This window comes from Stenotrophomonas sp. C-A (assembly GCF_054030835.1).
In genome coordinates this window covers 3,886,878-3,943,005 of record NZ_CM132916.1, presented here as the reverse complement: position 1 = coordinate 3,943,005, position 56,128 = coordinate 3,886,878, and the positions used below count along the sequence as shown (strand labels likewise).

Below are 56,128 nucleotides of genomic sequence, written 5' to 3'. Positions count from 1 at the left end.
GGAGGCGCCAGCGGCGCGATGCCCACAGGATGGAGTTGACATGCAGGCGCATAAAGCGCTTCGATCTCCCTTGGTGCGGGACTATTTGTCCCCAATGGAGTGCGAACGATGCTGCCGCTGGAATCCTTGAATGGCCTGGTGACCTTTGTCACCACCGCACGCTCGGGCAGCTTCACCGAAGCTGCCGATGCACTGGGCATCTCGCGCTCAGCAGTGGGCAAGGCCATCGCGCGGCTGGAAACACGGCTGGGTGTGCGCCTGTTCCATCGCACCACGCGGCGCATCGCGCTGACCACCGATGGCGAGGCGTACTACGCCTCCTGTGCGGCGGCGCTGGAAGAGATCTCCGCGGCCGAGGCCTGCCTGGGTTCGGCCGGCCTGCCCAGCGGGCGGCTGCGCATCGACATGCCGTCCTCGTTCGGGCGGCTGGTGGTGTTGCCGGTGCTGCTGCGGTTGTGCCGGCAGTACCCGGACCTGCAGTTGACGATGACCTTCACCGATCACTTCGTCGATCCGGTCGAGGAAGGCATCGACCTGCTGATCCGTTTCGGTGGGCTGCACCAGGCAGAGCATCTGGTGGCGCGGCGGCTGGGGCGCCAGCGGCTGGTCACCTGCGCATCGCCGGAATACCTGCAGGCACACGGCGTGCCGCGCGCAGTCGAGGAACTGGCGCAGCACCGCAGCATCGTCGGCTTCCGTCATGGCCAGCCGGTCTGGTGGCGGATCGGCAGCGAGCAGGACGAGGGAACATTCATTCCCGGTGCGCCCTATCAACTCAATGATGGCGATGCGGTGATCGAAGCGGCCATCGCTGGCCTTGGCATCTGCCAGATGCCCATTTCACTGGTGCGCCGCCATCTGGATTCCGGCGCGTTGCAACTGGTGCTGGACGCGCACATGCAACGGCACATCGACATCCATGCGCTGTGGCCACCGACGCGCCACCTGCGGCCCAAGGTGCGCTATGTGGTGGAAGAGCTGACGCGGTTGGGGGAACAAGGTCTGTTTGATTGAGCGGGGCCCGTACAGCGGGCCCCGCCTGTGAAACCGCTGTGGCTGGCCTACTTGAAGTTGTAGCGCAGGCTGGCCATGTAGCGACGGCCCAGTGCATCCAATACATAGGGGAACGGACCGATGTCGTCGCCCACGTTGATTACCGACAGCGTCACGCGTGCGGCATCGGTGATGCGATAGGTGACGTTGGCGTCCCAGGTGGTCCAGCTGTCGCGGTAGAAGTACTGACGGCTTTCCGGGGTATCGGTCATCGTGTACTGGGCGCGGCTGGTGTAGTTGGAGGCCACGCCGTAGTTCCAGTTGCCGATGCGATGCTGGGCGGTCCAGCGGAACTGGCGCTTGGGCTCGTTGAAGCTGCCCGCCTGTTCGACGAACGGCACGTCCCGGTTCGCGGCCTGGCCACGGTTCTTCGGCATGTAGCCGTAGAAGTCCAGGTCCAGCACGCCGAAGCGCGACAGGTCCCAACGGTAGCCGACTTCGGCGGTCCAGCCGCGGAACATCAGCACCGGGCCGTTGCCATACTCGGTCTTGATGCTGGTAGCCACGCCGGTGTTCGGATCACGCGTCACCAGGCCGCAGAAGCGGTTGGCGTTGGGCACGTTGGCGGCGTTGAAGTCGGCAGTGTCGAAGCAACCGGTGATGATGTCGTTGGCGCTCAGCGACGTGATCACGTTGTTGATCTTGATGTCATACCAGTCGGCGGCGACGCGCAGGCCCGGGATCCACTCCGGCGCGAACACGATGCCGGCCGTCCACGACTTCGCCGTTTCGTTCTGCAGGCGGGTGCTGCCGTTGGTCGAGCCCAGCGTATTGGTCGGCTGCTGGCGGAAGGTGTTCGGATCGGCGCCCGGGTAGGCGGCGAAGAACGCCTGGCAGTTGCGGCGACGCACCGCCGGATTGGAGCCGCCGCTGATGTTGTCCAGCGAGCACACTTCCGGGATGTTGTAGTAGGCCGGCTGCTGGGTGGTGTAGAGCTCGGCGATGGAGGGCGCACGCAGTGACTGGGTCTTGTTGCCGCGCAGCTGCAGGCCGGCGATCGGTTCGTACTGGATGCCGTAGGTGAACGCATTGAACGCGCCGGCGACGGAATTGTCGACGCGGCGGAACTTGGCGGTCAGGTCCAGGCGATGCAGGCCCGGGATGTCCCAGTCGGGATTGAACAGCGGTGCCAGCACTTCGGCGAACACTTCATTGGTGTGGTATTTGCCTTCCGCCGCCTGGGTCGGCACCGAACGACCCTGGCCCAGGCGCTGGTACTCGCTGGGGGTGAAGGAGCCTTCTTCGCGGCGGTGTTCGAAGCCGGCCGCGGCGGACAGCTCGCCGCCGGGAAGATCGAACAGGCCGCCGGATACCGACGCGTTGATGACGGTCTGGCGGGTCTGCGCCTTGGCCACGGTCCGGGTGGAGACGTAGTCCAGGGCTTCGCGCGACGCCTGGTTCTCGCCGAACAGATTCAGCGGGCGGCAGTTCGCATCGGCCGTGGTGCCCGGGCGGGTGGCATCACAGATGATGCGCCCGCTGGCGTCGGTTGTGACGTTGATCGCATTGATGAAGTTCTGCTGGATCAGGCCGGTGCCGAGGTAGTCGAAGTCACCGCGGCCATGGGTGACGCTGGCTTCCCAGTTGAAGCTGCGCTTTCCAACCTCGAAGAAGCCGTTCAGCCCGAGCACCGCGCGGGTCAGGCGGGTCTCGGTGCTGGCGTTGTTCATCGACAGGTCGCGCGAAGAGCGCGACAGGCGGAACGAGGTGATGCCGTTGTCGGCGAGGATCTTGCGCGTTTCCGCACTCAGGAACGGATTGCTGGCGCTGAAGGTCAGCGCACCGCTGGCGGTACCGCCGCCATCCAGGCGTGCATTGCCGAAGGACACGGCGTTGTAGACGTTCTGGTCCAGGGTTTCGCGGGCGGTCGCTTCGTATCGCGATAGCTCGAAGAAGCCGCGCACGTTGTCGGTGAAGTCGAAGCTGCCGGTGGAGAACACCGAGCGCCGTTCGAGGTCGGCGATCAGCGGCACCGTCTCGAACAGGTTCAGGCCGTCACCGCCGGAGGCGTTGCCGCCCGCATAGCTGGTACCGGGATTGAACTCGACCAGCTTGCCCTCGTTGTTGAACTGCCACAGTTTGTCTTTGTTCGGGCCGAAGCCAAGGATGTCGCCCAAGCCGTTGCGCGTGTAGCTGCCGGTCGCCGGCATCACCAGGCCACCGAAGGTCATGCTGGCGATGCGCCGGTTGCGGATCCAGACCTGGTCGGGGATGCCGTCGGCCGGTCCGGTATTGAAGGGAATGCTGCCGTCGATGCGGCCATCATTGGTTGGCCGGCGCAGGGGCTGGAAGTTGCCAGCATTGGCTGCAGTGGGGTTGGCCTGCAGGCTGTAGCCCTGGCGGTAGAAATCACGTTGCAGCGCGTTCACGCCGTCGGCATTGTCCAGTTCCGCGGCCACCACGATGTGGCCACGCCCATCGGCGAATCCGGTACCAAAGATGGCCGACCAGGAGTAGCGCTCGTTGTCGTTCTTGCTGGTTCTGCCATAGCCCAGTTCGACTTCGGCGCCATCGAACTTGTCGCGCAGGATGATGTTGTTGACGCCGGAGATCGCATCCGAGCCATAGGTGGGGGCACCGCCAACGCTCAGGCTTTCAATGCGTTGCACCATGACGCTGGGAATGGCGTTCATGTCGACCTGGATGCCCGAGCCGCCGCCGGCACCGAAGATGGTGGGCGGTGTAGAGGTCACGAAGCGGCGTCCATTGACCAGGGTCAGCAGGCGATTGCTGCCCAGGCCGAACTTGCTGGCGAAGTTGACGCCCGCGCCGAAACCGGCCTGGTCGCCGCGCGAACTGACGCCGGCACTGACCCCGGGAATCCGGGTCACCGCGTCGATGAGGTTGGTGTCGCCATAGTTCTCGATCGATTCACGGCTGACCACCGCAGCGGGCTCCAGCGTGTCGAAGCCGGCGCGGTAGATGCGCGAGCCGGTGACGGTCATCCGGTCCAGCTGCACGGGGGTCTTGCTGCTGGCGGGCTCGGCCTCCTGTTCCTGCGTGGCGGCCTGCTGCGCCATGGCCGGTGCGGCGGCCACCAGCACCAATGCCGAACCCAACGCGACAGACAAGCGACTGCGGGCGAACAACGGTCGGTACATGATCTCTCCCTGGTCACGCCAATGTGACTCAGGGGTAAACGCAGGGGCGAATACGACACCCTAGGTCATGAAAAAGTAACAAATGAATCTATTCACTGTTCATTCATGTTTTGGGGCTGATCTGTCGATAGCGCACGCGCCGGCAGCACGATCTGGCTTCCTTCGTTCGCCTGTGTATACTATCCCCCAGTATAGTTCCGAGGTGGCCCCGCCATGCCGCACTCCCCCGAAGAGAAGAAGAAAGTCCTGGCCCGCGTGCGCCGCATCCGCGGCCAGTGCGATGCGCTGGACCGCGCGCTGGAAGCCGGTGCCGACTGCGGGCCGGTGCTGCAGCAGATCGCGGCCATCCGTGGCGCGGTCAACGGCCTGATGTCCGAAGTGATGGAGGCCCATCTGCGCGAGGAGTTCGGGCAACCTGCAGCCTCCGACGAACAACGCGCCGAACGCGTGCGCGACATGAGCGCGTTGATCCGCTCGTACCTGAAATAAGCATCGGCGCCACATCGCGCCGATCGTCCTGCCATCCCATTCCCGCCTGATCCTGGAGAAGCCACCATGAAGTCCCGTGCCGCCGTCGCCTTTGGTCCCGGCCAGCCGCTGCAGATCGTCGAGATCGACGTCGCCCCGCCGAAGGCCGGCGAAGTGCTGGTCAAGATCACCCACACCGGTGTCTGCCACACCGATGCGTTCACCCTGTCCGGCGATGACCCGGAAGGCCTGTTCCCGGTGGTGCTGGGCCATGAAGGCGCCGGCATCGTGGTGGACGTGGGCGAGGGCGTGACCAGCGTCAAGCCCGGCGACCACGTGATTCCGCTGTACACCGCCGAGTGCGGCGAATGCCTGTTCTGCAAGAGCGGCAAGACCAACCTGTGCGTGTCGGTGCGCGCCACCCAGGGCAAGGGCGTGATGCCCGACGGCACCAGCCGCTTCAGCTACAACGGCGAGCCGCTGTACCACTACATGGGCTGCTCGACCTTCAGCGAGTACACCGTGGTGGCCGAGGTGTCGCTGGCGAAGATCAACCCGGACGCCAACCCGGAACACGTCTGCCTGCTCGGCTGCGGTGTCACCACCGGCATCGGCGCGGTGCACAACACCGCCAAGGTGCAGGAAGGCGACAGCGTGGCGGTGTTCGGCCTCGGCGGCATCGGCCTGGCGGTGATCCAGGGTGCGCGCCAGGCCAAGGCCGGCCGCATCATCGCGGTGGACACCAACCCGTCCAAGTTCGAGCTGGCGCGCGAATTCGGCGCCACCGACTGCATCAACCCAAAGGACTACGACAAGCCGATCCAGCAGGTCATCGTCGAGATGACCACCTGGGGCGTGGACCACAGTTTCGAGTGCATCGGCAACGTCAACGTGATGCGCGCGGCGCTGGAATGCGCGCACCGTGGCTGGGGCCAGAGCGTGGTGATCGGCGTGGCTGGTTCGGGCCAGGAGATCTCCACCCGTCCGTTCCAGCTGGTGACCGGCCGCAAGTGGATGGGTACCGCGTTTGGTGGCGTGAAGGGCCGCAGCCAGCTGCCGGGCATGGTGGAAGACGCGATGAAGGGCGATATCGAACTGGCCCCGTTCGTCACCCACACCATGGACCTGGACAAGATCAACGAAGCCTTCGACCTGATGCACGAAGGCAAGTCGATCCGTTCGGTGGTCCACTACTGAGCCGCGTCATGGGCTGGCTGGATGCCCTGCGTCGGCCGCGTGCGGAAGACCCGCGCGCGGCCCTGGTGGCCCCGATCGAGCAGGCGTTGCGTGCGCTGGGCTGGGTAGTGGGCGAGGTGGGGCCAGCGCGTGCGGTGACCTCGGCCTTCGGCAGCGACGATGGCATGCCGTTCGAGCAGTGGCTTGCGCAGGTATTCCTGCCGCGCCTCTACGAGGCGCGCGCGGCCGGGCAGTGGCCGCCGCGCAGCGATGTGGCGGTGGCGGCCTCTCGCAATCTTGATGGGCAGCCTGGCGTCGAACCATTGCTGCGCCTGTTGGCGCAGCTGGATGAACTGATCAACAAAGGCATCCACGCCGCGCGTGGATAAGCCGACCAAGGTCGGCATCTACCAGAAGCACGCGTGCGCTGGCGCGCCGCGCAGGAGAGCACCATGGAACGCATTGAACACCGCGCCTGTTTCGGCGGCTGGCAGGACGTCTACCGCCACCACTCGGCCACGTTGGGCTGCGACATGCAGTTCGCCGTGTACCTGCCGCCACAGGCGGAAGCGCAGGCGCTGCCGGTGCTGTACTGGTTGAGCGGCCTGACCTGCACCGAGCAGAACGTCATCACCAAGGCCGGCGCGCAGCGCTATGCGGCCGAGCACGGTGTGATCATCGTTGCGCCTGATACCAGCCCGCGCGGCGATGACGTGGCCGATGCCGAGGGCTATGACCTGGGCAAGGGGGCGGGGTTCTACCTCAATGCCACCCGTGCGCCGTGGGCGAAGCACTACCGCATGCACGACTATGTGGCACAGGAGCTGCCGGCACTGATCGAGGCGAATTTCCCGGTCACCGATGCGCGTGGCATCAGCGGCCACTCGATGGGCGGTCACGGTGCGCTGGTGATCGCGCTGCGCAACCCGGGGCGCTACCGCAGCGTGTCGGCGTTCTCGCCGATCGTTGCACCCAGCCACGTGCCGTGGGGGCAGAAGGCCTTCCACGCCTACCTGGGCGACAACCCGGCGGACTGGGCGCAATGGGATGCCAGCGAGCTGGTCGCCGTGGCCCGTGAGCGCCTGCCGTTGCTGGTCGACCAGGGCGAGGCGGACGAATTCCTGCAGACCCAGCTGCAGCCGCAGCGCCTGCAGCAGGCCTGCGATGCCGCCGGCCATCCGCTGACCCTGCGCCTGCAGCCGGGCTACGACCACAGCTACTACTTCATCGCCAGTTTCATCGGCGAGCACATCGCCCACCACGCCCGCGCCCTGCACGGCTGACGGCCCCCGGAAAAGGGGACGGAGGGGATTAAGTCGCATTTGCCGCTGTGCCGCAAACGACTTAATCCCCTCCGTCCCTTTTTTACGTGGCCGTGGCGCGGGCGGGGCTATGGTGCACCCATACGGCTTTGCCGATCGGGGGATGCATGCCGGTAGTGCTGGCGCTGCTGTATGTGCTGTGCCATGGCCTGGTCCTGGCCATGTGGCCGGGTCCAGCCGGTGCGGGTTCCTTCGTGTTCCTGACCGGCGCCCCCCTGCTGGCCGCCGCCGCCTGCCTGTGGCGGGCCCGCCGCGATGGCGCCGCGCTGGGTTGGCGTGCCACCGCACTGGCCCTGCTGCTGTGGGGCGGAGGCATGGCCTTCAACATGGTCGATGCGCTGGGTGCTGGCCGTGCCGATGTCACGCCGCAGGTCAGTCTGTTCCTGTATGTGCTTTACGGTGTGCCGCTGGTGTTCATCCTGGCCCGTGCACGCCGCGAACGGCTCAGCATCAGCCTGATCGACGCGGCCATGGCCGCACTGCTGGGTGTGCTGTTCTTCGTGCACGCGCAATCGTTTGCCGCCCGCATCGATGTTGATGACCACGCGATGGCCAACATGCAGCGCATGTTCGATATCCAGAACCTGTGCATTGCGGCGTTCGCCGTGGTGCGCTGGCTGGTCGGCGACGTTCCTGAGCGGCGCAACTTCTTCCGTGCGCTGGCGATGTACGCCGTCGTCTACCTGCTGGTGGCGTACTACATCAACCACTACACCGAGGAGCAGTCGTTCGGTGCCTACAACGACCTGCTGATCGACCTGCCGTTCCTGCTGCTGGCACTGCTGGCGCTGAGCCGGGCGCCGGCGCCGACGTTCGTGTTGCACCCGAGGCTGGCCAGAACGGTGCAGGCGGCGGGGCCGATGATCCTGCCATTGCTGCTGCTGGTGGTCGGTACCCTGGTGGTCGACCACGCGCGACCGTTGGCGGTCACCGGCTTCGTGGTGGCTACGCTGGGCTTCGGCGTGCGCAGCATCCTGCTGCAGGTGGACCTGATGGAGCGGCAGGCATCGCTGGACCAGCTGGCACGGCAGGATGGCCTCACTGGCGTGGCCAACCGGCGCGAGTTCGATGCACTGCTGTTGGCCGAATGGAACCGCGCGCGGCGGAGTGGCAGCGAACTGGGCCTTCTGTTGCTGGACATCGACCATTTCAAGGTCTTCAACGACCGGCACGGTCATCCTGCCGGGGATCGCTGCCTGCAGGCCGTGGCGGCGATCCTGAAGGCCAGCGCCGGCCGCGCCGGCGACAGTGTTGCGCGCTATGGCGGCGAGGAATTCGCAGTGATCGTGCCGGGAAGCCCGCTGTCGGGCGTACTGGCGCTGGCCGAACGCCTGCGCGAGGCGGTGGAAGCACTGCCACTGCCGGAAGGGTCGGTCAGCATCAGTATCGGTGTGGGCTACCTGCATCCGCCGGCCCTGGCCAGCGCCGACCAGCTGCTGGCAGACGCCGATGCGGGGCTGTATGCGGCCAAGCGTGCCGGCCGCAACCAGGTGATCCTGCATGCGCACGTGCTCGACGACGAAGGCAGTGCGCACGGCAGGATGGATTGCTGAGGGCGACGCGTGATCAGCCCTGATGCAGCATCGCGCACCTGTGGTGCCGAACGGTCATCGTCGCCGCAGCCAGCCGGTGGGGTCGAGCAGCCTCAGTCCGACAGGTGACAATGATCGCTGCCGCAACGGCAGCTTCGCTGCCTGCACGGCGACAGCACAGCGTGCCAGCTGCCGCCGCAGCGGTGCCAGCGAGTCGTCTTCGCGGGGCCGTGCATGCCGCCACTGGGCGATGCGCAGCAGGCAGACCAGCAGGTCCAGTTCGCTGGCGGCAATGAACGGAGAGCCGGCGGGCAACAGGTCGATCGGTGCCGCCGGCGCGGCCAGCAGCGGCAGCAGGTTGATGAACGCGTCGCAGCCTTCAGGATCAAGGCCGAGGCCGCTCAGCTGTGCGAGTCCATCGGCTACAAGATCGGGGTCACGCAGCTGGCGTATCGCCGCCAGCAGCGCCTGCTCGCCACGACCGAACTGGCGGCCGAAGGCACGGTAGCTGACCCGGGTGGGAAACAACGGGGAACGGGAGGCCATGGCAGCTAGGGTTGTGGGTCGCGGGTTTCCACCAGCACGGGGCAGGGGGCGTGATCGATGGTCCATTGCCCGATCGAGGGTTCGAACAGGCGCTCCAGCCGGGACAGGTGGCGGTGGCCGATCACGATCAGGTCGCACTTCAGGCGCCTGGCCTGGTCGCTGATGACTTCGCCGGGGTCGCCGGAGGGGATCTGCGCGATGGCATCGACGCCGCGCTCGCGCAGTTCGGCCAGGGCTTCGGCCAGCACCGCCTCGGCGCGGGAGCGCTGGCGGGCGGCTTCCGGATACTCGATGCGGTCGGCTTCGCTGGCATCGGCCGCCAGCGCGAATTCGGGGTCGAGCACGCACAGCAGGTGCAGGCGGCTGCGGGGGCCGGCAATGGCCGCGGCCAGGTCCAGCACGCGCGCGTGCTGGGGGCCACCGTCCAGGGCGACCAGCAGGGTATTGAACATGGATGTCTCCTTTGCAGGCCGGGGATGGTCGCCGATGTCATCGCGCGCACCCATGCCGTGCGCGGCAGTCAATGAATGCACCAGACGCAATCCATGGAGGCCAGGAGTGCCGTAGAGTCATCCGGCTTACTGGAGAATGCTTCACTGGAGACTGTCATGCCCCTGCCGGACCTGAACCTGTTGCTGGCACTGGACGTGCTGATCGACGAATGCAGCGTGGCCGCCGCCGCGCGGCGGATGAACCTGAGCGCGCCGGCGATGAGCCGTACCCTGGGCCGGATCCGCACCGCCCTGGGCGACCCGGTGCTGGTGCGTGCCGGCCGCGGGCTGGCGCCCACGCCGCGCGCCCTGCAGCTGCGTGAGCAGGTCCGCGACGTGATCGAGCAGGCCCACCGCGTCTTCAATGCCGGTCGCGAGATCGACCTGCGCACCCTGGAGCGCACCTTCAATGTCCGCGCCAATGATGTCTTCATCGGTGGATTCGGCGGACGCCTGCGTGAACTGTTCCGCCAGCAGGCGCCGCGCGCGGTGCTGCGCTTCGTGCCCGAGGGCGATACCGACGACGATGCGATGGCGCAGGGCCGGATCGACCTGTACATCAGCACCGCCGGCAAGCACGCGCCCGACACCAAGGTGCAGAACCTGTTCAGTACCTCGTTCATGGGCGCCGCGCGCGAAGACCATCCACTGTTCGACGAGGAGATCAGTGCCGAGCGCTTTGCCGCGTGCGACCACATCGCGGTGTCGCGCCGTGGCCTGCCACGTGGGCCGATCGATGATGACCTGGCCACGCTCGGCCTGCAGCGCCGCGTGGCGCTGATCAGCCCGACTTTCCACGGTGCGATCTTCGCGGCGGCCGAATCAGACCTGATCCTGCCGCAGATGCCAAGCGTGATGCTGGAGCGGATCGTCAACATGCGCCTGCCGTTGCGCCTGTTCCCGCTGCCGATTCCGGTGCGGACCGCGGCCATCGTGCAAGCCTGGCATCCGCGCCTGGACAACGACGCCGCGCACCAGTGGTTGCGGCGCTCGATCAAGACCATGTGCGAAAGCGCAGGGGAGGCCTCGCGCTGACATCTGCATGCGTGCGCCTGGTGCACGCCTGGGATGCGGGTCGCGCCATTTTTCGCAGGGTACCGGCTCCCTAGACTGCGCTCCCCGGAGTTTCACTGAGCGCATTCCAATGACCCCCAACATGCCGTGCACTGCACGGATCGGTGCCCGGCGATGAGTAAGCCGGCCGCCGCTGTCCCGGCCGCCGCAGCGCCCCGTCCTGCCGCCGCCCCCGGGCTCGACCGCCGCGTCCTGGTCGGCCTGTGTGGCGTGCTGCTGGCGGTACTGGTGTCGGGCTTCAACGAGAACATCACCAAGGTCGCATTGGCCGACATCCGTGGCGCGATGGGTTTCAGCGTCGATGACGGCAGCTGGATCGTCGCCCTCTACAGCGCGATGTCGGTCAGTGCGATGGCCTTCGCGCCGTGGTGTGCCGCCACCTTCTCGCTGCGTCGTTTCGCGCTGGCGATGATCGGTGGCTTCATGGTGCTGGGCGTGCTGTGCCCGCTCGCCCCGAACCTGCAAGTGTTCCTGCTGCTGCGTGCATTGCAGGGCCTGTGCGGTGGTGCACTGCCGCCGTTGCTGATGAGCGTGGCGCTGCGCTTCCTGCCGCCGGGCATCAAGCTGTACGGCCTGGCCGGCTACGCGCTGACGGCGACGTTCGGCCCGAGCATGGGCACGCCGCTGGCCGCGTTCTGGGTCGAGCAGGTGGGCTGGCACTGGGCGTTCTGGCAGATCGTGCCGTACTGCCTGGCCGCCATGGCGATGGTCAGCTGGGGCCTGCCACAGGACCCGCTGCGGCTGGAACGCTTCGCCCAGTTCGATACGGTCGGCCTGCTGCTCGGCCTGCCAGCGCTGGTGCTGCTGGTACTGGGCCTGGTGCAGGGCCCGCGCCTGAACTGGTTCGACTCGCCGATGATCACGTTGATGATCGGAGGCGGTGCCGGCCTGATGGTGCTGTTCATGATCAATGAATGGTTCCACCCCTTGCCGTTCTTCAAGCTGCAACTGCTGGCCAACCGCAATCTCAGCTACTCGCTGGTGACGCTGGGCGGCGTGCTGTTCGTGCTGCTGGCGGTGATCTCCATCCCGTCCGGCTTCCTGGCCAGCGCGCAGGGCTACCGGCCGCTGCAGACGGCACCGATGCTGCTGTGGGTGGCACTGCCGCAGGTGATCGCGCTGCCGCTGGTGGCGGCCCTGTTGAACATCCGCGCGGTGGATTGCCGCTGGGTGCAGGCCGCCGGCCTGGCGATGCTGGCCCTGGCCTGCTGGCTGGGCTCGCACCTGGACGTGGCCTGGATCCGTGACAACTTCCTGTGGGTGCAGCTGCTGCAGGTGTTCGCACAACCCATGGCAGTGCTGCCGCTGCTGATGCTGGCCACCGGCGGCCTTGCGCCGCAGGACGGCCCCTTCGCCTCGGCGTGGTTCAACACGGTCAAGGGTTTTGCCGCGGTGCTTGCCAGCGGCGTACTGGATGCCGTCGCCCAGGGCCGCCGTCATTTCCATTCCACCGTGCTGGTCGACCGCCTGGGCGAGCAACCGTGGCTGGCCGATGGCCCGCAGCTCGGCGCGCGCCTGCATGCACAGGTGCAGGCGCTGACCTCGGCCGACCTGTACTGGGTGGTCGCGCTGGTGGCGCTGGCCTTCATTCCCCTCATTGCCTGGATGCCCACCCGCATCCACCCGCCACGTGCCGTGGCCTGAACCTTTCGCAGGAACCCCTCATGACGATCAATCGAACCACTCTCCACACCGGCCTGGGCCTGGGCGTACTGGCCCTCGCCATCGGCGCCTGGCTGCTGCTGCGCGATGGCGGCCACCAGAGCACCAACAATGCGTACGTGGTGGCTGACTACACTCTGGTGGCGCCGAAGATTCCCGGCTTCGTCAGTGCCGTGGAAGTAGAAGACAACCAGTCGGTGAAGGCCGGCGACGTGCTGGCCCGCATCGACGACCGTGACTACCAGGTCGCCCTGCAGGCGGCCCGTGCCGACCTTGCCAATGCCCGGGCACAGCTCGCCAACGCGCAGGCCGCACTGGCCCAGCAGGATTCGCTGATCGAGCAGGCCAAGGCCAGTGTCGATGTCAGCCGTTCCGAACTGACCCTGGCCAGTGCCGACCAGCAGCGCTACCGCGAACTGGCCCGTGACGGCGCCGGAACCGTGCAGAACGCGCAGCAGGCGCAGTCGAAGCAGGCCGTGGCCAGTGCCCACCTGCAGCAGGGCCAGGCGGCGCTGTCGACCGCGCGCCAGCGCACCGACATCCTGACCGCCGGTGTGCAGGCCGCGCAGGCCGCGGTGCAACGTGCTGAAGCGGCGCAGGCCCGCGCCGAGCTGGATCTGTCGCACACCGTGCTGCGTGCACCGATCGACGGCATGGTCGGTCGTCGTGCAGTGCGCGTAGGTGCCTACCTGACCCCGGGCACCCCGGTGGCCGCAGTGGTGCCGCTGAAGCGTGCCTTCGTGGTCGCCAACTTCCAGGAAACACAGATGACCCGCATGCAGGCCGGCCAGCAGGTCGAACTGAAGGTGGACGTGTTCCCGGGCAAGCCGCTGCGCGGGCACATCGACAGCATCGCGCCGGCCACCGGCGTCACCTTCGCCGCTGTCGCACCGGAAAATGCCACCGGCAACTTCACCAAGGTGGTGCAGCGCATTCCGGTGAAGATCGTGCTGGAGCCGGGTCAGCCGCTGCTGGACCAGCTGCGTGCCGGCATGTCGGTGGAAGCCAGTGTCGACCTGGGCAGCCGGGCACGCGCGCAGAGCGTGCAGCACAGTCCGGGCCATGCGGCCGGGGAGGGTGCATGAGCGCAGTCACCTTGTTCCGCACCTTCGTTGCGGCCAGCCTGTGCACGGCCCTGGCTGCCTGCACGATGGGCCCGGACTTCGTACGCCCACAGGCGGAACTGCCCAGTCACTGGCAGGGCGAGGCCGTCGCCGGCAATGCCATCGATCAGGACGCCGCCTGGTGGGCTGGTTTCGACGACCCGTTGCTGGGCCAGCTGGCCAGCCAGGTGCTGGAGGCCAACCTGGATCTGCAGCTGGCGGCCAACCGCGTGCAGCAGAGCCGCGCCGCGCGAGGCATCAGCGCCGCCGACCGTCTGCCCAGCGTCAGCGCAACCGCCAGCGGCGCACGCGCACGCAACAGCGAGGTGGGCTTGAACGATCCGTCCGGCAACGGCGGTCGTGATGACTATGGGCTGTTCCAGGCCGGCATCGGCCTGAGCTGGGAACTGGATCTGTGGGGGCGCGTGCGCCGCCAGGTGGAAGCCGCCGATGCACGCGTGCGGATGGCCGAGGAGGATGCACATGCAGTGCGCATCGCGCTGCTGGCGGAAACCGCGCGTGATTACCTGCAGCTGCGCGCGACGCGGCAGCTGCTGGCGATCACCGAGGACAACCTCAGCATCGCCCACGACATCAAGCGCCTGACCGAAGCACGCCAACGCCAGGGCGTGGCCAGCACGCTGCAGGTGTCCAGCGCGTCAGCGCAGGTAGCATCGCTGCAGGCACGCATCGCGCCGCTGCGGCATCGTGAATCGCAGCTGCGCAATGCACTGGCGTTCCTGCTGGCGCAGCCTCCGCAGGCACTGGATACGCAGCTGCAGAATGCATGCCGTGACTGGCCTGCACTGCCGGCCGTGGCGGTGGGGCTGCCCAGCGAACTGGCCGAGCGTCGCCCGGACATCCGCCGTGCCGAAGCGGCGTTGCATGCCGCAACGGCCGGCATCGGCGTGGCCAAAGCCAGTTTCCTGCCGCGTATCACCTTGAATGGCGACGCTGGCTTCCAGGCCAAGCAGCTGGATGATCTGGATGGCTGGAACGCACACCGTTTCAGCATCGGGCCGTCGATCAGCCTGCCGATCTTCCAGGGCGGCCGGCTGAAGGCCAACCTCGCGTTGAGCAAGCTGCAGCAGCAACAGTCGTCGCTGCAGTTCCAGCGCACGGTGCTGCAGGCCTGGCATGAAGTGGACGACGCCATCGATGGCTACGCCGCCGAACAGCAGCGCACCGTGCAGCTGCACGTGGCGGTGGACGAAAGCGAGACCGCGCTGGGTGCGGCGCGCCGGCAGTACCAGGCCGGCGTGGTCGACATGCTGGACGTGCTGACCACCCAGCGCATCGCACTGGCCAACCAGGCCGCACTGGCCAACAGCCAGGCTACGGCGGCAATCGCGCGGGTGGAGCTGTACCGCGCGCTGGGCGGTGGCTGGTAGGGAAATGGAAACGCCGGGCCGTGCCCGGCGCCTCGGTAGTTGCCAACCTTGGTTGGCAGCTTTTTTCAGAAGCGCCAACCAAGGTTGGCAACTACCAGAGCATGGCCTCAACGCACGTCGCGCAATTCCCAATGGTGGCCGGCCAGCAGGCGCAGGCGCTGCTTGAACACGTCACTGTCGATGCGGGTGGTGGCGACGAGGTTGATGCGCAGGTCCTTCTGCTCGCCGGTCACGGTGGCATCCGGGTCGGTCACGCCCCACTGCGGTTCCACCGCATCCGGGTCGGGCTGCTTGGCCTTCCAGCGCTCGAACAGCGTGCCGCTGCGCAGGGCGTCCTGCAGCTCTTCGGCGAAACCGGCGGCGCCCTGCGAATGGAAGGACAGGTCAGGATCGTTGCCGCGGGCCTTGGAGGGATCGGGCAGGCTGATGTGGTACTGCGCAGGCATGGAGTTCTCCTTGAAGTGCGGCAAGACTGGCACAACCGCGGTGGAATCGATGTGCAGAATCCGGCCGTGGCCGGCGCTCACTCGAACCGATGCGGCCCATCGGCGAAGCCCACGGTGACCGCGCCCTTGCCGACGTTGACCATGCCGGTCAGGCTCATCACCGATTCGTACACGGCCACGCCATGGGTGGCGCAGACCTCCTTCAACTGGGCGTAGCCGGGCAGGGTGCGCAGCTCGTCCAGCTCACCGCCGTAGCTGACGCACACCGTCGGTGTCATCAGCCCGGCACGCACGCGCTGGCCGACCACCGCGAACAGCTTCTGCACGGCGTTGTCGAAGCCTTTGATCTTGGCGACCGGCCCGGTCTCGCCGCGGTAGCCATGCAGCACCGGCTTGATGTCCAGTGCGCTGCCCAGCGCGGCGCTGAGCAGGCCAACGCTGCGGTCACCTTTGTGCCGCGCACGCGCGCGCATGTAGTACAGGTCACGGGTGACCATGTAGCCGTGCACGTTGCTGGCCAGTTCCTCCAGCCGCTCACGGATCTGCTGCACGCTGGCATTGCTGTCGCGCAGGCGCACGGCTTCCACCGCGGTCACCGCCTGGGCAGCGAACAGGTTCTGGGTATCGAGCACGCGCAGCGCGAACGGCGAGTTGTAGCCTGCTGCCTGACGCACCGGCTTGTAGTCGTTGAGGATGGCGAAGCTGGCCTGCAGCGCGTTGTCATGGATCGGGCTGCGGGTCTTGGTGATGGTCATGCAGAACACGTGGTCGTAGTCGATCACCAGCTGCTGCAGGAACAGGTCGCGGATCTGGTTGACGCTGAAGGGGATGGTTTCCGCCTCCGCGCCGTGCTCGGCCACGTGCGCGTGCAGGAAGCTCAGCGTGGCCTGCTCATCGCGGTGATCGGCCAGCACGGCTTCGCCGATCCGTACGGTGATCGGCAGCAGCACGATGTTGTGTGTGGCGATGAAGTCCGGCGGCAGGTCGCAGGCCGAGTCGACGACGATTCCGATGCGCATCCGCGGCTCCCCCTCCAGGGCGGTTGTAGGTTCGGAAACGTGAAATCTATCTCAAATCCCAGCGCGGCGCGCGAGGGAAACGCGCCACGCCCTGTTCAGCGACTGCGCTGCACCGCCACCGGCAGGTTGGCCAAGCGCTGCCATTCGGGCTGCCGCAGCAGGCCCGGATCGGCCAGCACCGCTGCCATCAGCGGGTGCGCGTCGTTGCCCCAGAACAGGTCGTCGCCGATGGCCAGGGTGGGGACCCCGAACACGCCGGCCGCGATCGCGGCCTCTGTGTTGCGCCGCAGCTGCTCCTTCACCGCCGGGTCGGCGATGGCGGATGCGACATCCTCGATGCCCAGCCGTGCGCCGGGTTCGCGCAGGGCTTCGGCGCTGTCGGCCGCGTTGCCGTCGCGCCAGATCCAGTCGAACAGCACGTCCACGGCCTGCACGCTGGCGCCGGCGGCCAGGCACAGGCGCAGGGCGGACAGCGGGTTGAACGGATGGCCGGGCGGGAACCGCAGTGGTGTGCCCTCGGTCTGTGCGGTCCACAGCAGCTGGCGGTAGATGAAGCGGCGCTTGGCCGGAATCTCGGCCGGCCCGAGGTTGCCCAGGTGATGCAGCACCGCACCGAAGGCGATCGGCACGGTCTGGATCTGCGCGAACTGCGGCAGCTGCTTCAGCTTCTGCCAGTGCAGGTAGGAGTAGGGCGAAACGAAGTCGAAGTACCAGCGCAGTGTCGCCATCGGTGTGTCCTCGTGTGCGGTCAGGGCTGTGCGTTGCGCTGCAGGTAGCGGTCGCGCAGGTCGGTCTGGCGCGAGCGCATCGGCATCGCACGGCCGCCCAGCCAGACCTGCTCGGCATAGTGCGCCACGTCCAGCGGGTCGCCCTCCCACAGCACCAGGTCGGCGCGCTTTCCAGGCTCGATGCTGCCGATCTGGTCGGCCACCCCGAACGCCTGCGCAGGCACCCGGGTCAGCCCGGCCAGGCCATCGGCCCACGGCAAACCGTTGGCCACCGCGTTGCCGGCCAGCTGGCGCATCTTGCGCGCGTTGTGGGTGGCGTCGCCGCGCTGCACGAACGACACCGGCACGCCGGCGCGTTGCAGGCGCGCGGCATTTTCCAGGGTGGCGCCGATCTGGTCGAAGCTGGCCGGCAGGTTGGACAGCACGTCGACGAACACCGGCACCTGTGCGGCGGCCAGCTCCGGCGCGACCTGCCACGCTTCGCTGGCACCGGCGATCGCGATCTTCACCTTCTCGCGCGCGGCCCAGCGCAGCAGCTGGCGGATGTCCGAGGCACGATCGACCTCCACCACGATGCGGCCCTGGCCGGCCAGATAGCGGCTGAGCGTGCGGCGCCCGGCCGCGGTCAGCAGCGCATGCGGCGAGTCCGCTGCCACCTGTCCGCGTGCTTCATCGACCATCTGCTGCAGCAGCATCCATTGCGCGGCGCGCGAATGCCCGGTCAGCTCCGATGCCGCCGAGCCCAGGCGCAGGAACAGCGCGCGCGGACCGATGGGGTCGACGCTGCCGTCCAGCCGCATCACGCCCCCCTGGCCGGCCACGAAGCCGCCACCGGTGGCGGCGCCGAGTGCGGTGAAGCCAAAGCCCTCCAGCCGCGTCACCGGGATCAGCACCGAGGCCGGGTTGTAGGCCAGGGTGACGTCGAATTCCGGGCGCAACGGCTGCTCGCCGAGCTTCAGCGAACTGTCCACCGTGCTTGATTCACCCGAGACCTCTTCGATGCCGGTCTCGGTGATACCGCCGAACAGCGCCGGCGTCAGGGGGCGGCCATTGGCCTCGATCACGGTGGCGCCGGCAGGCGCTGACAGGCCGTTACCCACCGCGCGGATGATGCCGCCCTGCACCAGCACGTCCGCGTTCTGCAGGCTGCCGCGCGCACTGGCGGTATGCACCGTGGCGTTGCGCACCAGCAGGTCCTGCGCCTGCGCGGATGCGCAGATGCAAGACAACGCCATGACTGTAGAACCGAGCCATGCCCGGCTGCCCTTCGCGGCAGACTGCACCAACTGCTTGAGCGCGACCATCAGCGCACCTCCTGGCCAAGCTGGAAATCGGAACGCGGCGTCGCTGCCGGTGCACTGCGGTCGTACAGCCTGCGGCCATCAATGAAGACCTGCTCAGCCAGTGCGTACGAACTGAAGGGGTTGCCGTTCCACACCACCACATCGGCCATCTTGCCGGCTTCCAGGGTGCCGGTCTGGCCCTCGATGCCCAGCGCCTTGGCGGCGTTGGCGGTCATCCAGGTGATGGCGTGCTCGGGCGTGATCTCCGGCATGCGCGCGCGGCGCGCGGACGCCATTACCTTGGCCGCTTCCTGGTTGAGGCGCTGGATGCCTTCGGGTGAATCGGAATGGACGATGGCACAGCTGTTCTTCGGCCGGTCGACCAGCGCGATGTTCTCGGGAATGCCGTCGAAGGCTTCCATCTTGAAGCCCCACCAGTCGGCCCAGAGTGCGCCGCAGACGCCGTCGGCGGCCAGCCGGTCGGCCAGCTTGTAGGCCTCCACGCCGTGGTGGAAAGCGGCCACCTTGAAGCCGAATTCCTTGGCCAGATCGAGCATGGTGGCCATCTCGTCGGCGCGGTAGCAGTGGATGTGCACGCGGATGTCGCCTTCGATGGCGCCGGCCAGCGTGTCCAGCTTGAGATCGCGCTTGCCGCCTGCATCCCCGGCGCTGTCGCCCTTGTCGCTGCCGAACCAGCCCTTGCGCTTGGCCGGCTTGGGCGTGTTCTTGGCGATGTAGTCGGCGGCATCGATGAAGGCGGCACGGTAGCCGGCCACGTTGCCCATTCGCGTGGCCGGTGTGACGCCCTTGCCTTCGCCATAGACCCGCTTGGGGTTCTCGCCGCAGGCCATCTTCAGGCCCCACGGTGCGCCGGGGAACTTCATCGCCTGGTAGGTGATGGCCGGGACGTTCTTCAGGGTCACGCCGCGGCCACCCACCAGGTTGGCCGAGCCCGGCAGCACCTGCATGCTGGTCACGCCGCCGGCCAGTGCCGTGGCGAAGCCTGGGTCCTGCGGCCACACCGAGTGTTCGGCCCAGACGTTGGCGGTGACCGGTGCGGTCATCTCGTTGCCGTCGCTGTGCGCGCCGACGCCGGGGCTGGGGTATACACCCAGATGCGAATGCACGTCGATCAGGCCGGGGGTGACCCACTTGCCCTGCGCATCGATGCGGGTGACACCGGCATCGGCCTGCAGCTGGCGGCCGACGGCGACGACGCGGCCGTCGCGCAGCAGCACGTCGGCGTTGTCCAGGCGCTGGCCCGTACCGGTCAGCACCGTGGCGTTCTGGATCAGCACCGGCGCATCAGGATGGGCCTGGTACGTGCTGGGGTAGGGATCGGCGACGAAGCGCGAGGCGCCCACCGCCGGAGCCGTACTCAATGAAAGCAGTGCCAGGGCCACCCCGGCGCGCAACAACGTCGATGCCATGCAGTTCCCCTTGCAGCCTGGTCCAACCGCCGACGCTAGCCCGGAGGCGGCGGGCTTGCCAAGTGACCTTCTTCACAGGCCTGCCGACGGTAGCTCGACGGCACCGGCCGGGTGGCTGAAAATACCCGGTCCCCCGCCGTACCGGACCGCCCATGAAGAGCAAGCAGGAAATCGTCGACAACTGGCTGCCCCGGTATACCGGCGTGCCCTTGGACCAGTTCGGCCAGCACATCCTGCTGACCAACTTCGGGGGCTACCTGCATACGTTCTCCGAGCTGACCGGCGCGCCGGTCATCGGCCTGGACCGGCCGATGGCCAGTGCCACCATTGATGGCATCACCATGATCAACTTCGGCATGGGCAGCCCCAATGCCGCGATCATCATGGACCTGCTGTCGGCGGTGATGCCCAAGGCGGTGCTGTTCCTGGGCAAGTGCGGTGGCCTCAAGCGCAAGAACCAGCTGGGTGACCTGGTGCTGCCGATCGCTGCGATCCGTGGCGAGGGTACCTCGGGCGATTACCTGCCGCCGGAAGTCCCGGCCCTGCCGGCCTTCGCGCTGCAGCGTGCGGTTTCGACCATGATCCGCGACCTCGGCCACGACTACTGGACCGGCACGGTCTACACCACCAACCGCCGGGTCTGGGAACACGACGAGGCCTTCAAGGAACGGCTGCGGGCGATGCGCTGCATGGCCATCGACATGGAAACGGCCACGGTGTTCGCCGCCGGCTTCGCCAACCACATCCCCAGTGGCGCGCTGCTGCTGGTCTCGGACCAGCCGATGATCCCCGATGGGGTCAAGACCGAAGCCTCCGATGCCAAGGTCAGCTCCCAGTTCGTGGAAAACCATATCCAGATCGGTATCGAGGCGCTTAAGCTTATCCGGCGCAACGGCAAGTCGGTCCGCCACCTGCGCTTCGACGAATGATGATGAAGGCCGGGCGCGGGGCGTCCGGGCCTGGGAGTAGGTAATGGACGTTGCCGCGCAAGTGGTGGAATTCTGGAAGGAGGCGGGCCCTGCGAAGTGGTTCGCCCGCGACGACGCGTTCGACGCGCAGTTCCGCCAGTTGTTTCTGGATGAGCATTTCGCCGCCGCGTCGCGCGGGCGTGAGCATTGGCTGGGCAGTGCCGAAGGGGCGCTGGCCCTGATGCTGCTGCTGGACCAGTTCCCGCGCAACTGCTTCCGGGGCACTGCCCATTCCTACGCCACCGATGGCCTGGCCCGGCATTACGCCATGCGCGCCATCGAGGAAGGCCTGGACCTGCAGCTGGTGCCGAAGCTGCGCGCCTTCATCTACCTGCCGTTCGAGCACTCCGAGGATCCGCTGGACCAGGATCGTTCGGTAGCGATGTTCGACGTGCTGGGTGACAAGGAATACCTGCAGTACGCCGAACTGCACCGCGACATCATCCGCCGCTTCGGGCGCTTCCCGCATCGCAATGCCGTGCTGGGCCGCATCCCCACGCCGGAAGAACTGGATTACCTGGCCGAAGGTGGGTTTGCCGGCTAAGAAAAAGGGGACGGAGGGGATTAAGTCGTTTATGGCACAAACGACTTAATCCCCTCCGTCCCCTTTTTCAGTGCCGATCAGTACTTCGGCACGCCGTTGTCCACCTCTTCGGACCAGGCGTTGATGCCGCCGGTGACGTTGAACACCTTGGTGAAGCCGAGGGCGCGGAACTGCTCGGCGGCCTGCGCACTGCGGCCACCGTGGTGGCACATGAAGGCCAGTGCGGTGTCCTTCGGCAGGGCTTCCAGCTCGGCACGGCCGTTGCCGTCGAAGCTCTTGAACGGCACGCCCACGGCGGCGATCTCACGCTCGTCGGCCGGGCGCACGTCCACCAGGGTGATGTTGCCGGCACGCACCAGGTCATCGGCATCACGCACGCTGATTTCCTGCACCGGCTTCGGCGCGTTCGGGTTGTCGATGGCCAGGCCCTTGCCGCGGATGTCGTCCACCCAGTCGATGGTGATGCCGTTGGCGCGACGGGCGCTGGACAGGTCGAACTGCACGCGCAGGCCGTTGGATTCGGCAGCGATCGCGCCTTGGTCATGCGGGGCAAGCTGGAAGTTCGGCTGGAAGCCGGCGTCGATGGTCAGCTGCAGGGCAGCGCCCGGAGCGTCGGCCAGCGCGCCCTTGAGCATTTCCACGGCGGCCGGGGTGACGGTGATGCTCGGCGGGGTGCGGTCCGGTGCGGCCAGGCCCAGCACGCTGCTCAGCTCACCGCTGGCGGCCATCTGCAGCACGATGTCGCTGCCGCCGACCAGTTCGCCGTCGATGTACAGCTGCGGGATGGTCGGCCAGTCGCCGTAGGCCTTGATGCCTTCACGGATTTCCTGGTCGGCCAGCACGTTGACGTGGGCGAACTCGACGCCGAGGTCCTGCAGGGCGCCCACGGCCTTGGCCGAGAAACCACACTGCGGCATCGACGGCTGGCCCTTCATGAACAGCACGACGCGGTTGGCGTTGAGGATGGATTCGATGCGCGAACGCAGGGCGGGATCGAGGGACATGGACGTCGGGGTTCCGGGAATTCGAATCATCAATTCTAACCCCCATGGCATCATGGGGGATGAGCAACGCAGGAACATTGCATCGCATCCCGGCCCGCCCCTGGCGCTGGCTGCCCTGGCTGGTGGCGTCGCAGCTGGCCGTGATCCTGGTCTGGGTACAGGCTGGGTGGCACTGGGGGCTGCCGCTGATGGTGGCCAGCCATGCGCTGTTCATGGTGCCGGTGTTCCTGCCCAACAGCCGTTTCTACGCATCGGTACTGAGCCGGGTGCCGGAGGCTGGCAACAGTGTCTGGTTGACGATCGATGACGGCCCCGGCCCGGAAACCCGTGCCGTGCTCGATCTGCTGGACCGCCACCAGGCACGTGCGACCTTCTTCCTGGTGGGGGAACGTGCGCTGGCACAGCCGGAACTGGTGGCCGAGATCCTGCGCCGTGGCCACGATCTCGGCAATCACAGCCACAGCCACCCGCAGGCCCGCTTCTGGCGGCTGGGCCCGGCTGCGATGCGCGCCGAGATCGAAGGCTGCCAGCATGCATTGCAGGCCCTGAGCGGGCATCCGGTGCGCTGGTATCGCTCGGTGGTGGGCATGACCAACCCGTTCGTGGCGCCGGTGTTGAAGGCGCTCGGCCTGGTGCGCGTGGGCTGGAGTGCCCGCGGTTACGACGGCGTCGGCTGCACGCCGGAGGGCGTGCTGGCGCGTTTGCTGCCCGACCTGCAGCCAGGAGCCATCGTGCTGCTGCACGAAGGCGCCGCCCACGGCCACAATCTGGTGATCATCGAGCGCGTGCTGCAGGCGCTGGACGAGCGCGGGCTGAAGGCGCAGCTGCCGGCCCCGTAGTGCCGGGCTCTCGGCGCATGGAGCAGCCGAGCGTGGGCTCGGCTCTACACCTCAGGGCGTTCGGCCACCAGCAGCCAGCTGTTGAACGGCGTACGCCCATGCAGCGGCCGGGGGGCGGTCACCTGCAATCCCGCTTCGGCAAGCGTCGTCTGCAGCACCTCTGGATCGGGGTAGTGGCGCGGCCGCGTGCCCATCCAGCCGACCAGCCAGGCCAGCCGGTCCGCCACCCGCGTGGTGCGGTCGCGGCCATCGCCGGTGGCCAGCGGCGTGCGCAGCAGCAGGCAGCCGCCGGGGGCCACCCGCGCACTGGCCGCGCGCAGCAGTGCCTGCTGTGGGCCCGCATCCAGGTACTGCAGCACGTCCAGCAGCAGGACGTGGCCGGCCTGCGCCGGCAGCGGCGCCTGCACATCCACGCAGTCGAAGCGCACGTCATGCAGCTCGACGGCAGCACGTTGCGCGCGGGCGATCTTGCCCGCATCCACGTCCACGCCCAGGTAGCGTTGGGTGCCGCCGCGCTGGCGCAGTACATGGGCGAACAGGCCCAGCCCGCAGCCGAGGTCCAGCACCGGCTGCCCGTCGTCAGGCAGATGCTGCAGCACGCCGTCGTACAGCGGATCGCTGCCGAGCTTGCTGCGGGTGTAGTAGTAGTCGCGGCGGCTGCCCCAGGCCTGCGCCGGGCGGAACGCTTCGGCGATCAAGCGGGCCTGCGGGGATGTCAGGGGAGTACAGGGCAGGGGCGGGCCGTTCCGTGGCGTGCCGTCCATCGCTTCAGTCCGTGCCGCCAAGCAGATGCGCGGCAACCGGCAGCGCGCGCGCGCTCCACTGCGCGTACATCCGCGCTGAAGGATGCAGGCCGTCCTCGGCAATCATCGTCGGGTCTTCGCCCTGTGCGCGGCTGATGTCGGTGATGTCGACGAAGGCCACGCCGTGCCGGGTACTGATCACCTCGGCGGCGGCATTGAACTCGTCGGTCTGGATCTCGATCGCGGCCAGGTCGCGGCCACTGCCGGCACCGAACGGGGTGGCACCCCAATCGGGGAAGGACAGCACCAGCACGCGGCCGGCATCACCGCCGGCGAAGCCGATCGCCCGCTGCAGCAGGGCCTGGAACTGGCAGCGGTATTCGTCCAGAGGACGCCCGCGGTACTGGTTGTTGACGCCGATCAGCAGGCTGACGAAATCGAACGGACCCTGCGGTGCGGCCGCGTCGATACCCGCGTCGAGCTCGTCGGTCGTCCAGCCGGTGGTCGCAATGGTCTGCGGGTCGGACAGGTCGATGCCCTGCGCACGCAGGGCGGCGGCCAGCTGGTGCGGCCAGCGGCCTTCGACTGCAACCGCTTCACCGATGGTGTACGAATCGCCCAGCGCCAGGTAGGACAATGCCACGGCTCAGGCCACCGAACGGCGGGGCTTCAGCGGCACGACCTTGGTCGCATCCTCGGCACGGCGCGCCAGCACACGGTCGATGCGGGCGAACACATCGCGCATCACCGAAGCTTCCGGCATCAGGGTCACACGGAAATGATGGCGGTAGGGCACGTTGAAGCTTGAGCCCGGCACCACCAGCACGCCTTCGTTGTTCATCAGGTCCAGCGCGAAATCGTGGTCGTCGAAGCCCTTCGCAGCGGCACCGACCACGGCCGGGAACGCATACAGCGCGCCGGCCGGCGCGACCAGTGACAGGTGCTCGCTGGCTTCGCAGGCCTCGATCACCGCGCGGCGGGTTTCATACAGGCGGCCGCCCGGCGTGCACAGCTCGGAGATGGTGTCCGGACCGTTCACCGCCGCCTCGATGGCGTACTGGCCCGGCACGTTGGCGCACAGGCGCAGCGCGCCCAACAGGTCCAGTGCCGCGCGGAAGTCACCCAGGCGGGCATCGTCGCCACTCAGGTGTGCCCAGCCCACGCGCCAACCGCAGGCGCGGTGCACCTTGCTCAGGCCACTGAAGGTCAGGCACGGATGATCACCGGCCAGCGGCGCGACCGGCTGGAACACCGCATCGTCGTACAGGATCTGGTCGTAGATCTCATCGACCAGCAGCAGCAGGTTGTGGCGGCGCGCGATCTCGACCACGCGCTCCAGCAGTTCGCGCGGGTAGCTGGCGCCGCTGGGATTGTTCGGATTGATCAGCACGATGGCGCGCGTGCGCGAAGAGACCAGCGTCTCGATCTCGCTCGGGTCCGGCTGGAAGCCGTTCTCCGGCGCGCAGCGGTAGTACACCGGGCGGCCATCGTTGAGGATGGTCGAAGCCGACCACAGCGGGTAGTCGGGCGAGGGCACCAGCACTTCGTCGCCCGGGTTGAGCAGCGCACGCAGCGACAGGTCGATCAGCTCGCTGACGCCGTTGCCGAGGAAGACGCGGTCCGGGTGTGCATCGGGCGCGCCACGACGGGCGTAGTAGCTGGCGATGGCCTCGCGCGCCACCGGCAGGCCCTGCTGGTGGGTGTACGGGTCGGTGCGGCCCATGTCGTCGGCGATCGCGCGCTGCAGATGCTCGGGCGCGCGGAAGCCGAAAGCACCTGGATTGCCGATGTTGAGCTTGATCAGCTTGCGGCCCTGCGCCTCCAGCTCCCGGGCTCGCCGCGCCAGTTCTCCGCGGATTTCGTAGCGCACTTCGGAAAGGCGCTCGCGGATGGCCAGGGGCTTGGGCGAGGTGGTGGACATGGGAGACGGGCCGTCAAAAGGCATGGGGCTTCCATCCTACCGGAATTGCTGCACTGCATGGCAAGGGCTCCGGGCCCGTCATTGCTGGGCTGGCAGGGCGCCGGCACAGGTAGAATGGCGGCGATGACCCAGACCCCCGATTTCATCGCCCTGCAGACCATCGGCTGGCCCTGGCCGGGCCCGGCGCAGCAGGCCGACTGGCAGGCCGCGATGGCCGCGCACCCGCAGGCCCGCCCGGCACGGGTGATCGAACAGCACCGCACCCACTATGTGGTGGCCGATGGCCCGGATGCATCGATCAAGGCCGAGTCGCTGCCGGAATGGCAGCGCCCGCGCTTCCCCAGCCATGAACGGCCGGCGGTGGGCGACTGGGTGCTGCTGGACGGCATCCGCATCGTCGCCCTGCTGCCGCGGCGTACCGCGATCAAGCGTGGTGCCGCGGGTGAGCACTACCACCAGCAGGTGATCGCGGCCAACATCGATACGGTGTTCATCGTCTGCGGCCTGGATGCCGATTTCAATCCGCGCCGCATCGAGCGCTACCTGCTGCTGGTCGGCGGTGGCGGTGCCGAACCGGTGGTGGTGCTGACCAAGGCCGACCAGACCGAATACAGCGAGGATGCGCTGGCGGTGCTGGAAGAGCTGGAGATGCAGGGCATCGCGCTGCATGCGATCAACGGCCTGGATGCCGACAGCGTTGCCGTGCTGCAACCGTGGCTGGGCCCGGGCCGCACCGTGGTGCTGGTGGGCTCGTCCGGTGCCGGCAAGTCCACGTTGACCAACACCCTGCTCGGCGAGCAGCGGATGAAGACCAGCGCGGTGCGTGCCAACGATTCGCGCGGACGACACACCACCACCCATCGCGCGCTGATGCCGCTGCCGACGGGCGCCTGCCTGATCGACACCCCCGGCATGCGCGAGCTGAAGCCGACCGGTGAAGAGACGCTGTCCGAAGGCGGCTTCGCCGATATCGAAGCGCTGGCCGCACAGTGCCGCTTCAACGACTGCAAGCACCAGCAGGAACCGGGCTGTGCCGTGCGCGCAGCGATCGACGCAGGTGAGATCGAAGAGAGCCGGCTGCTGAACTACTTCAAGCTGAAGGAAGAAGTGGCCGCCGCCGCCGCCAAGCTGGCCGTTCGCCAGGCCGAGACCGCGCAGGAGCGTGGAGGCAGGAAGGGCAAGGGCCAGCAGTTCCGCCCGGCGAGCAAGAACCGCCGGCGGTAGCACAGCAGCCGAGCGTGGGCTCGGCTCTACAGTGGGTCCGCGGCGGAGTCATTTCCTGTAGCGCCCGAGCCGATGCTCGGGCGGCGGCGCGCAGCGCCGGACACAGCAGGGCGCTATAGTCCGCCCATGGAACCGACCGCGACGCTGGACCGTGACGTGGCCCACCATGCAGCGCTCGATGCGCGCCTGGTCGAGGCCGTGGGGGGCATCCGCCTGCTGGGCCTGACCAGCTGGCCGGCCACGCTGCAGGCACCGTTCCTGGACAGCGTGGCACGTGGGCAACCGATGCTGCCGAAGGTGGACTACCCTCGGCTCGACTTCAGCGAAGAGCGCCGCGCGCTGGCCGCGATCGCTGCCGACTGCGATGACACTCATCCGCTGGGCCACTACGTACGGCAGTCGGCACAGAGTTGGGACCTGGCCGCGCAGCTGCTGGAAGGGCTGGGCACCGCGGCGGTCGATACCTGTTCGGTGCAGCTGTTCGGCGCCCCCGAGCAACCGCTGCCGGGCAATGGCCCGAGCACGCGCGAAGCGGCGCGTCACTTCATCCAGATTGCTGCCGAACTCGATCACGAACTGCTGGCGCCGGAAGAGCAGGTGCCGGTCTCGGCCATCGCCCTGCAACTGCAGCTGCAGAATGACCTGGATGCGTTCTTCGAATCGCGCATCATCCAGGTGCAGCTGGATCCGGAACTGGTGTCCAAGGCCGCTGCCGGCCCGACCCGCATCCGCCTGCGCACCAGTGCGCGCTTCAGCGCCTACGACCGCGCGCAGCTGTTCCACCACGAAGCGCTGGTGCATTCGCTGACCGCATTGAACGGCCGCGAACAACCGGTGTTGCCCAGCCTGGCGTTGTCCTCGCCGCGGGTGACGGCCACCCAGGAAGGGCTGGCCACCTTCGCCGAACAGATCACCGGCAGCATCGACATCGAGCGCCTGAAGCGCATCAGTCTGCGCACCGAAGCGATCGCGATGGCCCGCGAAGGCGCCGACTTCATCGAGGTGTTCCGCTACTTCTGCGATGCCGGGCAGAACGCCGAAGAGAGCTTTGCGTCGGCACAGCGCGTGTTCCGTGGGGTGCCGCCGAGTGGCGGCCTGGCCTTCACCAAGGACACGGTGTACCTGCGCGGCCTGGTGTCGGTGCACACCTTCTTCCGCCACATGCTGGCCGAGGACCGACTGCAGGTCTGCCGCTGGTTGTTTGCCGGCAAGATGAGCCTGGCCGATGCGATCGCGTTCGCGCCGCTGTTCGAAGCGGGTGTGCTGAAGCCGCCGCGCTGGCTGCCGCACTGGGTGAGCCGAGCGAACGGCCTGGCCGGCATGCTGGCGTTTTCGCTGTTCGCCAACCGGATACGGATGGACCAGCTGGCGCCGGAATGAAATGCGCTGGCGGGATGAAGCGCTGGCGCCTTGATTGATATCGCTGGGCGGCGGTGGGACACCCTGTCCAGGACACGCCGTAAACCCATCCATGGGGGCTCGATCGGCGCATCCATGCGCCTCACGGTCCTGGCCAGGGTGTCCCACCGCCGCCAGACAGATTCCCGCGCGGGCGGCAGCACATCACCGCGCCGAAGGGATTGCGCTTGAAAAGCTTGAAAAGCAAAGAGCCGGGCAATGCCCGGCTCTTCGCTTTTTGCTCTTGCTTTCCATTGCCTCCGCGCCGGCGCGGGGAACTGTCCAGCGGGGGTAGGCAGGCCCATGCAGGACCGTGAGGCGCATGGATGCGCCGATCGAGCCCCCAAGGACGGGTTTACGGCGTGTCCTGCATGGGCCTGCCTACCCACGCCATGCAGGAACAATCAACGCGCCGCAGCGCCTGCTTTCGATTTAGAACTCCGCCGCCACCGTCATGAACAACTGCCGCGGCGCGCTCGCATGGATCGCATACCGCGTGCCCTTCGGATCGGTCGGTGCGAACGAACTCAGCTGGCCCGCATAGCGCTTGTTGGTCAGGTTGGTCGCATTCAAGGACACCCGCACGTTGCGCAGGCCCAGGCCCGGGCCGAAGTCGTAGCCCGCACCGGCGTCGAAGGTGGTCACGCCCGGCACCGACTGGTCGTTGGTGTAGGTGTAGTAGCGCTTGCCGGTGTACTTGGCACGCAGGCTGGCGAAGAAGCCGTCGCGGTTCCAGCTGATCTCACTGGAGGCCATGCGCTGCGGCGTATCCACCGTGATCTTGCCGGCCACCGGCACGATCGCGCCGCCCGAGGTGTAGTCATCCTCGTAGGTGGTCTTGTTCCAGGACAGCGCGTTGTACCACTGCAGGCCGTCGATCGGCTTGAGGATGAACGTCAGCTCCGCACCGTGGCTCTTCACCGAACCGACGTTGATGAAGCGTGTCACGCACTCCGGACGCGTGCCCACTTCGATGCTCGAACACGGGTTCAGTGACAGCAGGCGGTTGTCGAACTTGACGTTGTACGCGGCGATCGAGGCCTGGTACTTCTCACCGAAGGTACGGAAGCCGGCTTCCAGGCTCTTGGACTTCTCCGGCTCCAGGCCGGCGCTGGCCGCGAACGATTCCGGCGATACCTGCAGCGGGCCACCGCTGCCGCCACCGACGAAGGCGGCGATGTTCTCTGCGTACGAGGCGAACAGCTCGTTGTTGGCGTTGAGCTTGAAGCCCAGGCCCACCTGCGGCAGCACCGACTTCTTGGCGGTCAGCGTGCCCGAGGCGATGCTGGTTTCCACGCCCGGCTGTGCGGTGGCGCGCATGCGGGTGTTCGGGCTCTTGATGCCGACATCCACGGTCAGGCGCTGGTCCAGGAAGCGCATGCGGTCCTGCACGTAGAACTGGCGCGTGCGGATGTCGAAGTCCTGGTTGAACAGCAGGCGGTCCGGGTTCTTCAGGTACAGGTCGTCCAGGAACGGGCCGCTGATGTAGTAGAAGTTGCGCGACACGTTATGGTCGTTCTGCTCGTACCACAGCCCGGCTTCCAGTTCGTGGATGCCCACCGTCCACGACAGCGCGGCGGTCAGGCCATCACGGTTGATCGTGTAGTTGGTGCTGCGGATCGAGATCGGCAGCATCTTGTCGGTGCCCGGGTAGGACGGCTGGCCCGGTGCCCACCAGTGGCCCTGGCCACGGTTGTCGTGGTGGTAGGCCAGCAGCTTCAGGCGGCCCTGCTCGCCCAGGCGCAGGTCGGCATCGACCGAGTACAGGTTGTCGTCGCGCAGTGCGCGGCTCTGGTAGTAGGCGTCGTCGATGCTGCGGACATTGCCGCTGTACTTGCACTTCGAAGCATTGAAGGTGCCGGGCGCGCAGTACGCAGCGGCGACGGCGCGATCCCAGTCCGGCGCATAGATGTTCCAATCCCAGCCCAGGCCACGTGCCAGCATGTCCTTGGACAGATAGGCGTAGTTGGCCTGGCTGGCGCGCGAGGTGGCCACGAACGCGCCGAAGCGGTGGTCGCCGACATTCCATACCGCCTTGGCGTTGAACTGGCGGGTGGTCTGGTTCTGGTACGGCGCGGCCCACATGTCCTGGTCCTGGTGCACGCCGGACACGTAGGCCGAGAAACCGTTGATGTCGCCGGTATCCACGCGCAGGTAGCCACGGCGCTGGCTGTCGTCGCCAACGGTGACGCTGGCGCGGCCACCAAACTCGGTGGACGGATCCATCGAGAAGTACTGGATGGTGCCGCCCAGGTTGCTGGTCGAGGCCACGCCCAGCGAACCGATGCCCTGCGACAGCTCTGCGCCGGCCAGGTTCTCGGCGATGATCGCGCGGGCGATGCTCAGGCCGTTGTAGTTGCCGTAGCTGTTGTCACCCAGCGGGATGCCATCCAGCGTGTAGCCCAGGCGGCTCTTGTCGAAGCCGCGCAGGCTGATGGTCTGCGATTCTTCGTTGGCACCGAAGGCGTCGTTGGACTGCACCGACACGCCCGGCAGGCGGTCGAGGATCTTCTGGCCGCTGGTGCCCGGCGGCAGCACCTGCTTGTCGACGGTGGTGATGCGCTGCACCTGGCGGGTCTCGCCCTGGCCGATCACGGAGACGGTATCCAGCGTCTGCGCGCTCAGCGCGGCATCGGTGCTGGCGCCGGTATCGGCGGCGGGAGCGGCATGGGCGCTGGCGGCGGCGGAGAGCGCGATCGCCACGGCGATCGTCAGGTGTCGGGTCTGCATGGTGGTCCGTTGCATTGGGGGTGGTCACCGGCACGCGTGCGCGGTGCATGGCCACTATGCGAACGGAACATGAAACCTTCTTTACGAAAATCCAACGAACGAGGCAGGGGCGTGATGCATGCCCTGCAACACCACTGTCATGGAGCAGACGCCTCGGTCGGCCTGAGAACCACCTGCGAGGCACAACGGTGATCCACGCCGGGGAACAGGTAGCTGATCCAGCGATCAACTTCGGCGTAGCTCAGCGTCAATGCCTGTTCCGGCGCATGACCGCTGGGCGGAAGTACCCGATCGGGGCGGCCGAAGCGTTGATTGATCTGCTGGCGGGTCACGCAGGCGCCGCCGATGTCCAGGCGCACGGACTGCACGCGTTGATGGTCCGGGTACAGCGTCACCACGCCGGCGGTGACCCGCAGCGGCGGTGAAAGCGGCATCGCGGGCAATGTGAGCTGCGGCGCTCCACGCATTTCGATGCGGGTTGCTGATGCAGGAATGCCGCATGCAGGTCGGCGAGTCGTGGTGTGCGCGGCCATGGCGCGGCCCAGTGCCGGCTCAGTTCCACCAGCCGGTCGGCCTGCATTTCATCGGCCATCGGCAACGCCGCCGGTGTTGCCGCCACGCACAGCGCGGGCAACAGCATCACCGCGATGGTCCACTTCCAGCGCTGCGCGCGCGCACTCCCTGTGCCTGGTTCGTCGCCGGTATAGCACGGGTGCGGTGCAGGCAGAAAAAAGGGGCCGGATCCCCCTCGCATGCGAAGGTTCTCCGGCCCCGGCGCACTCCGTGGGGGAGGGCTTAGCCCATGTACAGGCCACCATTGACGGCGTAGTCGGCACCGGTCACATACGAGGCTTCATCCGAGGCCAGCCAGGCACACAGGCCGGCCACTTCCTCGGGGCGGCCCAGGCGACGCACCGGCACCGACGCCGCCAGCCGGTCCAGCACATCCGGCGGGAAGCTGCTGATCGCCTGGCTGGCGATGTAGCCCGGCGACAGCGTGTTGACGGTGACGCCGCGCGAGGCCACTTCGGCAGCCAGTGCACGGCTGAAACCGTGCATCGCGGCCTTGGCGGTGGCGTAGTTCACCTGCCCGATCTGGCCCTTGTGGGCGCTGACCGAACCGATGTTGATGATGCGGCCCCAGCCACGCGTGGCCATGCCGTCAACCACCTGCTTGGTCAGGTTGAACAGCGCATTGAGGTTGGAGGCGATCACCGCGTTCCAGTCTTCCACCGTCATCTGCCGGAACAGCAGATCACGGCTGCCACCGGAGTTGTTGACCAGCACATCGACCTCGCCCACTTCCGCACGCACCTTGGCGAACGCAGCGCTGGTCGAGGCCCAGTCGGTGGCGTTGCCTTCGGAGGCGATGAAATCAAAGCCCTGTTCGCGCTGCTCGCGCAGCCAGTTGGCCTTGCGCGGCGAGTTCGGCGCGCAACCGGCGACCACGGTGTGGCCACTGCGGGCCAGGCTCTGGCAGATGGCAGTACCGACACTGCCCATTCCACTGGTGACGTAAGCGATTCGAAGCGTCATTGCAGAAGGCTCCTTGGTAGAGGGTCAGGCAGCGAGCGGGTACAGGCCGAACAGCAGGCTGCCGATCATCAGCAGCATGGAGATGGCGATGGCCCACTTCAGGGTGAACTTCTGGTGGTCGGCGAATTCGACCTTGGCCAGGCCCACCAGCAGATAGGTGGACGGCACCAGCGGGCTGAGCAGATGCACCGGCTGGCCGGCCAGCGAGGCGCGCGCCATTTCCACCGGGGTGATGCCGTAGTTGCCGGCGGCCTCGGACAGGATCGGCAGCACGCCGAAGTAGAAGGCGTCGTTGGACATGAAGAAGGTGAACGGCATCGATGCCACGGCGGTGATCACCGCCAGGTACGGGCCCCACGATTCCGGAATCACCGCCAGGAAGCTGTGCGACATCGCTTCGACCATGCCGGTGTTGTTGAGGATGCCGGTGAAGATGCCGGCGGCGAAGATCAGCGACACCACCGACAGCACGTTGCCGGCATGGTTGACCACGCGGCGGCGCTGCTCGGCCAGGTTCGGGTAGTTGATCACCAGGGCGATGGCGAAGCCGACCATGAACAGCACCGGCATCGGCAGCACGCCGATGATCAGCGCGGTCATCAGCGCCAAGGTCAGCGCCAGGTTCACCCACAGCAGCTTCGGGCGCTTGATGTCTTCGGCGTCTTCCACGGTCGGCAGCGGGTTGCTGTCATCGGACACGCTGTTGTCCATCCAGCTGCCACCCTTGGGCAGGGTCACCACGCCAAGGCGACGGCGTTCCTTCAGGCCCAGGTACCAGGCCAGCAGCAGCACGCCGGCACAGGCGATCACCATCGACGGGATCAGCGGCACGAACACGTCGGCCGGGTCCACGTGCAGCGCGGTGGCCGCGCGTGCGGTCGGGCCGCCCCACGGGGTCAGGTTCATCACGCCGCCGGCGAGGATGGTCACGCAGGTCATGTTCAGTGCGTTCATGCCCAGGCGCTGGTATAGCGGCAGCATCGCCGAGACGGTGATCATGTAGGTGGTCGAGCCATCACCATCGAGCGAGATCAGCATCGCCAGCACCGCGGTGCCGAGCACGATCTTCATCGGATCGCCCTTGACGAAGCGCAGGATCACCCGCACCAGCGGATCGAACAGACCGGCATCGATCATCACCCCGAAGTAGAGGATGGCGAACATCAGCATCACGCCGGTCGGCGCGATCTTCTTGATGCCTTCCAGCATCATCTCGTCGATGCCGGCGCCGAAGCCGCCGATCAGCGCGAACAGGATGGGAATGGTGATCAGGGCGACGAGCGGCGACAGGCGTTTGCTCATGATCAAGTACATGAACGTAATGACCATGCCAAAGCCGAGGATGCTCAGCATCATCTGCGGACTCCTTGCGAATACAGGACGTGGGGGAGTGGAAGGGGCCCGGGCGGCATGCCCGGGAATCCGGGCTTAGAAGTCGTACTGCAGGCGTCCGGTGACCGCGCGCGTGCGGTCCACCGTCACCCCGGCCAAGCGGTCGCGGTTGCGGCTTTCGATCACGTTGAGCATGAAGCGCAGGTTGTCGCGCAGGTACCAGTTGCCACCCAGCGTCCAGGCTTCGGTGCTGCCACGGCGCAGGTCTGGCGCGCCATCGAGGTGCTGCGCACCCCACATCTGGTCGTAGCGCAGCGCTACTTCGAAGGCACCGGCCTTGTGGCGGATGTCCTTCACCCGCGCAAAGCGGCCGGTCTTGCGGTCGTAGGCGCGGCTTTCGCCGGTGACGAACCAGCTGAGCATGCCGTAGGCGGCCATCACGTCGCCACGCTGCGCACCGTCATCGAAGGTGGCGCCACTGAACTCGCCCTGCCACGAGAGCGGGCCGCGCACCTGCGCGTATTCCAGCGACCACTTGTTGACGTCGGTATCGCGGCCGGCGGAAAAGTCGACCAGGGTCAGGCGGCTTTCATCGGACAGGTGGCCGGCCGGGCGTGGTCGGATCTTCAGGCCCGGAACGCCGTTCGCGCCGGGGTTGTCATAGGCCTCGCGGGCCAGCGACAGGCCCAGGTGCAGCACGTCGCCGTCGCTGGGCGAGGGCGCCCAGGTAACGCGGCCACCGGCGGCGCGGCCCTTCACCTGCCAGGCATCGATGCTTTCCAGGCTGTAGATGCTGGCGGCCCAGGTGAAGTCACCCGGATTGGCCTGCCACGACGCGCCCAGCCGGTACAGCGGGGCCAGCGTGGTGCCGGCGTTGCCGCGCTCCAGGAAGCTGCCGTAGTTGGAGCTGGTACGGTCATCCAGCGAGAAGTACTGCTTGAACTGGCCGACGGTGAGCTTGCCGGCCTTGCCGAAGCTGCGCGCCAGGTACACGTCCTTGGCCTCGACGCGGTCGCCGGAGAAATCGGCCTCCAGCTTGTAGTCGACCACGAAGAACTTGCCGGATACGTCAACCCACGCGCGGCGGATTTCGGTGTCGTCCTTGTTCGGGGTGCCGCGGTTGTCGTTGTCGAAGGTAGCGAAGTCCAGGTGCAGGCGGCCACCGAGGGTGGCCGTGACCGGGCGGTCGTCTTCGGCAGCGAAGGCCGGCGCCGACAGGGCAGCCAGCGCCATCATGGCGGCAGGACGCCGCCAGGCAAACGTGAATTCCACAAACCCTCCCAGGTGCGCGCCAGGCGCGCGGCAATCGTGGGCACCGGACGGTGCGCGGCCGCAGTCTGGGTCGGGCAAGCTGTCATCGTCCTGTCAACGGATTGTGCGGTGCAGCGTAAAGCGGCTCGCTGCTGCCTCCTGGCAGGGCCCGGCGAGCGCGGCAGCGGCATGCGGTAGCATTCGTTTCCCCTCCCACCCCCGTGCCCATGCGCCTGCTGCTGGTCGAAGACAACCCGGATCTGGCCGATGCGATCATCCGCCGCATGCGCCGCAGTGGGCACGCCGTGGACTGGCAGGCCGATGGCCTGGCCGCCGCCAGCGTGCTGCGCTACCAGAGCTTCGACCTGGTGGTGCTGGATATCGGCCTGCCCAAGCTCGATGGCCTGCGCGTGCTGGCCGGCATGCGCGAGCGCGGTGACAGTACGCCGGTGCTGATGCTGACCGCACGGGATGGCATCGAAGATCGCGTGCAGGCGCTGGATGTCGGCGCCGACGACTATCTGGGCAAGCCCTTCGATTTCCGCGAGTTCGAAGCGCGCTGCCGCGTGCTGCTGCGGCGTGCACGAGGCCAGGCCAGCGAAGTGGTGCAGATCGGCGGCTTCCAGTTCGACAACGCCGCGCACCGGGTCACGCTCGACGGCGAGCCGATCGAGCTGCCCAACCGCGAATATCGGCTGCTGGAGATCCTGGTCGGGCGGCTGGGCCAGGTGGTGGGCAAGGACGAAATCGGCAACGGCCTGTTCGGCTTCGACGACGAAGCCGGCCCGAATGCGATCGAGCTGTACGTCGGTCGCCTGCGGAAGAAGCTGGCCGGCGCACCGTTGCGCATCACCACGGTGCGCGGTGTCGGCTACCTGCTGGAAGCCAGCGATGGCAGCGCCGACGCCGATGGCTGACGTACGCGCTGCGAACGCAGCGCCAGGTTCGCTGCGGCGCACGCTGCTGCTCTACCTCGGTGCGTTGCTGGCGGTGTTCGCGGTGGCGCTGCTGTTCGCCGCGCGCGACTATGGCCAGCGTGCGGCGAACCGTTCCTACGATCACCTGCTGGTGTCTTCGGCGCTGTCCATCGCCGATTCGGTGGCGCTGGTCGACGGCCAGTGGCAGGTCGATCTGCCCTATGCCGCGCTGGACCTGCTGGCGATGGCCCCGGAAGACCGCGTGTTCTATCGGGTGGCCGACAGCCGCGGCAACCTGATCACAGGTTATGGCGATCTGCCGTCGCCGCCGCGCCGTCCGGGCACGCAACCGCAGCTGTTCGACGCCGCCTACAGCGGCGAAACGGTGCGCTTCGTGGTGGTCGGCCGCAGTTTCGCCGCGGCCTCGGCGCAGGGCGAGGTGCAGGTGCAGGTGGGCCAGACCCGGCGTGCCCGCGAAGCCGTGGCGCAGGACATGGTCAATCGTGCGCTGCTGGCGATCGGCGTGCTGTCCGGCCTGCTGCTGGCGCTGGTGGCCTTCGGGGTGCACCGTGCGTTCCGGCCGCTGGTGCGGGTGGAGCGCGAGCTGTCGCGCCGCGAACCGTCCGACCTGAAGCCCCTCGACGCGCGCGTACCGCGTGAGATGGACCAGATGGTGGCGGCGCTGAACCGCTTCATGGAACGCCTGTCCAGCAGCAACGAGACGCTGCGCGCGTTCATGGCCGAGGCCGCGCATCAGATGCGCACGCCGCTGGCGGCACTGCGTGCGCAGGCACAGCTTGCGCTGGATGACGACGACCCCGAAGACATGCGGCGCAGCCTGCAGGCGATCGAGCGCAATGCCACCCATATGAGCCGTCTGCTCAACCAGCTGCTCAGCGATGCCAGCGTGATCCATCGCTCGCACCTGCAGCGGTTTGCGGCGGTGGACCTGGCCGAGACCGTGCACCAGGCCCTGCATGAAGCCCTGCCGCAGGCCGGCCCGGCACCGCGCGTGCAGCTGGCGATGACCGCCGAGCCGGTGCAGGTGCACGGTGACGCGCTGCTGCTGCGCGAGGCGATCAAGAACCTGGTCGACAACGCACTGAAGTACGGCGGCGAGGGCCCGTTGCAGATCGCGTTGACCGTGGAAGGCGGGCAGGCGGTGCTGACCATCGCCGACCATGGCGCAGGCATCGCGCCCGCTGATGCCGAGCGCGTGTTCGAGCGCTTCGCCCGTGGCGAAGGCGCGCCGTCCGGCGGCGCCGGGCTGGGCCTGGCCATCGTCAAGCGCGTGGTCGACAGCCATGGCGGCCGCATCGACCTCAGCAACCGCCCGCAGGGCGGGCTGATCGCTACCATCCGCCTGCCCCGGAGCAGTCCATGATCCGCCTGTTCGTTGCTGCCGTCGCCCTGCTGCTGGCGCTTCCGGTACTGGCCGCGCCCGGCGACGTACGCCGTTTCCCGGCCCAGGCAAAGGCCACTGCGCAGCTGCGCATCCACGGCACCACCGACATCGAAGTGTTCGCGGTGGTGATCGCCGATTACCAGCGCCTGCATCCCGGCACCGAGGTGGTGTACGAGGACATCATCACCCAGGACCTGTACGCGCGTTACCTGCATGACCGCGCCGGGCAGGCATCGCCGGACCTGCTGATCTCCAGCGGCATGGATCTGCAGACCAAGCTGGTCAACGATGGCCACGCGCTTCCACACCGTTCGGCGCAGACCGCTGCACTGCCGGCCTGGGCACAGTGGCGCAACGAGGCATTCGGCATCAGCTACGAGCCAGTGGTGATGGTCTACAACACCCGCATGCTGCCGGCAGCGAAGGTGCCGCACACGCGTCGGCAGCTGCTGGACCGGCTGCGCGCCGAAGGTGCGCCCCTGCGCGGCAGGGTCGGCACCTATGACATCGAGCGCAGCAGCGTCGGCTACCTGCTGTCTACCCAGGATGCGCAGCGTGGCAGCATCGCCGGTGCGTTGCTGGGCGCGCTGGGTGACAACGACGTGGTGCGCGAGGAGCGCACTGGCGTGCTGCTGGACAAGGTGGCCAGCGGACAGCTGTCGCTGGTCTACAACGTGCTCGGCTCCTACGCGCAGGCGCGCATCGACGCGGGTGCCCCGCTGGGCATTGTGGAGCCCGAGGACTACACGCTGGTGGTGCTGCGCACCGCAGTGATCCCGCGTACCGGCCCACACCCGGAAGAAGCCCGGCGCTTCCTCGATTACCTGCTGTCGCCACGCGGCCAGCAGGTACTGTCGCGCGAAGCGAGGCTGATGCCGATCGTGACCGGCAACGCGCGTGGCGACGATGCGCCCGGCCGCAGCCGCCGCCCGATCCAGCTCGGCCCGGGCCTGCTGGTGTATCTGGACGCGCTCAAGCGCCGCCAGTTCCTCGACGCCTGGCGCAGCAGCGTGGAGCCGGCAGGGCGCTGAGGCTCCGGCCTGCCCGTACAATGGCGGCATGAGCGAATACACCATCCTGATCGCCGATGACCATCCGCTGCTGCGCTCGGCGGTGGTGCAGTCCTTGCGGCAGAGCCTGCCGCTGGCGCAGGTGCGCGAGGTCGCCAGCGCCGAGGCATTGGCCGAAGCACTCGACGCGCACCCGGACGTGGACCTGGTGCTGCTCGACCTGACCATGCCAGGCGCGCACGGTTTTTCCGCGCTGCTGCACGTGCGCGGCTCGCATCCGGACATCCCGGTGGTGATCCTCTCGTCCAACGACCACCCCCGTGTGATCCGCCGCGCGCAGCAGTTCGGTGCCGCCGGTTTCATCCCGAAGTCGGCCCCGGCCGAGACCATCGGCGAGGCCGTGCAGGCAGTGCTGGATGGCGGCCTGTGGTTCCCGGCGATGGCGGCCGAGCGTTCGGAGGCCGACGCACTGCTGGCCAGCCGCCTGGCGCAGCTGACGCCGCAGCAGTTCCGGGTGCTGTTGTGCCTGGCCGATGGCCTGCTCAACAAGCAGATCGCCTATACGTTGGGGTTGGCTGAGAACACGGTGAAGGTGCATGTCACCGCCATCCTGAAAAAACTCGAGTGCCATAGCCGAACGCAGGCAGCGGTGCTGGTGAAGGCGCTGGAGCCCGAGGGCGACGCCGGCATCGGGTTGTAGTTTCCAGCCAACGACGCAGCCCCTCGTGGGTGGACACGTAGAGCAGTTCATGGTTGAGGCCGGGCAGGTGGACTGCGCAGGGGCCGCTGCAAGTACGTCCATGTAAGCTCGGTCGCCGCTTGCTCGTGCGCGCTGTCCTGCGCACACGGCAAGACCCGGGTTGGGCGTCCTGCCCAACTCGCCCGAGGCATGCCTCGGGCCCATGCGGCTCACGCCCCTGCGCAGCCCACCTGCCCGGCCACGGATGGGTTCCGTGCGCGTCCACCCGCGGAAGAGAAAAGAAGATCAAAAGCAAAGGCAGCCTGACAGGCTGCTTTTTGTAGAGCCGAGCCCACGCTCGGCTGCTTTCTGGACGGTCCGTGAAGCCGAGCATGGGCTCGGCTCTACACGAGCAAGCGCAGCGCGCGACCCGCTTTTGATCTTATTTTCTTCTTCGTGGGTGCAGGCCACCGAAATCTGTCGGAGGCCGGTCGGGTTGGGTGCGCGGGGGTGTCAGCCGCATGGATGCGGCTGCCAAGCCTCCAGGGACGGATTCACGGCGTCCCCCGCGCACCCAGCCCGACCGGCCCACCCACGGCTTTTGCTTTCCACGACCAACCAGACACCACCCACGAGGGGCTGCGCCGTTGGCTGGAAACTACCCGCGATGCCGGATCAACAACTGACTCATCAGCGCCCGCAGCGCCGGCGGCTTCACCGGCTTGGCCATCATTCCCCAGCCACGCTCGGCAGCCATCTCGCGCAACCCTGCATCGCGCTCGGCGGTGACCAGCACCACCGGCGGACGGACCTGCCAGAGTTCGGCCAATGTCTCGTACAGCACCGGCCCGTGGTGATCGCCCATGCGCACATCCAGCAGCACCAGCTCCGGTACCGCGCCTGTTGCCGCCAGCTGCAACGCGGCCTGCGGGCCATCGGCCAGCATCACCTCGCAGCCCCAGCGTTCCAGCAGCGCGCGGCTGGCGGCGCAGACGTGCGGATCATCATCGATCACCCACACCCGGCGCCCACGCAGCGGATTGTCCGCCGCCGGTTCCTGCACCAGCACCGGCGCAGGCGCCGTAGCAGGAATCGCGCTGGCTTCGCCGAATGGCACGCCCACCGCGAACACGCTGCCCTGGCCCAGCTGCGAACGCAGCCGGATCGGATGGCCAAGCAGGCGGCCGATGCGGTCGACGATCGCCAGGCCAAGGCCGGCGCCGCGCTGCTGGCCGTCGTGCAGGCGGCGGAATTCCTCGAAGATCTCGCCCTGCAGCGCATCGGGAATGCCCGGGCCCTGGTCGTGCACTTCGATCCACAGCAGACCGTCGCGACGGCGACAGCCGAGCAGCACGCGGCCGCGTTCGCTGTAGCGCAGTGCGTTGGACAGGAAGTTCTGCAGGATGCGCCGCAGCAGCGCTTCATCGCTGACCACCACCGCAGCGGTATCGACCCAGTCGACGACCAGCCCGCGTGACTGCGCGGCGATGCCGAACTCGCGCGCCAGCGTCTGCAGCAGCGGCCCGAGCCGGAACGCCTGCACGCGCGTGGGCAGGCTGCCCGATTCCAGTCGCGCGATGTCCAGCAGGCTGTTGAGGATCGCGTCCTGCGCGGCCAGCGCAGCGTCGATGTGGTCGCTGGTCTGCTGCTGCGCCGGATCACTCAGCTTGCCGCGCAGCACCGAGACGAACATGCGCGCTGCGTTGAGTGGCTGCAGCAGGTCGTGCACCGCCGAGGCGACGAAACGGGTCTTGTAGCGGTTGGCCTGCTCGGCTTCGCGGCGTGCCTCATCCAGATCATGGGTGCGCTCGGCGATACGGTGCTCCAGCGCATCGGCCAGCGAACGCAGTTCGCGCGCCGCGTTCTTGTAGCTGGTGATGTCGGCGTAGCTGGTGACGAAGCCGCCATCAGGCAGGGGATTGCCGCGGATCTCCAGCACCGTGCCGTCGTCCTTTTCGCTCTCGCGCATGTGCGGGCGGCCGCTGCGAAGGTGGTTCAGGCGACGCTCGATGGCCTCGTCCACCGGGCCGGGACCGAGCAGGCCACGGCGTGCATTGAAACGGAACAGTTCCTCGATCGGCCGGCCGACGCGAACCAGGTCTGCCGGGAACCGGAACAGTTCCAGATAGCGCGCATTCCATGCCACCAGCCGCAGCTCGCGGTCGATCACCACCACGCCCTGCGGCAGGTGCGCCAGGCTGCGGCTGAGGCCGCTGTCAGCGTCGGTTGCGGCCTGCAGCAGGCCATCCTGTGCGGTGCGCAGTTCCTGTGCATGCTGCTTGAGCAGGGTTTCGAGTTCGCGGCGGCTGCGCAGGCGGTGTTTGGCCAGGCGCCGGCGCTGCTGCACGAACAGCACCAGGAAGCCCAGCGCCAGCCATGCGGCACCGCCGGTGAGTGCGGCCGCGCGCCCGGCAGATGTGGCTGCACTGGCATCGTGCAGCAGGTGCAGGTTCCAGCCTTCGGCGGGCAGCGCCAGGCTCTGCCACAGCATTGGCTGCGGCAACGCCGGGTCCAGCAGGCGCACCATGCGGCCGCCGTCGGCCAGCACGTCCTCGGTACGCGCACGCAGTGGCTGCAGGGCGCGGTCGGCGTACTGGCGGGCATCGAGCATCTCGCGGCGTTCGTCGGCGCCCAGCGAGCGCAGCAGGCGGTAGCGCCAGTTGTCTCGGTTGGCCAGGAAGACCACATCGTGGTCGTCACTGGCCAGCACCACGTCCGGGCTGCTCAGCCATTCCTGTTCCAGCGCCGACAGCTCGACCTTGATCACCACCACGCCCAGCCGCTGGCCACCTTCCTCGATGGCCTGCGACAGGTAATAGCCGGGCACACCGGTGGTCATGCCGATGCCGTAGAAGCGACCCCGGCCCTTGGCCAGCGCCTGCCGGTAATACGGGCGGTAACTGTAGTTCTCGCCGACATTGGTGGTCGGCTGGTCCCAGTTGCTGGCTGCCACTGCCACGCCGTCGTGGCCCACCAGGGTCAGGGTCGAGGCGCGGGTGACCTCATTGGCGCGTTGCAGCTTGAGGTTCAGCCGCTGCCGTTCGGTGGGCGAGGGCGGCACGCGCAGCGCGTGCAGCAGGTCCGGATCCAGTGCCAGCACCTGCGGCAACGTGCCGAAGCGGTCGATGCGCTGCTGCAGGCCCTGGCCATACAACTGCAGCTGGCGTTGTACCTGGCTGCTTTCCTCGCCCAGAGCACGCCGCCAGGCGTAGTGGCCGGCGGCGACCGCACACAGCACGGTGCCACCGACCATCACCAGGATGGTCAGCAACAGCATCCGGTGGCGGCTGAGCCAGTACATGGCGGCAGTCTACGCAGGGCCGGCGGGCGTGGCGTGCACGCCCGCCGGGATCTGACGTGGAAGGGGTCAGAAGTGCATCTGCGCGCGCAGTTCGAAGATCTCCGGCGTGCTGTGCACGCCACGACGGCTGGCGTCGACCTTGACGTAGTTGGCCTGGAACTTGAAGTGGCTGGTCAGGTACCAGTTCGCACCCAGGGTGAGGTCGTGCTGGCGACCGCCGAGGATGCTGCCATCGTCGAGGTCCATGCGGCTGTAACGGGCCACCAGTTCCACCGCGCCGTAGTCGTGCGCCGGCTTGATGTTGGCCACGGCACCTGCGTTGTACGGACGCGATTCGCCGGTCAACACCCAGCTGGCCATCGCGTACTGGCCGCTGCCGGTGTAGTCGGGCTTGCCGTCATGGCGGGTGACCGTTGCGCGCAGGGCTTCGGCCTGCAGCGAGAACGGGCCGCGGATCCAGATGCCTTCCAGGCCGGTGCGGCGGATCTGGTCGGCGGTGACCAGCGCGCCGGAATCGACATAGCGGATGTCGGTCAGGCCGGCTTCCGGGCGTGCGCGCAGGCGTGCGCTGGCCTCGTGGTGCACGTCGCGGCCATCGCTGTAGCCACGCGGATTTTCCTGCGAGTAGGCCAGGCCCAGGTGGATTACATCACCCGGCGCCTTCACCGGGGTCCACACCGCACGCACGGCCTGGGTGGTGCCGGGATTGTCACCCTGCAGGTCCTTGCCGCCATAGGCGCCGGCCTGCAGCAGGTACTGCGGGCGCTCCAGCACCCATTCCACACCCGTGCGGCGGCCGGCGTAGAAGGCCTGCACGGGCAGTGCGGTTTCCAGGAAGCTGCCGGCGCGCGAAGACGTGTTCGCGTCCAGGCCAACCGGGGTCTTCATGTAGCCGAAGCGGAAGCGGCCGATGTCGCGGCCGAAGAAGGCCTTGCTTTCGAAGCGCACGAACACGTCCAGCCAGGTGTCGGACTGGAAGTCGTAGTAGACCATCGCGTCATAGACGCCCTTCTTCTTCAGCGTCGCACCGAATTCCTTGCGGCGCACGGCGTCGTCGTCCTCAAGACCGCTGCCCGAGGAAAAATCGTTGTAGTCGTAGGCGATGTTGGCGGTGGCGGCCAGCTCGGTGCCGTCGCCGAAGGTGTACTTGGTCGGCCAGTTGTCGAAATCGGCAGCCGAGGCGAAGGCGGGAAGGGCGGCCAGGGACAGGGCCAGCAAGGTGGGAATCGGGCGCATGTTGGGTGCGGCTCTCTCAGATTGCGTGTGGACAGGACAACAACGGCCGCGGGGGCCGAAACTTTCGCAATGACGCGCCCAGCTGTTCAGCCCGGGCCACCGGCCTCCCCGTGATCGGGCGGTGCGGCGCCAGTGTAGGCATCGCGGCCACCTGAACCGGGGGGCTAGTACCAATAGGTTATCTGCGCCAGCGTGCCCGGCGCGTACAAAGGCGTCCATTGGTCGCACCCCCTGCGCGTGCAGCACAGGGCCTGCGATCAGTTTCCACGGTAACGGTTCCCGTGCAGTCCCGGGGCCGTACGTGCCTGAAAACGCCCCTTCCGGAGTCCGCCATGCACATCCCGACCGCAGCACCGGTGCCTGCAAAGCCGTTGCCGATCTATCGCCAGCTGTACTTCCAGGTGATCGTGGCGATCGTCCTGGGCGCCATCCTCGGCCACTACGAACCGTTGATCGGCGAGAAGATGAAGCCGCTCGGCGATGCCTTCATCAACCTGGTGAAGATGATCATCGCGCCGGTGATCTTCCTGACCATCGTCACCGGCATCGCCGGCATGACCCACCTGCGCACGGTGGGCCGCGTGTTCGCCAAGGCGATGGCGTACTTCCTGTTCTTCTCCACGCTGGCACTGATCGTCGGCATGATCGTGGCGCACGTGGTGCAGCCCGGCGCCGGCATGAACATCAACCCGGCCGAGCTGGACCAGACCGCGGTGCACAGCTACGTCGAGAAGTCGCATGACCTGACACTGGTCGGCTTCCTGATGGACATCATCCCGAAGACGCTGCTCAGCGCGTTCGTCGATGGCAACATCCTGCAGGTACTGTTCGTGGCTGTGCTGTTCGGCATCGCGCTGGCATCGGTGGGCGAGAAGGGCAAGCCGATCGTGAACTTCCTGGAGGCGCTGGTCGCCCCGGTGTTCAAGCTGGTGCACATCCTGATGAAGGCTGCCCCGATCGGTGCCTTCGGCGCGATCGCCTTCACCATCGGCAAGTACGGCGTCGGCTCGCTGATCAACCTGGCCTGGCTGGTGGGCTCGTTCTACCTCACCGCGTTCCTGTTCGTGGCGGTGATCCTGGGCCTGGTCTGCCGCCTGTGTGGCTTCTCGGTGTTCAAGCTGGCGCGTTACCTGAAGGCCGAACTGCTGCTGGTGCTGGGCACCTCTTCGTCGGAGTCGGCGCTGCCGTCGCTGATGGAGAAGATGGAACGCGCCGGTTGCAGCAAGTCGGTGGTGGGCCTGGTGGTCCCGACCGGCTATTCGTTCAACCTGGACGGCACCAACATCTACATGACCCTGGCCGCGCTGTTCATCGCCCAGGCCACCAACACCGAACTGACCCTGGGCCACCAGATCGCCCTGCTGCTGGTCGCCATGCTCAGCTCCAAGGGTGCCGCTGGCGTTACCGGCGCCGGCTTCATCACCCTGGCCGCGACCCTGGCGGTGGTGCCGGAAGTGCCGGTGGCCGGCATGGCGCTGATCCTGGGCGTGGACCGCTTCATGAGCGAATGCCGCTCGCTGACCAACTTCATCGGCAATGCCGTGGCCACGGTAGTGGTCTCGCGCTGGGAGGGTGCGCTGGACCGCAACCGCCTGCAGCTGGCGCTGGATGGCCGCGAAAGCGAACTGCCGCCGCTGATCGATGCCGTGCCCGAGGCGCTGCCGGCCAGGGGCTGATCCAGGTGTGTGGTACCGCGGGGCCGATCACGACAGTGGTACGGCCCCGCGGCGTTTCAAGGCGTCCCATGGCTGTCATGGCAGACGCCGAAGCTGGTATCCCGGTACCGTCGCATACGGCACGGAATTGTGCGGTCGCAGCATGCCTGCGACAGGATAGCGACAGGTCCAGACGCTCCAACGGGGGTATCATCCCCTGTCCCTTCTGCCCATTCATGTAACCCACATCGATGTCCAACGAAGATTTCAAACAGGCCGCCCTCGATTACCACCGGATGTCCCCGCCGGGAAAGATCAAGGTTTCCGCTACCAAGCCCATGCTGACCCAGCGCGACCTGTCGCTGGCGTATTCGCCGGGCGTGGCGTACGCCTGTGAAGCGATCAAGGCCGACCCGCAGCAGGCCAGCGAGCTGACCGCCCGCGGCAACCTGGTGGCGGTGATCTCCAACGGCACCGCGGTGCTGGGCCTGGGCAACATCGGCGCGCTGGCCGGCAAGCCGGTGATGGAAGGCAAGGGCGTGCTGTTCCAGAAGTTCGCCGGCATCGATGTGTTCGACATCGAAGTGGATGAAACCGACCCGGACAAGCTGGTCGACATCATCGCCTCGCTGGAGCCGACCTTCGGTGGCATCAACCTGGAAGACATCAAGGCGCCGGAATGCTTCGTGGTCGAGCGCAAGCTCCGCGAGCGCATGAAGATTCCGGTGTTCCATGACGACCAGCACGGCACGGCGATCATCGTCGGCGCGGCCGTGCTCAACGCCATGGCGATCACCGGCAAGAAGATCGAGGAAGTGAAGCTGGCGACCACGGGCATGGGCGCAGCCGGCATTTCCTGCGTGAACATGCTGGTGCAGCTGGGCCTGAAGCCGGAGAACATCCTGGCCTTCGACCGCGAGGGCGTGATCCATACCGGCCGTACCGACCTGGACCCGGAAAAGCAGCGCTATGCGCGCGACACCGACAAGCGCACCCTGGCCGAGATCGTCGACGGCGCGGACATCTTCCTGGGCCTGTCGGCACCGGGCATCCTGACCGCCGACATGGTCAAGACCATGGCGCCGGATCCGGTGATCTTCGCGCTGGCCAACCCGACCCCGGAAATCATGCCGGAACTGGCGCGCGCCGCGCGTCCAGACGCGATCATCGGCACCGGCCGTTCGGACTACCCGAACCAGGTCAACAACGTGCTGTGCTTCCCGTACCTGTTCCGCGGTGCGCTGGACGTGGGCGCGACCGCGATCAACGAGGAAATGAAGATCGCCTGCGTGCGCGCCATCGCCGCGCTGGCCCGTCGTGCGGCCACCGACATGGGCTCGGCCTACGGCGGCGAGACCCCGAGCTTCGGCCGTGAATACCTGATTCCGCGCCCGTTCGACCGCCGCCTGCTGGTGGAGCTGTCGGCCGCCGTGGCCCAGGCCGCGATGGACTCGGGCGTGGCCTCGCGCCCGATCGACGACATGGGCGCCTACCGCGACAAGCTGGCCCAGTTCGTCTACCGCACCAGCCTGATGATGAAGCCGGTCTACGACCGCGCGCGCAGCGACAAGCAGCGCGTGGTGTACGCCGAAGGTGAAGAGGAAGTGGTGCTGCAGGCGGTGCAGAACGTGGTCGACGACGGCTTGGCGCACCCGATCCTGATCGGTCGTCCGGAAGTGATCGAATCACGCATCGAACGCCTCGGCCTGCGCCTGAAGATCGGCGAGAACGTTGAAGTCACCAACATCAACGACGACCCGCGCTTCAACGAATACTGGCAGTACTACCACGGCCTGACCGGTCGTCGTGGCGTGACCGTGGCCGCGGCGAAGAACCTGATGCGTTCGCGCCCGACCCTGATCGCGGCGGTGATGGTGGCCCGTGGCGAAGCCGATGCGATGCTGACCGGCATCGTCGGCCGCTTCCACAAGAAGCTGGGCTACGTGCGCAGCGTGCTGCCGCTGGAGCCGAAGGTCACCTCGACCTCGGCGATGACCGGCGTGATCAACCAGCAGGGCGTGTTCTTCTTCGTGGACACCCACGTGCAGGAAGACCCGACCGCCGAGCAGCTGTGCGAAGCGACCCTGCAGGCGGCCTACCGCATGAAGCTGTTCGGCATCGAGCCCAAGGTGGCGCTGCTGTCGCACTCCAACTTCGGCAGCCATGATTCGAAGGATGCGCTGAAGATGCGCCAGGTGCGCGAGCTGCTGCTCAAGCGCAACCCGCGTCTGAACGTGGACGGTGAAATGCAGGGCGACACCGCATGGGATGAAGCGCTGCGGCAGAAGCTGCTGCCGGGCTCGACCCTGCAGGGCCGTGCCAACCTGTTCGTGCTGCCGAACCTGGAAGCGGCCAACATCGCCTACAACCTGGTGCGCGTGTTCACCGACGGCGTGGCGATCGGCCCGATCCTGATGGGCGTGAACAAGCCGGTGCACATCCTGACCACCAGCGCGACCTCGCGCCGGATCCTGAACATGACCGCGATCGCCGCGGTTGATGCGCAGATCCGCAAGCAGCTGGAAGCGGAAAAGAAGGCATAAGCCTTCTTTCCCACTTCCACTGCCCACGCATTCTTCCTCTACCCCCGCCTTCGGCGCGCCCCTTCAACAAGAAGGGGCTGCTGGTCGGAAGAATGATGGCGCTGGCGCGGTTGGACGTCGGCGCAAATGAAAACACCGGGCATTGCCCGGTGTTTTCATTTGCCGAAACGGGCGCCGAACCTGCCACACACGCTACGCAACCCGGTCATTTCCCTGCAACGCCGTTGCGGCCCAATACGCCCACGCGGCCCGGCCGTGGGAAGGGACCGGACCGGCCTTCCCACCCTGGGCCCGACCACCTCCCCATCGGCGAAAGTGTCATGCGCAATCGAGTGACCCGGCGGTATTTCCAGCAGCTTTTCGCGCTGTACGCAGGTTTCGTGCAGTCGCGCTGAGGCAGCGATGCGGTAGCGCCGGGCAATGCCCGGCGAATGCGTGGTGCCTGGGCGTCAGTGCCGCTTGCCGCGGCGTGCCGGGGCAGGCGGTGGTGCATCCGAACGCGGCTTGGCGTACTGCACCCACAGCGCTGGTAGTGCCTTGCCGGTGTGCTTCTGCCACAGCGCAGGCGTATAGCGGCCATCACGCAGGGCCTTGTCCAGCGCCAGCACCAGGCCGGGATGCTCGCTCTCCGCCCACTTCAGGAAGGCGCCGGTCACCCGGTAGCCACTGTCGACGTTCTGCCCCTTCTCGACCTTGACGGGCAACGCCCAGCCGGCGGCGGCGTTGTCCATGCCATAGCGGTCGCGTGCGTAGTCGGCGATGCCTTCCACCAGCCAGCCCGGCACCCGCGCGTCGCCGTAGCCCGGATAGCCCTGCACGATGTGCATCGCCTCATGGGTGACCAGGTCGATGTCGTTCGGGTGCTGCGCCAGCCACCCCGGGTTGATGGTGATCGTCGCTGCCTGGTCCTTGTCGCCGACGAAGGCGATGCCGGTGTAGGCCGGATCGATCACGATGCGCACCCTCGACGGCGCCGCCGGATGGAAGTCCGCACGTTCGCGCAGATAGGCGAAGAAGAACGTATCGATCACCCGCTTGCGCTGCGGCGCGGCCAGCGCGCCACGCGCGTCCTGGTAGTTCAGTGTCACGCCGTCGCGGGTCAGCTGCGTATCGAACGCCTGGGTCTGGCCGAAACTGGAGAAGGACAGGGCAACAAGGGCCAAGGGCAGAAGACGGAAGCGCATGCCGCTCATTGTACGGTGCCGGCCGCCAGCAGTTCGATCTCCGCCAGCGGCAGCCGTGCCGGTGCCGCCAGGCGCAGGCGGTACTCGCTGTAACGACCGGGTTTGGCGATGCGGAACGGACGGGTCTGGCGGGCGGATTCGAAGTCTTCGCCGCTGCGCTGGTCGAGCACGGCCCAGCTGCCGCTGCCGTTGCGCGCTTCCAGCGTCCACTCACCGCCCTGGATGCGGCCGTCGCCGCTGGTCAGCGTGTACATCGTCGGAGTGCCCTCGGCCAGGCCGGTCAGCGCGATGGTTGCACCGCCGCCCAGGCCCACCGTCGTGCCGGCATCGTCATCGAGCAGCGCGGGCAGGGCACGGCCATCGGCCAGCGTCGCCTTGGCGCCGCTGCCGAGCAGGTCGTGCAGCAGCTGAGGTCGTTGGCCACGGGCGGTCAACGAGCGCGGCACATCATCCACGCCACTGCCCCAGCGCGAGGGACGGGGGGCCATCACGAAGTCGAGGGTCGCGCCCTTGGCGATCAGGTCGTGCGGCACCCAGGTCTTCGTCCACGGCGCACCGTTGATCTTCAGCGACTGCACGTAGACGTTCTCGCGCGAGTTGTTGGCCGCGTTCACGGTCAGCACCGCGCCACCCTGCAGCTCCACCCGTGCATGCTCGAATGCCGGCGAGCCGATCACGTATTCCGGGGCGCCCATGCGCAGCGGGTACAGGCCCAGCGAGGCCAGTACGTACCATGCCGAGGTCTCGCCATTGTCCTCATCGCCCGGGTAGCCCTGGCCGATCTCGCTGCCGACGTACAGCCGCGACAGGATCTCGCGCACATGCTGCTGGGTCTTCCACGGCTGCCCGGCGTACAGGTACATCCACGGGATGTGGTGCGCCGGCTGGTTGCTGTGCGCATACATGCCCATGCGCACGTCGCGTGCTTCGGTCATCTCATGGATGGTGCCGCCATAGGAACCGGCCAGTGCCGGGTCCGCGGTCTCCGGTGTGGCGAAGAAGGTATCCAGCTTCGCCGCCAGCTTCTCGCGGCCACCGTACAGCGCCGCCAAGCCCTCGCCATCGTGGGCGGCGGTGAACGCGAACGTCCAGCCATTGGATTCGGTGTAGTCGTGGCCCCACACGCGTGGGTCGTAGGCCTTGGCGTCCACGCGCCAGCGGCCATCTTCCCTGCGGCCCTGGAAGAAGCCTGCGTCCGGGTCGAACATCGTCGCGTAGCTGGCCGCGCGGTGGCGGAAGTAGTCGGCCTCGGTGCTGTAGCGCTCGCGTGCCGCCGGCGTGGCCGCGCGCTTGGCCAGGGCGTCGGCCATGTTGGCGATGCCGAAGTCATTGAGCGCGCCTTCCATCGTCCACGACATGCCTTCGTGCACGTCGGCGCTGGCATAGCCACGGAAGGTCGAGCGGTCCATGCCCTTGCGGCCGACATGGCGGTCAGGCGGGACCACGGTCGCGTTCTTCAGCGCGGCCGCGTAGGCCTCTGCCGGATCGAAGCCGCCGACGCCTTTCAGCCACGCATCTGCAAATGCCACGTCCGAGCTGGTACCGACCATCAGGTCGGCGTAACCCGGCGACGACCAGCGCGCGATCCAGCCGCCGGCGCGGTACTGCTCGATGAAGCCCTGCACCAGCTGGCCGGCATCGTCGGGCGTGAACAGCGCATAGGCCGGCCAGGTGGTGCGGAAGGTGTCCCAGAAGCCGTTGTTGACGAATACCTTGCCGTCGCGCACGGCGGCGTAGCTGCGGGTCGCGCTGCCCTCGGTGTTGTCATCGCTGGCGCTGGCCTGGTTGGCGTAGCGCCACTCCGGTGCGGCGGCGCTGCCCACGTTCTCATGGCCGGAATTCGGGTACAGGAACAGCCGGTACAGGCTGGAATACAGTGTGGTCTTCTGGTCGTCGCTGGCATCGCCGATGTCGAAGCGGGCCAGGCGTGCGTCCCATGCATCCTGCGCACGGCCGGACACGCTTTCCAGCGTGTCGGCCGCGTCGATTTCCAGTGCCAGGTTGTGCCGCGCCTGCTCCACCGAGATCAGCGAGGTGGCGATGCGCATGGTCACCCGCCGGTCGCTGCCCGCGTCGAACTTGATGTAACCGGTCGGGCGGCCGGTGTCGAGGCGCCCACTGCTGCGCCAGGGCTTGTCGAAGCGGGCCACCACGTACATGCGGCTGGCGCCGTTGGACAGGCCACTGCGCGTGTCGGTATAGCCGGACAGCGTCTGCGTGGCGGCGTCCAGAGTCAGGCCACCGCGTGCATCGACATTGTCGAACAGCAGGTTGGCGTCGCCGCCCTCGGGGAAGTCGAAGCGGAACAGCGCCGCATGATCGGTCGGCGCGATCGATGCTGCGACGCCGTTGTCGAAGCGCACATCGTAGCGGTAAGGGCGGGCGCTCTCGTGGCTGCGGTCGAACGACAAGGCACGCTTGCGGCGATCAGCCTCCGGCACGCCACGGCTGGCCGAGGGCATCACCTGGAAGGTCTGGCGGTCGCCCATCCACGGGCTGGGCTGATGGCTCAGCGCAAGTGCCTGCAGCTGCGGACGGTTCCGTGCGTCGTTCTGTTCGTTCCAGCGGTACAGCCAGTTCAGTGCGCCGGCATCGGTCACCGGGGTCCAGAAGTTGAAGCCGTGCGGCACCGCGGTGGCCGGGAAATTGTTGCCGCGCGAGAAGGTGCCGTTGGCCTGGGTGCCACGGGTGGTCAGCACCCAGTCGGAGACACGCGCTGGCTGCTGACGTGGCACTGTGTCCAAGCGAACGTCATCGATCCAGCCGGTGACCGGTGCACCGTCGGCACTGGCCACGTCCAGTTCGATCGCCATCACGCGGCGACCCTTCAGCGCGGGCACGTCGCCCAGCCGCACCGCCTTGCGCGCCCACTGCTGCGGATACAGCGTCTTTGACTTGCCCTGCGCGCGTGCGCCGAGAGCCACCCCATGCTGGTCACGCGCAGCGCCGGCCGAAACCCGGCTGCCATCGTCCAGCAGCAGGTCCAGTGACACATAGGTCGAGGCCACGGTGTCCTTGCCGACGATCTCCGGCAGCACCAGCCACGACAGGGTGGTATCGGCCTCGATGGCCATGTCCACCTTGAACAGCTCGCGCCGCGCCCTGCCGCCTTCGCTGCTGTAGCGCAGTGCATGCAGGCCGCTGTAGCCCGCATTGCGCTTGGCGGCGTAAGGCGCCGCAGGGCCGTTGCCGATCGTGACCTGCAGTGCACCCGCGGCCTGCGACGGGGCAGGTTCGCCGGGCTCGAACGAGGTCTGCAGTCCCTGTGCCAGCACCGGCATCGCGGTAGTCGCACAGGCCAGGGCCAGGGCGAGCGGAAGCAGGGCGCGGCGTGGATCGGACAGGGTCATGCAAGGGTCTCCCGGAAGGGCAGGCGGCGGGCAGAACCCGCATCGGCGGACACCACGGACAGCATCGCTCCGCCCGCCGGGATGGCAGTGGAAGAAGCGATGCCGGTCCGGTGGGGGCGGGCCATGCGATCGGGTCGGATTGGGGCAGGCCGGTTCACGACCTGGCCCGATCCTGCAACAGCCGTGGCAACCTGACAAGTGCCATTTAGTTCGATCCAAATGCGGGAAATATCGTTGTCGGCGGTTTCCCGGCGTGATCCTGCTGGTTCGGTCGGGAATTTCCACCGGCACTCCATCCCGAGGTGGCATGCAAGGTCGCAGGCAATCGGCCCGGTACGCGTAAAGACCCGTTGCGGCGCAATGTCGGGGCGGCCCAGATGCTAGAATCACAGGCCTCGCAACCCGTTCATCGACATCCGCCATGAGCCATACCGCCACTGCGCCCGCCAACGCCGAGAAGCGCTACACCGTGCACCGCAGCGATCTGCCGCTGAGCTGCCCGACCCCGGAAATGGCGCTGTGGAACTCGCATCCGCGCGTGTACCTGCCGATCGAAGACGAGCCCAATGGCGAAGCGCAGTGCCCGTACTGCGGCTCCGTGTTCGTGCTGGCCGACTAAGCGGCCGCCCCTTCGATGCGCCGATTGACCGTGGTGCAGTTGCTGCCGGCGCTGCACTCCGGCGGTGTCGAGCGCTCGACCCTGGAAATCGCTGCGGCCCTGGTCGCCGCCGGCCATCGTGCGCTGGTGGTCTCCGCCGGTGGCCGCCTGGTGCAGCCGTTGCTCGATAGCGGTGCCGAGCACCTCACCCTCGACATCGGCCGCAAATCGCTGCTGACCCTGCGCCACCTGCCGACCCTGCGCCGCCTGTTCGCCGAGGTTGGCGCGGACATCGTGCATGCCCGTTCGCGGCTGCCGGCCTGGCTGGGCCTGTACGCGATCCGTGCCATGCCCGCCGCACAGCGCCCGCACTGGGTGACCACCGTGCACGGATTGAATTCGCCCAGTCGCTACAGCGCGGTGATGACCAGCGGTGAACGCGTGATCTGCGTGTCCAACAGCGTGCGCGACTACGTGCAGCGGCACTATCCGACAGTTCCCGAAGCGCGGCTGCAGGTGATTCCGCGCGGCGTCGATGTCGCACAGTTTCCGCGCGTGGCCCGCGCCGACCGCCGGCCACGACTGGCGCTGGCAGCCGACTACCCGTGGCTGGCGCAGGTTGAGGGCCCGCTGCTGCTGTTGCCGGGGCGGGGCACCCGCCTGAAGGGCCATGCACATGCGCTGCAGCTGCTGGCCGATGTGCGCGCCGCGGGTGTGCCGGCGCAGCTGTGGATGCTGGGCACTGATGAACCCGGTCGCGAAGCCTACGTGGCCGACCTGCGCCGGCAGGCCGCTGCTTTGGGCGTCACCGACGCCGTGCAGATCAGCACGCCAACCGCGCGCATCGCCCAGGCATATGCGGCCAGCGATCTGGTGCTGCAGCTGTCGGACAAGCCCGAAGCATTCGGCCGTACTGTGGTCGAGGCGCTGTCGGTGGGCCGCCCGGTGCTGGGCTGGGATCATGGTGGCGTCGGCGAACTGCTGCGGCAGCTGCAGCCCGCTGGCGCGGTGCCGCTGGGCGATGCACGCGCGCTGGGTGAACGTGCGCTGGCCCTGCTGGCGCAGCCGCCGTCCTTGCCGACCCGCATCCCGTTTACCCTGCAGGCCATGCAGCGCGATACCCTCCGCCTCTATGCCGACCTCGCCGGCTGACCCCGCCTTCACCGTGCGCGACGACCGCGCCGGACGCTGGGCGCCCTGGTGGGTGCTGGCGTACGTGGCGATGTGGCCGTTGCCGGGCATCGCCGAAACCATTCTCGGTCTTGGCGCGGTCTACGCCGCCGCGCGCATGGTCATGCGCCGACTGCAGCGTCGTCCGCATCTGTTGAGCACGGCAGCCTGGGCGCTGACCTCGATCCTGTTCCTCGGCTATTGGCTGCCGCAGGCGTTCTCGGCGTTTGATGCGATCGATCCGACAGCGTCGTGGACGAAGGCGGCCGCCGGCCTGCGCTACCTGCCCTTCATGTGGCTGGTGGCGATCGCGGTGGCCACGCCCGAACGGAGGCGGCTGACCTTCGGTGGCCTGGCGCTGATCACCGGCGCATGGACCCTGGATGCGCTGGTGCAGGCGGTGGCCGGAACCAGCCCGTGGTTCTGGTCGCTTGAGCAGCTGAAGCTTGCGGTGAGTGGTCACGCGTTGTGCCCGGCCACTGAGGCGGCCGTGGTCGATCGCCTCAGTGGGGCACTCGGGCCGTGCAACCTGAAGTTCGGCCAGGTCCTGGCCAGTCTCTCACCGTTCCTGTTGTTGCCGCTGGCGCGTCGCTTTGGCAATCCGGGTTGGGTACTGGCCGCAGCGGCGCTGGGTTGCGTGCTGCTGCTGGCCGGCTCGCGCGCATCGTGGATCACCTTCGCGCTGGTGCTTGCCTACAGCGGCGTGCGCCAGTTCGGCTGGAAACGGTTGGTGCTGCTGGCGCTGGTTGCTGTCCTCGGCGCGGGCGCGCTGACCGCCAGCGTGCCGCAGCTGCGCGAACGCTTCGCGCGAACGGCGTTGGCCTGGGATGGAAGCGAGCGCGGTGTCGACGAGGCACTGTCAGGGCGTGCGCGGATCTGGGACGCCGCGGCCTGCATGATCGAGGAACATCCGCTCAATGGCGTCGGTGCACGCGGCTTCCGCGATGCCTATCCGGCCTGCGTGTCTGGCGACGAACCGGCGGTGTGGGGCGATGCCCCGGCGTTGCATGCCCATCAGATCGTGCTGGAAATCCTGGCGGAAACCGGCGTGCTCGGCCTGCTGCTGTGGTTGGCAGCCGTGGCCCAGGCCTGGCGGGCCTGGCGCTATGCACCGGTGGCCGCGCGTGAGCGGGCCCGCCCGGCGATGCTGGCGCTGGCGGTCACCGTGTTCCCGTTCAACACGCATCTGGCGTTCTATTCCGCGTTCTGGGGTGGCCTGACCGTGCTGCTGGCGGCGTTGTTCGCCGGCAGCCTGTTGGCCCGCGAATCGGATGAATCTCCGCCGATGCAGTAGTTGCCAACCTTGGTTGGCGCCTCGGGACCGGCCTCGGTTCATCGGCGTCAACCAAGGTTGGCGACTACCATGAGCACGCCGGACCTTCCACCGCATCCCGTTATTTGTAGAAATCGCTCCGCCCGCCCGGCTGGCGCTTGAAACGGCGGTGGATCCACAGGTACTGGTCCGGTGCCTCGCGCACCATCTCCTCGATGGCCTGGTTGACCCGCGTGGTATCGGCTTCCACATCCTCGCTGGGGAAGTTCTCCAGCGGTGCGCCGATCTTCAGGAAATACTTCCCGCCCTCGCGGCGGTGGAAGTATGGAATCACCGCGCAGCCGGTCATCCGCGCCAGCTGGTGGGTGGCGGTAATGGTGGATGCGGTATGGCCGAAGAAGGGCACGAACACGGTGTCCTTGCCGCGCATGTCCTGGTCCGGCGCATACCAGAGGAAGCCGCCCTTCTTCAGGTGGCGCACGGTCGCGCGGA

Annotated in this window: 46 protein-coding genes (1 of these 46 running past the window's edge); 24 read left to right on the top strand and 22 right to left on the bottom strand. The window is 67.5% G+C overall.

Annotated elements, in window-relative coordinates:
- The first annotated feature begins 108 nt into the window (after nucleotides 1-108).
- The gene (locus ACW5IY_RS18310) at nucleotides 109-1,014 is read left to right on the top strand and encodes a LysR family transcriptional regulator (protein ID WP_049435360.1); all 906 of its coding nucleotides are present in this window, start codon (nucleotides 109-111) and stop codon (nucleotides 1,012-1,014) included.
- A 47-nt stretch (nucleotides 1,015-1,061) separates the two neighbouring features.
- On the opposite strand, the gene ACW5IY_RS18305 is transcribed toward ACW5IY_RS18310, so the two are convergent.
- Nucleotides 1,062-4,154, bottom strand: coding sequence for a TonB-dependent receptor domain-containing protein (locus ACW5IY_RS18305; RefSeq protein ID WP_049435359.1), 3,093 nt, complete (start codon nucleotides 4,152-4,154; stop codon nucleotides 1,062-1,064).
- Nucleotides 4,155-4,367: 213 nt separating this feature from the next.
- Here ACW5IY_RS18305 and frmR point away from each other — a divergent pair, with 213 nt between their 5' ends.
- The 5 genes from frmR (at nucleotide 4,368) to ACW5IY_RS18280 (ending at nucleotide 8,673) form a co-directional block, all read left to right on the top strand.
- Entirely contained in the window at nucleotides 4,368-4,643 is a 276-nt protein-coding gene (frmR, locus tag ACW5IY_RS18300) for a formaldehyde-responsive transcriptional repressor FrmR (RefSeq protein WP_005411009.1), read from the top strand.
- A gap of 66 nt (nucleotides 4,644-4,709) precedes the next feature.
- Nucleotides 4,710-5,819 (top strand): S-(hydroxymethyl)glutathione dehydrogenase/class III alcohol dehydrogenase, encoded by a 1,110-nt coding sequence (locus tag ACW5IY_RS18295; RefSeq protein WP_049435358.1) that lies wholly within the window; start codon nucleotides 4,710-4,712, stop codon nucleotides 5,817-5,819.
- Nucleotides 5,820-5,827: 8 nt separating this feature from the next.
- Nucleotides 5,828-6,187, top strand: coding sequence for a YqcC family protein (locus ACW5IY_RS18290; protein ID WP_049435356.1), 360 nt, complete (start codon nucleotides 5,828-5,830; stop codon nucleotides 6,185-6,187).
- Between the two features lie 63 nt (nucleotides 6,188-6,250).
- Nucleotides 6,251-7,081: an S-formylglutathione hydrolase gene (gene fghA, locus ACW5IY_RS18285; protein ID WP_049435355.1), complete on the top strand. Its 831-nt coding sequence runs from the start codon at nucleotides 6,251-6,253 to the stop codon at nucleotides 7,079-7,081.
- Between the two features lie 146 nt (nucleotides 7,082-7,227).
- Nucleotides 7,228-8,673, top strand: coding sequence for a GGDEF domain-containing protein (locus ACW5IY_RS18280; protein ID WP_049435353.1), 1,446 nt, complete (start codon nucleotides 7,228-7,230; stop codon nucleotides 8,671-8,673).
- A 54-nt stretch (nucleotides 8,674-8,727) separates the two neighbouring features.
- Here the strand turns inward: ACW5IY_RS18280 and ACW5IY_RS18275 are convergent, their stop codons facing one another.
- The gene (locus ACW5IY_RS18275; RefSeq protein ID WP_049435352.1) at nucleotides 8,728-9,198 is read right to left on the bottom strand and encodes a hypothetical protein; all 471 of its coding nucleotides are present in this window, start codon (nucleotides 9,196-9,198) and stop codon (nucleotides 8,728-8,730) included.
- A gap of 5 nt (nucleotides 9,199-9,203) precedes the next feature.
- Nucleotides 9,204-9,650, bottom strand: coding sequence for a universal stress protein (locus tag ACW5IY_RS18270; RefSeq protein WP_043400104.1), 447 nt, complete (start codon nucleotides 9,648-9,650; stop codon nucleotides 9,204-9,206).
- 156 nt (nucleotides 9,651-9,806) lie between these two features.
- On the opposite strand from ACW5IY_RS18270, the gene ACW5IY_RS18265 reads away from it, so the two are divergent.
- The 4 genes from ACW5IY_RS18265 to ACW5IY_RS18250 all read left to right on the top strand — a co-directional run bounded on the left by ACW5IY_RS18265 (nucleotide 9,807) and on the right by ACW5IY_RS18250 (nucleotide 14,919).
- Nucleotides 9,807-10,724 (top strand): LysR family transcriptional regulator, encoded by a 918-nt coding sequence (locus tag ACW5IY_RS18265; protein WP_049435351.1) that lies wholly within the window; start codon nucleotides 9,807-9,809, stop codon nucleotides 10,722-10,724.
- Between the two features lie 153 nt (nucleotides 10,725-10,877).
- A complete protein-coding gene (locus ACW5IY_RS18260) occupies nucleotides 10,878-12,407 on the top strand; it encodes an MFS transporter (RefSeq protein WP_049435349.1) in 1,530 nt (509 codons plus the stop codon).
- Nucleotides 12,408-12,427: 20 nt separating this feature from the next.
- Nucleotides 12,428-13,510: an HlyD family secretion protein gene (locus ACW5IY_RS18255; RefSeq protein ID WP_049435348.1), complete on the top strand. Its 1,083-nt coding sequence runs from the start codon at nucleotides 12,428-12,430 to the stop codon at nucleotides 13,508-13,510.
- Nucleotides 13,507-14,919, top strand: coding sequence for an efflux transporter outer membrane subunit (locus tag ACW5IY_RS18250; RefSeq protein ID WP_049435347.1), 1,413 nt, complete (start codon nucleotides 13,507-13,509; stop codon nucleotides 14,917-14,919). The genes ACW5IY_RS18255 and ACW5IY_RS18250 overlap by 4 nt, the downstream gene beginning before the upstream one ends.
- Before the next feature lie 107 nt (nucleotides 14,920-15,026).
- Here ACW5IY_RS18250 and ACW5IY_RS18245 read toward each other — a convergent pair whose 3' ends face one another.
- From ACW5IY_RS18245 to ACW5IY_RS18225, 5 genes are all read right to left on the bottom strand, one after another.
- On the bottom strand, nucleotides 15,027-15,365 hold the full coding sequence (locus tag ACW5IY_RS18245; RefSeq protein ID WP_006469105.1) for a hypothetical protein: 339 nt from the start codon (nucleotides 15,363-15,365) through the stop codon (nucleotides 15,027-15,029).
- Between the two features lie 77 nt (nucleotides 15,366-15,442).
- Entirely contained in the window at nucleotides 15,443-16,384 is a 942-nt protein-coding gene (locus ACW5IY_RS18240; RefSeq protein WP_010480860.1) for a DegV family protein, read from the bottom strand.
- Between the two features lie 95 nt (nucleotides 16,385-16,479).
- Entirely contained in the window at nucleotides 16,480-17,112 is a 633-nt protein-coding gene (locus ACW5IY_RS18235; protein WP_049435346.1) for a 2-hydroxychromene-2-carboxylate isomerase, read from the bottom strand.
- A 20-nt stretch (nucleotides 17,113-17,132) separates the two neighbouring features.
- Nucleotides 17,133-18,416 carry an amidohydrolase family protein gene (locus tag ACW5IY_RS18230; RefSeq protein WP_100049932.1) on the bottom strand — a complete coding sequence of 428 codons (1,284 nt, stop codon included), beginning with the start codon at nucleotides 18,414-18,416 and terminating at the stop codon, nucleotides 17,133-17,135.
- Nucleotides 18,416-19,825: an amidohydrolase gene (locus ACW5IY_RS18225; protein WP_049435344.1), complete on the bottom strand. Its 1,410-nt coding sequence runs from the start codon at nucleotides 19,823-19,825 to the stop codon at nucleotides 18,416-18,418. The genes ACW5IY_RS18230 and ACW5IY_RS18225 overlap by 1 nt, the downstream gene beginning before the upstream one ends.
- 152 nt (nucleotides 19,826-19,977) lie before the next feature.
- Between ACW5IY_RS18225 and ACW5IY_RS18220 the strand changes: the two genes are divergently transcribed.
- Nucleotides 19,978-20,754: an AMP nucleosidase gene (locus ACW5IY_RS18220; protein WP_005414446.1), complete on the top strand. Its 777-nt coding sequence runs from the start codon at nucleotides 19,978-19,980 to the stop codon at nucleotides 20,752-20,754.
- A 43-nt stretch (nucleotides 20,755-20,797) separates the two neighbouring features.
- On the top strand, nucleotides 20,798-21,337 hold the full coding sequence (locus tag ACW5IY_RS18215) for a DUF924 family protein (protein ID WP_006384394.1): 540 nt from the start codon (nucleotides 20,798-20,800) through the stop codon (nucleotides 21,335-21,337).
- Nucleotides 21,338-21,414: 77 nt separating this feature from the next.
- Here the strand turns inward: ACW5IY_RS18215 and grxD are convergent, their stop codons facing one another.
- The gene (gene grxD / locus ACW5IY_RS18210; protein ID WP_457326808.1) at nucleotides 21,415-22,341 is read right to left on the bottom strand and encodes a Grx4 family monothiol glutaredoxin; all 927 of its coding nucleotides are present in this window, start codon (nucleotides 22,339-22,341) and stop codon (nucleotides 21,415-21,417) included.
- A 59-nt stretch (nucleotides 22,342-22,400) separates the two neighbouring features.
- Between grxD and ACW5IY_RS18205 the strand changes: the two genes are divergently transcribed.
- Complete coding sequence (locus ACW5IY_RS18205) at nucleotides 22,401-23,180, top strand: polysaccharide deacetylase family protein (RefSeq protein WP_049435341.1); 780 nt, start codon at nucleotides 22,401-22,403, stop codon at nucleotides 23,178-23,180.
- Nucleotides 23,181-23,224: 44 nt separating this feature from the next.
- Here ACW5IY_RS18205 and ACW5IY_RS18200 read toward each other — a convergent pair whose 3' ends face one another.
- The 3 genes from ACW5IY_RS18200 to ACW5IY_RS18190 are packed head-to-tail and all read right to left on the bottom strand — an operon-like array spanning nucleotide 23,225 to nucleotide 25,844.
- Nucleotides 23,225-23,944 carry a class I SAM-dependent methyltransferase gene (locus ACW5IY_RS18200; protein WP_049435340.1) on the bottom strand — a complete coding sequence of 240 codons (720 nt, stop codon included), beginning with the start codon at nucleotides 23,942-23,944 and terminating at the stop codon, nucleotides 23,225-23,227.
- Between the two features lie 4 nt (nucleotides 23,945-23,948).
- Complete coding sequence (locus tag ACW5IY_RS18195) at nucleotides 23,949-24,566, bottom strand: SGNH/GDSL hydrolase family protein (RefSeq protein WP_049435339.1); 618 nt, start codon at nucleotides 24,564-24,566, stop codon at nucleotides 23,949-23,951.
- A 3-nt stretch (nucleotides 24,567-24,569) separates the two neighbouring features.
- On the bottom strand, nucleotides 24,570-25,844 hold the full coding sequence (locus tag ACW5IY_RS18190) for a pyridoxal phosphate-dependent aminotransferase (RefSeq protein ID WP_010480840.1): 1,275 nt from the start codon (nucleotides 25,842-25,844) through the stop codon (nucleotides 24,570-24,572).
- Between the two features lie 114 nt (nucleotides 25,845-25,958).
- Between ACW5IY_RS18190 and rsgA the strand changes: the two genes are divergently transcribed.
- Nucleotides 25,959-27,068 (top strand): ribosome small subunit-dependent GTPase A, encoded by a 1,110-nt coding sequence (gene rsgA, locus ACW5IY_RS18185; protein WP_049435337.1) that lies wholly within the window; start codon nucleotides 25,959-25,961, stop codon nucleotides 27,066-27,068.
- 126 nt (nucleotides 27,069-27,194) lie between these two features.
- Nucleotides 27,195-28,448: a flavohemoglobin expression-modulating QEGLA motif protein gene (locus ACW5IY_RS18180; protein ID WP_049435336.1), complete on the top strand. Its 1,254-nt coding sequence runs from the start codon at nucleotides 27,195-27,197 to the stop codon at nucleotides 28,446-28,448.
- Between the two features lie 450 nt (nucleotides 28,449-28,898).
- On the opposite strand, the gene ACW5IY_RS18175 is transcribed toward ACW5IY_RS18180, so the two are convergent.
- From ACW5IY_RS18175 to ACW5IY_RS18155, 5 genes are all read right to left on the bottom strand, one after another.
- Nucleotides 28,899-31,196 carry a TonB-dependent receptor gene (locus tag ACW5IY_RS18175; protein ID WP_049435334.1) on the bottom strand — a complete coding sequence of 766 codons (2,298 nt, stop codon included), beginning with the start codon at nucleotides 31,194-31,196 and terminating at the stop codon, nucleotides 28,899-28,901.
- Nucleotides 31,197-31,333: 137 nt separating this feature from the next.
- Nucleotides 31,334-31,729: a hypothetical protein gene (locus tag ACW5IY_RS18170; RefSeq protein WP_239682883.1), complete on the bottom strand. Its 396-nt coding sequence runs from the start codon at nucleotides 31,727-31,729 to the stop codon at nucleotides 31,334-31,336.
- 262 nt (nucleotides 31,730-31,991) lie between these two features.
- Complete coding sequence (gene phbB / locus ACW5IY_RS18165) at nucleotides 31,992-32,732, bottom strand: acetoacetyl-CoA reductase (RefSeq protein WP_005414435.1); 741 nt, start codon at nucleotides 32,730-32,732, stop codon at nucleotides 31,992-31,994.
- Between the two features lie 24 nt (nucleotides 32,733-32,756).
- Nucleotides 32,757-34,085 carry a CitMHS family transporter gene (locus ACW5IY_RS18160; protein WP_457327242.1) on the bottom strand — a complete coding sequence of 443 codons (1,329 nt, stop codon included), beginning with the start codon at nucleotides 34,083-34,085 and terminating at the stop codon, nucleotides 32,757-32,759.
- 75 nt (nucleotides 34,086-34,160) lie between these two features.
- Nucleotides 34,161-35,300 carry an OprO/OprP family phosphate-selective porin gene (locus ACW5IY_RS18155; RefSeq protein ID WP_049435332.1) on the bottom strand — a complete coding sequence of 380 codons (1,140 nt, stop codon included), beginning with the start codon at nucleotides 35,298-35,300 and terminating at the stop codon, nucleotides 34,161-34,163.
- Nucleotides 35,301-35,542: 242 nt separating this feature from the next.
- Between ACW5IY_RS18155 and ACW5IY_RS18150 the strand changes: the two genes are divergently transcribed.
- The 4 genes from ACW5IY_RS18150 to ACW5IY_RS18135 are packed head-to-tail and all read left to right on the top strand — an operon-like array spanning nucleotide 35,543 to nucleotide 39,347.
- Nucleotides 35,543-36,232 carry a response regulator transcription factor gene (locus ACW5IY_RS18150; RefSeq protein WP_049435331.1) on the top strand — a complete coding sequence of 230 codons (690 nt, stop codon included), beginning with the start codon at nucleotides 35,543-35,545 and terminating at the stop codon, nucleotides 36,230-36,232.
- The gene (locus ACW5IY_RS18145) at nucleotides 36,225-37,616 is read left to right on the top strand and encodes a sensor histidine kinase (protein WP_049435369.1); all 1,392 of its coding nucleotides are present in this window, start codon (nucleotides 36,225-36,227) and stop codon (nucleotides 37,614-37,616) included. The genes ACW5IY_RS18150 and ACW5IY_RS18145 overlap by 8 nt, the downstream gene beginning before the upstream one ends.
- Nucleotides 37,613-38,668, top strand: coding sequence for an ABC transporter substrate-binding protein (locus tag ACW5IY_RS18140; protein WP_049435330.1), 1,056 nt, complete (start codon nucleotides 37,613-37,615; stop codon nucleotides 38,666-38,668). Before ACW5IY_RS18145 ends, ACW5IY_RS18140 begins: the two co-directional genes overlap by 4 nt.
- Nucleotides 38,669-38,696: 28 nt before the next feature.
- Nucleotides 38,697-39,347, top strand: coding sequence for a response regulator (locus ACW5IY_RS18135; protein ID WP_005414428.1), 651 nt, complete (start codon nucleotides 38,697-38,699; stop codon nucleotides 39,345-39,347).
- Between the two features lie 637 nt (nucleotides 39,348-39,984).
- Here ACW5IY_RS18135 and ACW5IY_RS18130 read toward each other — a convergent pair.
- Nucleotides 39,985-42,627 (bottom strand): hybrid sensor histidine kinase/response regulator, encoded by a 2,643-nt coding sequence (locus ACW5IY_RS18130; protein ID WP_049435328.1) that lies wholly within the window; start codon nucleotides 42,625-42,627, stop codon nucleotides 39,985-39,987.
- Between the two features lie 66 nt (nucleotides 42,628-42,693).
- The gene (locus ACW5IY_RS18125; protein ID WP_049435327.1) at nucleotides 42,694-43,863 is read right to left on the bottom strand and encodes an OprO/OprP family phosphate-selective porin; all 1,170 of its coding nucleotides are present in this window, start codon (nucleotides 43,861-43,863) and stop codon (nucleotides 42,694-42,696) included.
- 332 nt (nucleotides 43,864-44,195) lie between these two features.
- Between ACW5IY_RS18125 and ACW5IY_RS18120 the strand changes: the two genes are divergently transcribed.
- Both ACW5IY_RS18120 and ACW5IY_RS18115 read left to right on the top strand, forming a co-directional pair.
- Nucleotides 44,196-45,539, top strand: a complete 1,344-nt coding sequence (locus tag ACW5IY_RS18120) for a dicarboxylate/amino acid:cation symporter (protein WP_010480813.1) — start codon at nucleotides 44,196-44,198, stop codon at nucleotides 45,537-45,539.
- A gap of 230 nt (nucleotides 45,540-45,769) precedes the next feature.
- Nucleotides 45,770-48,061 (top strand): NADP-dependent malic enzyme, encoded by a 2,292-nt coding sequence (locus ACW5IY_RS18115; RefSeq protein WP_032129106.1) that lies wholly within the window; start codon nucleotides 45,770-45,772, stop codon nucleotides 48,059-48,061.
- A gap of 449 nt (nucleotides 48,062-48,510) precedes the next feature.
- Here ACW5IY_RS18115 and ACW5IY_RS18110 read toward each other — a convergent pair whose 3' ends face one another.
- Nucleotides 48,511-49,254 carry a basic secretory protein-like protein gene (locus ACW5IY_RS18110; protein WP_049435326.1) on the bottom strand — a complete coding sequence of 248 codons (744 nt, stop codon included), beginning with the start codon at nucleotides 49,252-49,254 and terminating at the stop codon, nucleotides 48,511-48,513.
- Complete coding sequence (locus tag ACW5IY_RS18105; RefSeq protein ID WP_049435325.1) at nucleotides 49,251-52,595, bottom strand: GH92 family glycosyl hydrolase; 3,345 nt, start codon at nucleotides 52,593-52,595, stop codon at nucleotides 49,251-49,253. The genes ACW5IY_RS18110 and ACW5IY_RS18105 overlap by 4 nt, the downstream gene beginning before the upstream one ends.
- Nucleotides 52,596-53,016: 421 nt before the next feature.
- Between ACW5IY_RS18105 and ACW5IY_RS18100 the strand changes: the two genes are divergently transcribed.
- From ACW5IY_RS18100 to ACW5IY_RS18090, 3 genes are read left to right on the top strand one after another with little or no spacing between them, the layout of a single operon-like run.
- Nucleotides 53,017-53,214 carry a zinc-finger domain-containing protein gene (locus ACW5IY_RS18100; RefSeq protein ID WP_005410967.1) on the top strand — a complete coding sequence of 66 codons (198 nt, stop codon included), beginning with the start codon at nucleotides 53,017-53,019 and terminating at the stop codon, nucleotides 53,212-53,214.
- A 15-nt stretch (nucleotides 53,215-53,229) separates the two neighbouring features.
- Complete coding sequence (locus ACW5IY_RS18095; RefSeq protein ID WP_049435323.1) at nucleotides 53,230-54,345, top strand: glycosyltransferase; 1,116 nt, start codon at nucleotides 53,230-53,232, stop codon at nucleotides 54,343-54,345.
- Nucleotides 54,326-55,657, top strand: a complete 1,332-nt coding sequence (locus ACW5IY_RS18090; protein WP_049435322.1) for an O-antigen ligase family protein — start codon at nucleotides 54,326-54,328, stop codon at nucleotides 55,655-55,657. Before ACW5IY_RS18095 ends, ACW5IY_RS18090 begins: the two co-directional genes overlap by 20 nt.
- A gap of 100 nt (nucleotides 55,658-55,757) precedes the next feature.
- Here the strand turns inward: ACW5IY_RS18090 and ACW5IY_RS18085 are convergent, their stop codons facing one another.
- Nucleotides 55,758-56,128 carry the 3' portion of an LpxL/LpxP family Kdo(2)-lipid IV(A) lauroyl/palmitoleoyl acyltransferase gene (locus tag ACW5IY_RS18085; RefSeq protein WP_010480797.1) on the bottom strand. 547 nt of this gene lie beyond the right edge of the window, so the window shows 371 of its 918 coding nt (coding positions 548-918); its start codon lies off the right edge, out of view; the stop codon is at nucleotides 55,758-55,760.

Excerpts from the sequence above, each read along its gene's own strand:
- ACW5IY_RS18310 (WP_049435360.1), top strand. The coding sequence starts at position 109 with ATGCTGCCGCTGGAATCCTTGAATGGCCTGGTGACCTTTGTCACCACC.
- ACW5IY_RS18305 (WP_049435359.1), bottom strand. The coding sequence starts at position 4,154 with ATGTACCGACCGTTGTTCGCCCGCAGTCGCTTGTCTGTCGCGTTGGGT.
- frmR (WP_005411009.1), top strand. The coding sequence starts at position 4,368 with ATGCCGCACTCCCCCGAAGAGAAGAAGAAAGTCCTGGCCCGCGTGCGC.
- ACW5IY_RS18295 (WP_049435358.1), top strand. The coding sequence starts at position 4,710 with ATGAAGTCCCGTGCCGCCGTCGCCTTTGGTCCCGGCCAGCCGCTGCAG.
- ACW5IY_RS18290 (WP_049435356.1), top strand. The coding sequence starts at position 5,828 with ATGGGCTGGCTGGATGCCCTGCGTCGGCCGCGTGCGGAAGACCCGCGC.
- fghA (WP_049435355.1), top strand. The coding sequence starts at position 6,251 with ATGGAACGCATTGAACACCGCGCCTGTTTCGGCGGCTGGCAGGACGTC.
- ACW5IY_RS18280 (WP_049435353.1), top strand. The coding sequence starts at position 7,228 with ATGCCGGTAGTGCTGGCGCTGCTGTATGTGCTGTGCCATGGCCTGGTC.
- ACW5IY_RS18275 (WP_049435352.1), bottom strand. The coding sequence starts at position 9,198 with ATGGCCTCCCGTTCCCCGTTGTTTCCCACCCGGGTCAGCTACCGTGCC.
- ACW5IY_RS18270 (WP_043400104.1), bottom strand. The coding sequence starts at position 9,650 with ATGTTCAATACCCTGCTGGTCGCCCTGGACGGTGGCCCCCAGCACGCG.
- ACW5IY_RS18265 (WP_049435351.1), top strand. The coding sequence starts at position 9,807 with ATGCCCCTGCCGGACCTGAACCTGTTGCTGGCACTGGACGTGCTGATC.
- ACW5IY_RS18260 (WP_049435349.1), top strand. The coding sequence starts at position 10,878 with ATGAGTAAGCCGGCCGCCGCTGTCCCGGCCGCCGCAGCGCCCCGTCCT.
- ACW5IY_RS18255 (WP_049435348.1), top strand. The coding sequence starts at position 12,428 with ATGACGATCAATCGAACCACTCTCCACACCGGCCTGGGCCTGGGCGTA.
- ACW5IY_RS18250 (WP_049435347.1), top strand. The coding sequence starts at position 13,507 with ATGAGCGCAGTCACCTTGTTCCGCACCTTCGTTGCGGCCAGCCTGTGC.
- ACW5IY_RS18245 (WP_006469105.1), bottom strand. The coding sequence starts at position 15,365 with ATGCCTGCGCAGTACCACATCAGCCTGCCCGATCCCTCCAAGGCCCGC.
- ACW5IY_RS18240 (WP_010480860.1), bottom strand. The coding sequence starts at position 16,384 with ATGCGCATCGGAATCGTCGTCGACTCGGCCTGCGACCTGCCGCCGGAC.
- ACW5IY_RS18235 (WP_049435346.1), bottom strand. The coding sequence starts at position 17,112 with ATGGCGACACTGCGCTGGTACTTCGACTTCGTTTCGCCCTACTCCTAC.
- ACW5IY_RS18230 (WP_100049932.1), bottom strand. The coding sequence starts at position 18,416 with ATGGTCGCGCTCAAGCAGTTGGTGCAGTCTGCCGCGAAGGGCAGCCGG.
- ACW5IY_RS18225 (WP_049435344.1), bottom strand. The coding sequence starts at position 19,825 with ATGGCATCGACGTTGTTGCGCGCCGGGGTGGCCCTGGCACTGCTTTCA.
- ACW5IY_RS18220 (WP_005414446.1), top strand. The coding sequence starts at position 19,978 with ATGAAGAGCAAGCAGGAAATCGTCGACAACTGGCTGCCCCGGTATACC.
- ACW5IY_RS18215 (WP_006384394.1), top strand. The coding sequence starts at position 20,798 with ATGGACGTTGCCGCGCAAGTGGTGGAATTCTGGAAGGAGGCGGGCCCT.
- grxD (WP_457326808.1), bottom strand. The coding sequence starts at position 22,341 with ATGTCCCTCGATCCCGCCCTGCGTTCGCGCATCGAATCCATCCTCAAC.
- ACW5IY_RS18205 (WP_049435341.1), top strand. The coding sequence starts at position 22,401 with ATGAGCAACGCAGGAACATTGCATCGCATCCCGGCCCGCCCCTGGCGC.
- ACW5IY_RS18200 (WP_049435340.1), bottom strand. The coding sequence starts at position 23,944 with ATGGACGGCACGCCACGGAACGGCCCGCCCCTGCCCTGTACTCCCCTG.
- ACW5IY_RS18190 (WP_010480840.1), bottom strand. The coding sequence starts at position 25,844 with ATGTCCACCACCTCGCCCAAGCCCCTGGCCATCCGCGAGCGCCTTTCC.
- rsgA (WP_049435337.1), top strand. The coding sequence starts at position 25,959 with ATGGCGGCGATGACCCAGACCCCCGATTTCATCGCCCTGCAGACCATC.
- ACW5IY_RS18180 (WP_049435336.1), top strand. The coding sequence starts at position 27,195 with ATGGAACCGACCGCGACGCTGGACCGTGACGTGGCCCACCATGCAGCG.
- ACW5IY_RS18175 (WP_049435334.1), bottom strand. The coding sequence starts at position 31,196 with ATGCAGACCCGACACCTGACGATCGCCGTGGCGATCGCGCTCTCCGCC.
- ACW5IY_RS18170 (WP_239682883.1), bottom strand. The coding sequence starts at position 31,729 with ATGGCCGCGCACACCACGACTCGCCGACCTGCATGCGGCATTCCTGCA.
- phbB (WP_005414435.1), bottom strand. The coding sequence starts at position 32,732 with ATGACGCTTCGAATCGCTTACGTCACCAGTGGAATGGGCAGTGTCGGT.
- ACW5IY_RS18160 (WP_457327242.1), bottom strand. The coding sequence starts at position 34,085 with ATGCTGAGCATCCTCGGCTTTGGCATGGTCATTACGTTCATGTACTTG.
- ACW5IY_RS18155 (WP_049435332.1), bottom strand. The coding sequence starts at position 35,300 with ATGATGGCGCTGGCTGCCCTGTCGGCGCCGGCCTTCGCTGCCGAAGAC.
- ACW5IY_RS18150 (WP_049435331.1), top strand. The coding sequence starts at position 35,543 with ATGCGCCTGCTGCTGGTCGAAGACAACCCGGATCTGGCCGATGCGATC.
- ACW5IY_RS18145 (WP_049435369.1), top strand. The coding sequence starts at position 36,225 with ATGGCTGACGTACGCGCTGCGAACGCAGCGCCAGGTTCGCTGCGGCGC.
- ACW5IY_RS18140 (WP_049435330.1), top strand. The coding sequence starts at position 37,613 with ATGATCCGCCTGTTCGTTGCTGCCGTCGCCCTGCTGCTGGCGCTTCCG.
- ACW5IY_RS18135 (WP_005414428.1), top strand. The coding sequence starts at position 38,697 with ATGAGCGAATACACCATCCTGATCGCCGATGACCATCCGCTGCTGCGC.
- ACW5IY_RS18130 (WP_049435328.1), bottom strand. The coding sequence starts at position 42,627 with ATGTACTGGCTCAGCCGCCACCGGATGCTGTTGCTGACCATCCTGGTG.
- ACW5IY_RS18125 (WP_049435327.1), bottom strand. The coding sequence starts at position 43,863 with ATGCGCCCGATTCCCACCTTGCTGGCCCTGTCCCTGGCCGCCCTTCCC.
- ACW5IY_RS18120 (WP_010480813.1), top strand. The coding sequence starts at position 44,196 with ATGCACATCCCGACCGCAGCACCGGTGCCTGCAAAGCCGTTGCCGATC.
- ACW5IY_RS18115 (WP_032129106.1), top strand. The coding sequence starts at position 45,770 with ATGTCCAACGAAGATTTCAAACAGGCCGCCCTCGATTACCACCGGATG.
- ACW5IY_RS18110 (WP_049435326.1), bottom strand. The coding sequence starts at position 49,254 with ATGAGCGGCATGCGCTTCCGTCTTCTGCCCTTGGCCCTTGTTGCCCTG.
- ACW5IY_RS18105 (WP_049435325.1), bottom strand. The coding sequence starts at position 52,595 with ATGACCCTGTCCGATCCACGCCGCGCCCTGCTTCCGCTCGCCCTGGCC.
- ACW5IY_RS18100 (WP_005410967.1), top strand. The coding sequence starts at position 53,017 with ATGAGCCATACCGCCACTGCGCCCGCCAACGCCGAGAAGCGCTACACC.
- ACW5IY_RS18095 (WP_049435323.1), top strand. The coding sequence starts at position 53,230 with ATGCGCCGATTGACCGTGGTGCAGTTGCTGCCGGCGCTGCACTCCGGC.
- ACW5IY_RS18090 (WP_049435322.1), top strand. The coding sequence starts at position 54,326 with ATGCCGACCTCGCCGGCTGACCCCGCCTTCACCGTGCGCGACGACCGC.